Source organism: Xanthomonas sp. BRIP62411, assembly GCF_003993525.1.
Lineage (GTDB): Bacteria > Pseudomonadota > Gammaproteobacteria > Xanthomonadales > Xanthomonadaceae > Xanthomonas > Xanthomonas euroxanthea.
Map to the genome: position 1 here is coordinate 460,140 of NZ_QEZI01000011.1, position 56,794 is coordinate 516,933.

Consider the following 56,794-nt stretch of genomic DNA (forward strand, 5'->3'; position numbering starts at 1 on the left):
GATACGCTGCTGGTGGACCGGGTACAGCAAAAGCCTGCCGCTGCCCTGCCCCTGCGTGGCGACAGCATGAGCCAGGTCGAAGGCCGTTACGGTGCGCCGCAGGAAAAGCTGGAACCGCGCGGCGGCCAGAAGCGCCAGTGGCCGACGATCCACCGCTGGGTGTATCCGGCCTTCACCGTGTACTTCGAAAAGAGCCGGGTGATCGACGTGGTGGCCAATCAGGCCGATGCCAACGAGATTGGACCAAAGCCACCGATCAGGTGATCGGGTGGCGTTCGAGCGCCATCGGATGGTGGCTGCAACGCTGGTCTGATCCAATGATGGGCGGGATACGATCACTGCGCGCTTCATGCAACGGCGATGTCGTGCAGCACACCCCGGATGCAGGCAGATCGCGAGCGTCGATGCTGTGCGAGTCCCTGATGCGAGTTACTCGCACGCGCCGATTTGAGGCGAGTCCCTCGCAAGCGCCCGCACATCCCTGTGCGGGGATTTGAATTAACAGCCCGGGCTTGCCTGGGCATTGATGGGTAATTTTCAGGTATGACCGATAGCGTCCGCTTTCCCGCCGAGTGGGAACCTCAATCCGCCGTGTTGATTGCCTGGCCGCATGCGGGCACCGATTGGGCCGAGCGCCTTGCCGAGGTGGAAGAGACCTATATCGCGCTGGTCACGGCGATTTCCCGCTTCGAGCCGGTGATCGTGTGCGTGGCCGATGACGATCTGCAGATCTATGCGGAAGCGCGGCTGCGCTCGGCGCGGGTGGACATGGCGCGGCTGCGTTTCGTGATTGCGGCCTACAACGACACCTGGCTGCGCGATTCCGGCCCGATCACGCTGCGCCAGGATGGCGGCTTCCGCCTGATGGATTTCCGTTTCACCGGCTGGGGCGGCAAGTTCGAGGCCAGCCTGGACGATCAGCTGGTCACTTCGCTGGATGCGGCGCAGGTGTTCGTGCCCTCGCAGGTGCAGACGATCGACTTCGCGCTGGAAGGCGGCGCGATCGAGACCGATGGTGCCGGCACACTGCTGACCACCTGGACGTGCCTGCACGAGCGGCATCCGCAGCGCACGCGCGATTCGCTGAGTGCCGACCTTGCCGCGTGGCTGGCGCAGGACCGCGTGCTGTGGCTGGATCACGGCTACCTGGAAGGCGACGACACCGACGCGCATATCGACACGCTGGCGCGCTTTGCCGGCCCGGATGCGATCGTCTACCAGGGCTGCGATGTGCCTACCGATTCGCACTACACCGAACTGCAGGCGATGGGTGCAGAACTGGCGGCGTTGCGCACCGCCGATGGGCAGCCGTATCGCCTGTTCGTGTTGCCATGGGCCGAGCCGATCCTGGATCAGGGCCGGCGCCTGGCCGCCTCGTACGCCAATTTCCTGATCGTCAACGGGGCGGTGCTGATGCCCGCCTACGGCGACAAGGCCGATGCGAGCGCGCAGGCGGTGCTGGCCGAAGCGTTTCCGCAGCACACCATCGTGCCGGTGCCGTGCCGCCCGTTGATCTGGCAGAACGGCAGCCTGCACTGCCTGACCATGCAGCTGCCCGCCGGTTTGCTGGCGGGCTGATCCATTCCTGTTCCGGCCGGCAGGCCGGTGTTACGCCATCGCGCGCTACCTTAGTGCGCCACTTCGCTGGACCAATCGCCATGACCCGTCATCTCCTTCCCGTCGCGCTGATCCAGGAGCGCAACCACGGCGACGCCGAGGCCAATCTGGCCATCATCGAATCGCGCGTGGCCGAAGCCGCCGCGCAGGGCGCCAAGCTGGTGCTACTGCAGGAACTGCACAACGGTGCGTATTTCTGCCAGCACGAGTCGGTGGACGAATTCGACCTGGCCGAGCCGATCCCCGGCCCCAGCACCGAGCGTCTGGGCGCGCTGGCCAGGCAGCATGGCGTGGTGCTGGTGGCTTCGTTGTTCGAGCGCCGCGCGGCCGGGCTGTATCACAACACCGCGGTGGTGTTCGAAAAGGACGGCCGCCTGCTCGGCAAGTACCGCAAGATGCATATCCCGGACGATCCGGGCTTCTATGAGAAGTTCTACTTCACCCCGGGCGATCTGGGCTTTGCGCCGATCGATACCTCGGTCGGCCGGCTGGGCGTGCTGGTGTGCTGGGACCAGTGGTACCCCGAGGCCGCGCGCCTGATGGCGCTGGCCGGTGCGGAACTGCTGCTCTACCCCACCGCGATCGGCTGGGATCCGGACGACCAGCAACCCGAGCAGGAGCGCCAGCGCGATGCCTGGGTGCTCAGCCATCGCGGCCATGCGGTCGCCAACGGGGTGCCGGTGCTGTCGTGCAACCGCGTCGGCCATGAGCCCTCGCCGCTGGGCGCGTCCGGCATCCAGTTCTGGGGCAACAGCCATGTGCTGGGGCCGCAGGGCGAATTCATCGCCGAAGCCGGCCAGGACCCGACCGTGCTGGTGTGCGACGTCGATCTGCAGCGCAGCGAACACGTGCGCCGCATCTGGCCGTTCCTGCGCGATCGCCGCATCGATGCGTATGGCGATCTGCTCAAGCGCTACATCGACTGACCGCATGCCAGTCGAGTTGCGCGAGGCTGGCGCTGTCCGCGGCAAAGCCGTGCTTGGCGCGCTGATCGCACGCGGCAAACAACGCAGCGGTCGACCGATGATTGCGGTGATCGGCGATGCCGACACCCTGGCATCGCGACGGCTGCATGAACGTTTTGGTTTTCGCACGGTCGGAATGTTCACCGGTAACGGCCGCACGCATGGTCGCCGGCTGGACGGCGTGCAGTTGCAAGGCACGCCCGGCTCCGGCGACACCGCCCCTCCTTCTGATGAATGACCCCATGACTGAGCAGACCACCCACGTTCTGGACGATGCGCTGTCCGGCCAGCCGCATCGCATCGTCGAACGCGATGGCGTGCGCTATACCTTGCTCGGCACCGCGCACGTGTCACTCGCCAGCGTGGCTGCGGTGCAGCGGGCGATCGGCAGCGGCCGCTATGACGCGGTGGCAGTGGAACTGGACGCACAGCGCCTGCAGGCGCTCAGCGACCCGGATGCCCTCGCCCGGCTGGACCTGGTGCAGGTGATTCGCAAGGGCCGGGTGGCCTTGTTTGCGGCGAATCTCGCCCTGGCCGCCTACCAGCGCCGTCTGGCCAAGCAGCTCGGCATCGAGCCGGGCGCGGAGTTGAAGGAAGCGGTGAACCTGGCGCGCGCGCAAGGTCTGCCGGTGCACCTGATCGATCGCGAGGTCGGCCTGACCTTCAAGCGCGCGTCCGGGCGGCTGGGATTCTTCGGCAAGATGAAACTGGCCGGTGGCCTGCTCGGTGGGCTGTTCGCGGCCGACGAGGTGGGCGAAGAGGAAATCGAGAAGCTCAAGCAAGGCGACATGCTGGAGGCGAGCTTCGGCGATTTCGCCAGCGAAAGCCCGGAGCTGTACGAAACCGTGATTGCCGAGCGCGACCAGTACATGGCCACGCGCCTGCGCGAGGAAGCCAGGACGGACCAGCGCGAGATACTGGCGGTGGTCGGCGCAGGACACCTGGCCGGTCTTGCGCGCCACCTGGAACAGGACACCGCCGCGCCCGGCCCATTGCGCGAGTCGCTGGAGTACGTGCAGCAGCGCAAGCGCATTCCGTGGATCACGCTGGGCATTCTGGCGATCATCATCACCGGCATCGGCATCGGGTTCTGGCGCGGCGGCCTGAGCATGGGCGCGGACCTGTTGTTGCAATGGGCGATGTATACCGGCGGCCTGGCCGCGCTGGGCTGTCTGCTGGCCGGCAGCCACCCGCTGAGCATCCTTACCGCGGCGGTCGTGGCGCCGTTCAAGCCGTTCCGCCTGAGCGTGCCGACCGGCGCGTTTGCCGCGCTGGTCGAGGTGCACATGCGCAAACCGGCCTATGGCGATTTCCTGTCGCTACGCGACGATGCGCAGACCTTGCGTGGCTGGTACCGCAACCGCGTCTCGCGCGTGGTGCTGACGTTCCTGCTGACCAACGTCGGCAGCATGGCCGGCGTATGGCTGGCCGGTGTGCAGATCTTCAATCGCCTGCACGGGTGAATGTGAGGGCGCCGCAGATCCGTTGCTTCGCGTAGGAGCGCACCTGGGCGCGACGGGCGTTATCGGTAATGCCGTCGCGCCCAGGTGCGCTCCTACGTGTGGTCGAGTTACGGAGTAGCTGGCTGATCGGGCGCCAGCTGCAGGCGTACCCAGACGCCGTAGTGGTCCGAGGCCCAGCGCCCCTCGGCATACGGCGTGTCGAACAGGATGCGCGCTTCGCGGGCGAGCAGGCGCTTCTGCTGGAAGAACACGTGGTCGATACGCGCCGGCTTGTCGAAGACATGCAGGTTCAAGGTGCTCACGGTGGCGTCGCTGTTGCGATGCACGCTGCCGTAGCTGTCGCCATAACCCTTGCGTAGCGCCTCCAGATCCAGGGCATCGGCGGCGGTGTTGAAGTCGCCGGCAATCACGACCGGTGCCTGATCGCTGGTGGAGGAAATGAAATCCAGCAGGTCCGCGACCTGGCGCGTGCGCGTGGCCGTGCCGCGTGCATCGGCACGCTCGTTGAGATGGGTGACGTAGACGTTGATCGGCTGGCCGTCGATGTCGACCTGCAGATGCGCGACAACGCGGTAATCGTCCAGCGGCTGAAGCAGGCGCTGATGCCGGGCCAGCACCTTGCGCCGGCTCAGCAATGCGTTGCCGTAGCGCTTGGGCGCATCGACCGGGTCGACAGAGACAAAGCTGTAGGCGTACCCCAGCTTGCGCGCCAGCCAGGCGGCCTGGTTCTGCACGCTGCCGCGGCGTTCGATCACTTCCTGCAGCGCGATCACGTCTGGCGCCAGTTGCCTGAGTTCCTTGGCGATATGGGCACGACGCGCCGGCCAGTCTTCGCGGTCGTGATGCAGGTTGAGCGTGACCAGGGTCATCTCGCGCTGCACTGCGCTGGTCGATGGCACTGCCCGGGATGCAGGTTCTGCGCGATCAGGCCTGTCGACCTGCACAGGTTGCGCGGCCTGCACGGCCCGGGTCGCCTGCGTGGCTTGTACGGCAACAGAGCACGGCAGCAGCGCCGCCAACACGACCGGCCATCCGGCACGCCGCCGCGCCGGCGCTGCCCAGGCCGGTCGGGGTGCGTCAGTCATTGCGTGGCGCGCTCGGCCCGCCGCACCGCGCTGGGCACATCGATCTGCACGTTGGCCGGCAACTGTTGAATCCGCAATTCGCCGTTCTGCCACTCGGCCGATTCGCCATTGATGCTGGCCTTGCCCGGCGTGCCCTGGTACGGCCATGGCAACACCACCCCGCCCGGCGGCAGGATCAGCCCCGGCTGCAGTTGCAGCACCAGCTGTTTGTCGGTGCGCTGCAAGGTGTAATTGAGGCGCCCATACGGGGTGCGCAATTCGGCGATGCCGATGCCCTTGCCCTCGAACCAGCGCGTCGGCGTGCCGGCAGCGATGACCAGGCTGGCGTCGGATTCGCGCCCGTAGGCGAACATGTCCAGCACCGAGCGCACGAAATCCGAGGCGACCCAGGCATGCGGCAGGTCGCCGACGAAGAACGGCGTACGCGGCGTACGCGAGACCACCTCGGCCCACTGGTTCCATGGTTGCGGCGCGCGGTCCTTGAAGAAGAACGCGGTGGCATCCCAGGCGCGTTCGCGCCAGCCCAGGCGCACGAATGCGGCCACGTTGCGCCATTCGTAGGGTGTGTAGTCCTTCCATTCGCGCTTGCCGTCGCGGCGGTCGGAAAACTCCTTCCAGTAGCGCTCGAAGGTATTGCTCAACAGGTCCTGCGGCAGGCGTTGCTGCTCGCCCCCCGGTGCCAGTGCGATGGTGGTCGAGGTCGCATCGAAGTCGCCCAGCTCGGCCGAGCCGGGCAGGAAATCCAGGGAGTGCTGGCGCACCGTCGCACCCAGCGAGGCGATCAGGTCGCCACTGAATTCGTCGCGTGCAGTGCTGAAGCGGGCGACCTCGTCGGGCTTGTCGAGCGCGCCGGCCAGCATCACCGCATCCTTGTAGCCGCGCAGCGCCCAGAAGTTGTCCCAGTACGAATGCACCGGCTTGGCCGAATAGCCTTCGTGGCTGATCGACACCGGCATCATTCCGTAGAAGGCCGGGTTGCGCATGAAGTTGTCTTCGGTGCGCTCGCTGGCACGCAGCGTTTCCATGTAGTCGTACGCACCGGTCACGTGCGGCCACATCCTTTCCAGGAATGCCTTGTCGCCCGTGTAGCGGTAATACTCGGCGATGTTGAAGATCAGCTCGCCGTGGCTGTCGTTCTCCGGCACCGGATCGCTGCCGCGGTCGTCCACGCAGCACGGCACCATGCCGTCGGCGAACTGGTATGGCGCGAACCAGTCGACGTATTCGCGCACCACGTCCTCGCGGCCGAGTCGCAGCAGGCCTTCGGAAATCATCGCGCCGTCGCGGATCCAGCTGCGCGAGTAGGAACGCGTCCCCGGCTGCAGACGCGGGCCGATGCGCGAGATCAGCATATGCGCCAGCGCGGTGCGCAAGGTGTCGATCACCGGCTTGCCTTCGGCCGGCACGCTGATGCGCACGCGATCGAGCTTGCTGCGCCACTGCTGCGCCACCTGCTGTTGTGCCTTGTCGGCATCGAAGCCGGCCGGCAGCTGCGCGGTGCCGGTCTGCGGAATCACCAGCGCCACCTCGCGCCGTTGACCAGGCTCCAGCTTCCAGCGATACAGCAGCACGCCCGAGGCCAGGCCGGTCTCGTCCTTGACCTGGGTGATCGCCGGCGGCGTGACGGCGGTGAGATGGCTGACGTCCATGCCACTGTCGAAGGCACTGGCAAAGCCGGCATCGGGAGGTTGCGCGGCGAATACGCGCGGCTTGCCGTTGACGCTGACCTGTGCGCCCTGGACCGCCAGCTGGTCGATCCGGCTGACACCGCCCAGGGTGTTGAGGAACTGGGTCGGCGGATTGACCTGGAACGGACGCACCGCCAAGGCCAGGGTGAACTCACGCGCGTCCTTGCCGGTGTTGTGCAGCTGATAGCGCGCGACCAGTTGCGCCTGATCGGGCGTGCCCTGCACGAATGCGGTGACGCGCAGGTTCATCAGGTCGTGATGCCAGTCGACGCTGGGAATCGGCAGGTAGTCGTCCTGCAGGCTCTGCTCGCTGCTGACGTCGGACCAATGCAGCAGCTTGCCGCCGGTGACCACGAACGGCTCGATACTGAAGCCGCCCTTGCCCACTTCCACCGCGCCATCCTCGCCGATCAGGCCCTGCTCGGTACCACCATCCAGGCCCAGGACGGTCCAGTACGGCTGCTCGCCGGAGAAACCGCGTGGATAGCTGCCGCGCGGCGCCTGCGCGGCCAGCGATTTGATGAATTCGTTCGGTGTGGCGGCGAAGGCCAGCGGCTGCAGCTGGACTTCCTTGATGCCGTAGCGCCAGTTGGGGCCGTCCTTGAGATCGAAGCGCAGGTAACGTGCCTCGGTATCGGGCAAGGCCAGCCAGTCGGTGCCGCCGGCACCGGCGGTGACGGTGCGCAGATCGCGCCAGCCGCGCCCGTCGCTGGACGCGCGCACCACGTATTGCGAGGCCTGCAGGCCAGGAACCCACTGCACCACCGCGCCACCGAATTCGCGCACCTTGCCCAGATCCAGCGTGACGGTCTGCTGCTTGACCGCGCCACTGAGCCAGAAGGTCTCCGGCTTGCCGTCGGCCAGGCGTTGTTCCAGCGCGGGCGCGGTGTCGGTGATGGCCTCGGCCTTCAACGGCGAGGTGTCTTCCGGCGGCAGCGGCGTGAGCGTCAGACGGTCGAAGCACACCGTGCCCTTGCCGCCGACCTTGTTGTAGATGGTGAACTCGACATCTGCGCTGCTGCGCAGTTGCTTGTCCTGGCCCGGGCCCCAGGCCTTTTCGATGTTGCGCTTGCGATAGCCGACGGTGGTCCAGTTCTTCGGGAAGTTGAAGCCGGGCCGGTTGACCCACCACACGTTGTCGCCGCTGGCATCGATCAGCTTGACCTGCAGGTCGTTGGACGGCGAATCACCGCGCAGCGAAAAGCCGATGCGGTAATTGTCCGGATAGGTGATCGGCAGGTTGCGGCGGATGCCGACATAGCCGGACACGCCATTGAAGTTGTAGTCAAGGCACAGGGCGTGGCCGCCGGAACTGGTGGCTACCGGCCGCAGCGAACCGCTGACCTGGTTGGACACCACCAGGCGCCAGGCGCCGATGTCGTTGAAGCCGTCGAGCACGCGCTCCTGCGCCTGCGCCGTGCCCGCAAACGTCGCAACAGCGGTCATGGCAAACAGTCGCAGGAACACTGGTTTCACCCCTTCACACTCCCCAGCAGAAGACCTTGGATGTAGTAACGCTGCAGCGCCACGAACAATAGCAGCACCGGAATCACCGTCACCACCGCGCCGGCCATCATCAGCTCCACGTCCATGATGTGCTCGCGCGACAGCGCCGCCAATGCCACCGGCAAGGTGTACTGCTCCTGGTCGGTCAGCACGATCAGCGGCCACATGAAGTCGTTCCACGAGCCCATGAAGGTGAAGATGGTCAAGGTGACCAGCACCGGCTTGAGCATCGGCAGCACGATCTGGAAGAAGATCCGCATCTCGCTGGCACCGTCGATGCGGGCGGCTTCGATCAGCTCGTCGGGAATGCTGCGCGCGTACTGGCGCACCAGGAAGATGCCGAACACCGTCGCCAATGCCGGCACCACCACCCCGCCGATGGTGTTGACCAGATGCAGCTGCTTCATCAACAGGAACAGCGGCAGCATCGCCACCTGCGCAGGGATCACCAGCGCGGCCATCAGGATCTTGAAGATGCGCTCGCGGCCGACGAACTGCAGCTTGGCGAACGCATAGCCGGCCATGGTGTTGATCAGCAGCGAGCCGAGCGTGATCAGCCCGGACACCATCAGGCTGTTGGCGAAGTTGCGCGCCATGCCGGTGCGCGCGAACAGCTCGTGGTAGTTGGCGGTGGTGAACGCCGAGGGCAGCATCGGCGGCGGGAAGCGGCTGGCCTCGCCGGTGGGCATGAACGACACCGATAGCATCCACAGCAGCGGCGCCAGGCTGACCAGCGCCAGCACCAGCAGGCCACCGTTGATCAGCACGGCATTCCAGCGCGATTGGCCGACATCACGACTCATATCAAATCCCTCTTGCGGCCAAAGCGCAGCATCACGGTGGTCACCGCCAGAATGATCAGGAACAGCAGGAACGCCACCGCCGACGCGCGGCCGAGGTTCCACCACTTGAAGCCTTCCTCGAACATGAAGTACAGCACGCTCACGGTGCTCTGCAATGGGTCGCCGCGGGTCATCACATAGGGCTCGGCGAACAGCTGGAAATAGCCGGAAATGGTGATCACCCCGACCACCATCAGCACCGGGCCGAGCATCGGCAGGGTGATATGCAGGAACTGCTTCCAGCGCGAGGCGCCATCGATGCGCGCGGCCTCGTAGAGGTCCTGCGGGATCGCCTGCAGGCCGGCCAGGAAGATCACCATGTTGTAGCCGAAGTTCTTCCACACCGCGAACAGCATGATGGTCGGCATCGCCCAGCGCGGATCGCCCAGCCAGTCGATCGGGGCGATGCCCAGATGGCTCAGGCCGAAGTTCACCAGGCCGTACTTGATGTGGAACAGATAGCGCCAGATCACCGCCACCGCCACCAGCGTGGTCACCACCGGTGCGAACAATGCGGTACGGAACAGGGCCTTGAAGCGCGAGGCCTTGGCGTTGAGCAGCAACGCGGCGCCCAGCGACACGCCGATCGACATCGGCACGCCGAGCAGCACGAAGTACGTGGTGTTCCACAACGACTTCCAGAACAGCGGCGTCTGCAGCAGGTCGATGTAGTTGCCCAGGCCGACGAAGCGCAGGTGGCTGCTGTCGGCCAATGCATACAGGTCGAAGTCGGTGACGCTGAGCACCAGCGCGGCGAACACCGGCACGCCGAAGAACATGCCCAGCACCAGGATCGACGGGGCGGCGAACACCCAGCCGGCGACGGAATTACGCTTCATCATCGTGCCGCTCCCTTGCCTGCTGCCGGCGCTGGCGCTGCGGCGGGTGCCGCCGCAGGCACTGCTGATTCACCGGCCGGACCGACATGCCCGCCCTCCTGTTCGAAAATCCAGCGGCGCTTGGCCAGAATCTCGTCCACGCGTTTATCCAGCTCCTGCACGGCGGCCTCGTGTGACTGACCGCCACGCACCACGCGCTCGGTCACCAGGCGCATTTCCTGCACGATGCGCTCCCACTCCAGCACCTTGGGCGTGGCCTTGACCCGCTCCAGCTGGTCGCCGAAGGCATGCGCCAGTTCGTCGTTGGCCAGCGAGGGCAACTTCCAGGTGCTGCGACGCGGCGGCAGGTCGCCGATGATGGCGTGGAAGCGCGCCTGCACCTGCGGCTGCGACAGGTATTCGATCAGCTTCCAGCTGGCGTCCTTGTGCTGCGACGATTTGAAGATCACTAGGCTGGAACCGCCGGCGATGCCCGCGCCCAGGCCGTTGGGGCCCGGCAGCGGCGCGGTGCCCCACTTGCCTTCCATGCCCGGCGGCTGGCGCAGCTTGAACTCGCGCACGTTCCACGGGCCGGACAGGTAGAAAGCGTAATAGCCGTTGAAGAACTCGTACCAGACATTGGAGACCTGGGTCTCGGAGACCTTCGGCGCCCAGCCCTTCTGGTACATGGTGTCGTAGAAGCCCAGCGCCTTGCGGAAGCCTTCGCCGCGGAAGTTGCCGTAGTTGTCGTGGTCACGCAGCAGGCGGTCGTCCTGCTGCAGTGCGAACGACAGCTGCTGCTCGAACTCGTTGAGCGGCATCAGGATGGCGTAGCGGTCCGGGCCGACCTTGCGCTTGATCGCCGCCATCACCTGTTCCATCTCGGCCCAGGTCTTGGGCATCTGGCTGTAGCCGGCCTCGCGCAGCAGGTCCTTGCGATAGAACAGCAGCCGGGTGTCCACGTACCACGGCACGCCATACAAGGTGCCGTCGACCAGGTTGGTGTCCCACACGCCGGGGAAATAATCCTGCGGGTCGACGATCCTGGAACGCGCCACGTACGGCTGCATCGGTTCCAGCGTGTCCAGCAGGGCGAACTCCGGCAGCCAGGTGTTGCCGAGCTGGCACACGTCCGGCAAGCCGTCTGCGGCAAAGGCGGTCAGCAGCTTTTCGTGCGCCGCCGTCATCGGGATGTTCTGCACATCCACGTGGATGCCCGGGTTCTGCTTCTCGAAGTCGGTCACCAGCTCGGCGACCACTTCGGCCTCCTTGCCCATGGCCCAGAAGCGCACGGTGGTCTTGCCTGGATCGGAGCGTTCGCATCCGGCCACACCCAGACAGAGTGTGGCGGACAGTATCAACAGTTTCAAAAGGCGCACGGATTACTCGGGTTTGGGGCGTTGCGTGGAGTTTTGGCGTTGCGAGGGGTCTTGCTGGGCCTGGGCAGCGGCGGCACGCGACTCGGCCATGCCCAGCGAACGCGCGGCGGCCTTCTGCTCGTCCTTCTGCGGCGCCGGCTGCGGCTCGCCTTCGGGGGTGAGCCAGCCGCCGGTGAAGCCGGCGCGTTCCAGACCGGCCCGGATGTAGGGGTTCTTCTTCATCACGGTCCAGACGAATTCGTTCTGGTAATTGGCGATCATCGCCAGGATCGGGCCCTGGTCGATGGCGATGTAGTCGCTGGCCACCCAGCCGCGATCGGGCACCATGCGCCCGGTCTTGAGCGGGATGTCGTAGTTGAAGCTGGGATTGAACGAATCCAGAAAGCCGTAGCTCGAGTACAGGAAGTCGCCATAGCGCTTGTGCATCTCCTCGGTGGCCGGGATCACCACTTCCGGGGCGAACACGATCGAGGAAATCGCCGCCGACGGCACGATGGTGCCGTCGTCGAAGTTCTCGCGCAGGCCGGCGCCGCGCGAGGAGTAATGGCGGAACTGGCGTTGCTCGCCGCGGTATTCCTGGCTGGTGTTCTGCGGGCCGTCGCCGGCGGTCAGACCCCAGACGTTCTCGCCGTAGTCCTTCCACTTCATCGGGTTGTCGATGGCGTAGTCGCGCTGGGCCAGGGTGGCGCGGCGGCTGTTGAGGAAATAGTCGATGCCGCGTTCGCGCATGTACTGGTCCTGGATATCGCGGAAATCGATCCAGACATGGCTGTATTGGTGACCGAACAGCGGGCCGAAGGACAGGTATTCCTGGCCCTGGTAGACGCCCCAGTCGTTGTTGTAGGTGCGGGTCCAGCTGGTCCACGCATCCACATCCACGCCGTGGGTCGGCGAGCCGAGCGCGAGGATGTACAGCATCATCGCCTCGTTGTAGCCCATCCAGTCGTGGTCGATGAAGCCGCTCTCGGGGAACCAGCCCATCGAGATCAGCGGTGCGCGTTGCTGCAGCCAGCGCCAGTCCACGCGCTTGTACAGCGTATCGGCGATCTGGCGGATCTCTTTTTCGCGCGGGTCGTCGCCGTCGTAGTAGGACTGGGTGAAGAGCACGCCCATCATCAGCAGCGCGGTATCCACGCTCGACAGCTCGACCCAGCTGTCGTAGCGGTTGCCCTGCTGCATGTCCAGAAAGTGGTAGTAGAAGCCCTTGTACCCGGCCCTACCGGTCCGCTGCGGCCCCATCGGCGCATCACGGAAGAATTTCAGTGTGGTCAAGGTGCGGTCGATCGCCTGATTGCGACTGACCCAGCCATTCTCGATCCCGATCGGATACGCGGTCAGCGCGAACCCCACCGAGGCGATGCTGGCGAACGGGCGCGACGGAAACCGGTCCGGCGACAACCCATTGAGTTCGTTGGTGGTGTCCCAGAAAAACTGGAAGGTGCGACGCTCGATGTCCGAGAACAGCGGCGGAAGCGCGGGTTTGACCGGCTTGGGTGGCAGCTGTGCTTCCACCAGGATGACTTTCACCGGTGCCTTCTTTTCGGCCACCTTGGGCTCCTCTGCCTGTTTGCAGGACGCCAGCACCAGCGCGCCCAGCAATAGTGGAATCGTCAACCAATACGAAGTCCTGCCCCTGTTCATCCGCCCCCCACTCGTGTAATCGATTACATCTCGCACGCCAACCTACCCTATCCAAGCGCCGAGTTCGACCGCCCCGGCAGCTGCCGGGGCGGTCGGGTACCTCACCAGTTCAGGCCGAAGGCCAGACGGAAGGTACGCATCGGCGACGCCAGCACACCGGTCGGGGTGCCGTAAGCCGTGTTCAAGTCTCCGAGTGTCCCGGTCTCGCCGTTAAAGTTGGCGTAGTTCACCCAATTGAAGACGTTGAGGATATCCGCACGCACGTTGAATTTGACACCGCCGCCGGTATCCCATTCTTTATTGGCGGCGATGCTGAACTCCTTGTAGCCCAGCGTGCCGTCCGGCTTGAACTGGACGATGTAGCACTGGTCGTTGCCGGCCAGGCAATTCTGCCCGTAACGCGCGGTCTGGCTGGCCAGCGACAGCTTGCCGGACAGTTTGACCTCGTAGGGCAGCTCGTAGATGCCGGTGACCACCAGGCGGTTCTTCGGAATGCCGCCGGCCTCGCGCCAGCCATAGTCCTCGATGCGTTCGCGATCCAGTGCGTAGTGCTCGCCGAACTGGCGGTTCTCCTTGGCATCGGAATAGGTGTAGGCCACGGTCAGGCCCCAGCCCGATTCCTCGTCGAACGGCTTTTCGACCTGCAGGGCGAGCTGGTTGTTGCGGGTTTCCACGCCGTTGGTCCCGAGCACGATGGCGCTGTAGCCGTCCGGGCCGTCGGTCGGCGAGCCGGAGGTGGTGCCCGGCTGGAAGAAGGAACCGTCCGGCAGGCGGTTGCCGCGCACGAACGCGAAGCCGTCATGGCTTTCGATACGGCTCAGGGTCACGTCGGTGAACCAGTCCTGGCCCCACAGCGGCACCATGTTGCGCATGCCGATGCTGAACTGGTCCGAGTACGGGGTCTTGATGTTGTTGTCGATCAGGTAGACCTCGCGCCCGCCGCCGCCGGTGCTGCTGCCGGTCAGGGTGTTCAGCCCTTCCTGCGTGCCGTAGGCCGGATTCCATGCCGTGCATGGGTCGCCCAGGCAGGCCTGGTTGTTGGCGCTGGTGAAGTAGTAGCTGTAGGAATTGAACGAGTTGTTGAGCTGCTCGAGCGCCAGGTAGTCGAAGATGTTGCGGTCGTAGGCGCGGCCGGCACCGCCGTAGATCACGTGGGCCTGATCGCCGAACAGGTCATAGGAGGCACCCAGGCGCGGCTGCCAGGCATTCTTGAACGCCTTGCGGTTGTTGCCGGTGCTGATGAAGTCGTTGATGTCGTAGTTGGCGTTGCGCAGGTTGGTCCAGTTCTGCAAGGCACCGGCGACGTCGGACGGGGTGACGAAGTCCAGGAATGCCGGGGTTTCTTCGTAGTCGTAGCGCACGCCGAGATTCAGGGTCCAGTGCTCGTTGACCTCCCAGTCGTCCTGCAGATAGATGCCGTACTGCTTGTTCTCGGACACCACCGAGCCGCCACCTTCGACCAGCGGCGCACCGAAGCGCACCCGGTACGGCGTTTCCACATCGCTGAGGATGTTGTAGTAGTACTGCGGGTTGGCCGGGTTGAACTGGGTGGAGTCCAGATCGATGCTCTTGAACTTCACGCCCATCTTGACGGTATGCGCACCGTGCCATTCCAGGCTGTTCAAGGTCAGGTCGTCCTGGAAGGTCCAGCCCTTCTGCCCCTTGCGCTGGAAGCTGCTGCCGGCGCCTGCGGCAAGCACATCGGTCTCGTTGCCGCGGTTGGGCGTGTAGCTGAGGATGTAACCGTTGCCGTTGTTGATCGGCGCCTGGTTCCAGAACGCGCTCTCGTAGCTGAGGTTGGCCTCGTTGAGGAAGTTGGCGCCGCTGTACTGCCAACGCAGGTTGGCGCGCTTTTCTTCCTGGCCGTTGATGCTGCCGTGCTCAAGGGTCGAGGTGCCGCCGACGTCGTTGAGCTCGTCTTCCTTGCGGTACTTGCCGCTCAGCTCGAACAGGCTGTTGTCGCCGATGGTCCAGTCGATCTTGGCGAAGTACAGGTCTTCCTTGAACGGCGTGCTGTAGGTGGCGACCAGCGGCTGCAACTGCGCAGGCAGCTGATCGATGCGGTCCGAATAGATCGAGCCGGGGATCACCACGTTCGGGGTGGTGTATTCCTTGGCTTCATAGGCGACGAAGAAATGTGCCTTGTCCTTGAGGATCGGGCCGCTGAAGGTCGCGCCGTACTGGGTCTCCTCGAAGTCGTCACGCACGCCGGCGCGCTTTTCCAGCGGGCTCTCTTCACGCCAGCTGTCGTTGCTGGTATCCCAGAAGAAGCTGCCGTGGAAATCGTTGGTACCGGACTTGGACGAGGCCACGATGGCCGCGCCGCTGACCTGGTCGAACTCGGCCTTGTAGTTGGAGGTGATGACCTTGTATTCGCCGATCGCCGACTGCGGGAACGGATTGCCGCGGCTGGAGTCCTGGCCGCTGACGCCGCCGGTGAGCACGTAGTTCTTCTGGCTGACGCCGTCAATATAGACGTTGGTGCCTTCGGCCGAGGTGGCGCCCGAACGGACCTTGGTGGTGCCGTTGGCATCGCGGGTGAACTGCACGTTCGGCACGGTGTCGGCCAGTTCCAGGAAGTTGCGCGTGGCACGCGGCAGGTTCTGGATCTGCACGTTGGAGATGTAGGTGGCGTTCTCGGAGGTACGGGTTTCCACCAGTACCGGCGGCGCCTTGACCTGCACCGCGTCCAGCGTGGTGGCGTTACCACCTTCGGCCGTGGCCGGTTCGCCGCCGACGCCCAGGTTCAGGGTCGCGGTCTGGCCGACCTGCACGGTGACGTTCTGCGAGGTGGTCTGGCCGTTGGCGGTGACGTCCAGGCGGTATGAACCCGGCGGCAGGCCACCGAGCGAGTAGCCGCCGTTGCTGACCTGTACGGTGCGGGTCAGGCCGGTGGCGAGATTGGTCGCGGTGACCTGGGCCTGGCTGGCAGGTGCCGAGTCGACGGTGACCTGGCCGCGGATCGTCGCGGCAGCACTCTGCGCGAAGGCCGGGGCGGCGCCCAGCAGCAGGCAACTGGCCAGGGCGCAGCTGAGCAGCTTGCGCGCCGGACTGGCGGAATGGGGGTAGTGGTGGCGCATTGGTCCCTCCAGGGATCGGTACAGAATGTTGTTGTGGCGTTGCGGCTTGCAGGAACGACCGCTGCGGGGGGCAGCGGGAGCGGACAGGACGTCCGCGAAAGGGTCAGGGGCTGGAAACGTCAGAGGCCGGGCTCGCCGGCGCCGCAGGAGGCGCGGACCACCAGCTCGGGCGTGAGCAGTTGGCGGATACCGTCGTCGTGGCCGGGCTGGTCCACCAGCCGCATCAGCCGGCTCATCGCCTGTTCGCCCAGGCGCGCGATGCTGACCCGCATCGTGGTCAGCGCCGGATGGACGAAACGGGCAAGCGGAATGTCGTCGAAGCCGGCCAGTGCCACGTCGCCGGGTACCGAGACATCGGCCTGGGCAAAGGCGTACAGGCAGCCCAGCGCGGTCATGTCGTTGGCGGCGAATACCGCGTCGGGCAGCGCGCCGTCGGCCAGCATCGCCTGCCCGGCACGGTGGCCGGAGGCCTCGTCGAAGTCGCCAGGAAATTCGATGCCCTGCGCGGTGTCGCCGTGTGCGGCGATCGCATCGCGGAAGCCGCGCAGGCGTTCGCGCGCATCGAAGTTAAGCGCCGGCCCGCCGATGAAGGCGATGCGCCGATGCCCGGCCGAGAGCAGGTGTTCGGTCATCGCCATCGCGCCGGCATGGTCATCGATGCTCAGCACCGGATAGGCGTCGCCCGGAACGTGCGCGTTGATCAGCACCGTGGGCAGCGCCTGCGGCAGGTTGTCGGTGAGGAACCCGGGCTGCTCGGCATACGGCGACAGCACCAGCAGACCATCCACCCGCCCGCGCATGGACTGCAACGCCCTGCCCTGCGCTTCCGGGTCGCCGTGGTAACTAGACACCAGCAGATGCTGGCCGGCAGCACGCGCCGCGCCGTCGATCCCGCGGATCAGCTCGGAAAAGAATTCGCCGTACAGATCCGGCAGTACCACGCCCAGGGTCTGGGTGCGCCGGCTGCTCAGGCTGCGCGCCGCCGCATGCGGGCTGTAGCGCAAGCGTGCGGCCACGTCCTGCACCAGCTGGCGCACCGGCCCGGCGACGTTGTCGTGCCCATTGAGCGCACGCGACACCGTTGCAACGGAGACCTGTGCTTCCCGAGCGACATCTTTGATGGTGACCGCACCCTTGGCCATTCGTGTCGCCCTCCGCGACCGAGTCCCAAAACTGGCGCGGACTGTAAGCGTTTTCATACAAGGGCGTAAACCCCTGTCTTCACGCCCGTGAAAACGCTTACAGATCAAGCATCTGCAAGTGATGAATACGTGAAGCACTGTGTTGCGACGCAACAAATACTGCCCATATGTCCACGGATGAAGGCCGACGGCGATCACGGTTGGGGCTGTATGGTCCGCTGCGCTTGGCCCCCCGTAGGAGCGCACCCGGGCGCGATGGGCCTTGCGGGTAACCTCCGTCGCGCCCGGGTGCGCTCCTACTACGCAGTTGGCGGATTCAGTCATCGGCCTCGCCTGGCGTATCGATATTGCGAGTGCGAGCGCCAATCGGATTGCCAGTGACGCGGTTTCGCTCGGGCGCGCCCCTGCAAGAAAGCCAGCCTTCAGCCATTGCGCCCGGTTGTCGAAAGTCCACCCCGGCAATGCCTGCCCGTAGGAGCGCACCCGGGCGCGATGGGCCTTAGCGGTAACCTGCGTCGCGCCCGGGTGCGCTCCTACGGCGGCGGCTTGATCGGCCTGGTTACCTCGCCTCGCCTGGTGCGAAGGCCTCGATCGACAGCGCGTGGATATCGGTCTGCATCATCTCGCCGACCGCGGCATAGACCGCGCGGTGACGTGCCAACGGCGGCTTGCCGGCGAAGGTGGCGCTGACCACGCGCACATTGAAATGCCCCCGCCCGTCGCGCGCACCGGCATGCCCGGCATGGCGATGGCTGTCGTCCACCACCTCCAGCTCGGTCGGCGCAAGGGCCGACTGCAGCGCGGCGCGGATCCGCTCGACCCGGCTCATGGCAGCACCCGGCGGAACGGGCGGACCTCGGTGCGCACATACACGCCCGCCTCCACATACGGATCGGCATCGGCCCAGGCGCGCGCGTCGTCCAGCGCGTCGAATTCGGCGATGACCACGCTGCCGCTGAAGCCGGCCGGACCCGGATCCTCGACATCGATCGCCGGGCACGGGCCCGCCACCAGCAAGCGACCTGCCGCCGCCAGCGCCTGCAAACGGGCCAGATGCGCCGGTCGCGCCTGCTGCCGCGCCGCCAGTGCATCGTCCCGGTCATACCCTTCGATTACGTACCACATTGACCACCTCGCCAAGAACCTGAAGATCAGCCGTGGGATTCTAGCCGCCTCGGCGCTGGACACCGGCCCTGCGCACGCATTACCCTTGACACCACTGCACACGCAATCGGACGCAGCGGCCCGTCGGCCCAGGCCCCACGCCTCACTCGACGACCGATTCGCTGCCCACCGCCGACCCGCGTAGACGACCTCCTCGCTGTCCCGTCGCCGCATGCCACGCGGCGCACGTTGTATGTGGATTTGTAGGATCGTGCCGGCACGGGCACGACATTGATTGCAATAACTCAAGGCAAAGCCCTGCAGGCGCGGCCCAGACCGCGGCCGGCGACCGTAAGACCCGATGTCGACCTGATGAATTCCGAACTCGCGCACGACGCGAATCCGCCAGCCACGAGCGCGCCGCCACAGCAGCAGGAAATGCCGCTGGCGGTGGTGCATGGGCAACCGGTGCTGCAGATCCCGCAGGATCTGTATATTCCGCCGGACGCGCTGGAAGTCATCCTGGATGCCTTCGAAGGTCCGCTGGACCTGCTGCTGTATCTGATCCGCCGCCAGAACCTGGACATCCTGGATATCCCCGTCGCCGAGATCACCCGGCAGTACGTGGCCTACATCAACGTGATGCAGGAGCTGCGCTTCGAACTGGCGGCCGAATATCTGGTGATGGCCGCGATCCTGGCCGAGATCAAGTCGCGCATGCTGCTGCCCCGCCCGCCCAGCCAGGAAGGCGAGGAAAACGATCCGCGCGCCGAGCTGGTACGCCGCCTGCAGGAATACGAACGCTTCAAGCAGGCCGCCGAGGATCTGGACACCTTGCCGCGCATGGGCCGCGACAGTGCGCCGGTGCAGGCGCATCTGCCCGAGCGCGCCGCGGTCAAGCTGCCGCCGCCGGTGGAACTGAAAGAAATGCTGATGGCGCTGTACGACGTGCTCAAGCGCGCCGAACTGTTCACCGGCCATGCGATCAAGCGCGAGGCGCTGAGTGTGCGCCAGCGCATGGGCGATGTGCTGAGCCGTCTGGACGATGGCAGGTTCTATCGCTTCGAATCGCTGTTCACGGCCGAGGAAGGCAAGCTCGGCGTGCTGGTCACCTTCCTGGCGCTGCTCGAACTGGCCAAGGAGCAATTGCTGGACATCGTGCAGGAAGCGCCGCTGGCGCCGATCTACGTGAAGTCGCTGGCCTTGGGCAACACCAATGCGCCGTTGCAATTCTCCAGCGAATTCGATGACAGCGATGCCGCCAACGAACCTATCTGAAGCCGATCACCGAATGGATCAAGCGTTGATCACCCGCATTATCGAAGCCGCCCTGCTGGCGAGCAGCCAGCCGCTGACGCTGGCGCAGCTGCAGGGACTGTTTCCCGAAGAAGAGCCGGCGCCGCCCGGCAGCATCGAGCGCGCGCTGGAACTGCTGCGCGAGGGCTGCGCCGAGCGCGGCGTGGAACTGGTCGAGGTGGCCTCGGGCTTCCGCTTCCAGGTCAAGGCCGAGGTGCATGGCTGGGTTGCCCGGCTGTGGACCGAGCGCCGCACCAAGTACACCCGCGCCACGCTGGAAACCCTGGCACTGATCGCCTACCGCCAGCCGATCACCCGCGGCGAGATCGAACAGGTGCGCGGCGTGGCGGTCAGCAGCAACATCATCCAGGCGCTGGAAGAACGCGAATGGATCCGCGTGGTGGGCCACCGCGACGTGCCCGGCAAGCCGGCCCTGTTCGGCACCACCAAGGGCTTCCTGGATTACTTCGGGCTCAAGCGATTGGACGAGCTGCCGCCATTGTCTGAGTTGAAGGACATCGCCGAGCTGGAACCGCAGCTGCCGCTGGACCGCGACGGGCAACTGGATGGCGCGGTCCCGGCGTCGGCAGCGATGGATGCCGAGCTTGCCGAAGCAGGTCCGGCTGCGGACGCCGATGCGCAGATGGCAGGTGCTGACGGCGCTGGTGCGGCGACGACCGCTGCGGCTGGCGTGGAGTCGGAGGGTGGCGCTGACGCCGATGCCGGCCCGAGCGACGCTGCGCCCGAACACCGCGATGCGGACGGTCTGCCGGCAGCGGACAGCACGGTCGACGCAACCGGCGACACCGATGATGCAATGCACTTCGATAGCGATGTCGAAGGTCAGACGGCCGGCACCGCAACTGCCGTCGACGAAGAAAACGAATACCACGCCGACGCGGTCGATGACCGCGCCAGCGCCGATGAGGCGAGTGACCAGACAGCGCAACGCGCCGGGCATGCCTCGGCGCAGGACACGAACCCGTTGGACCCAGATGACGCCCGTGAGGGCGACCCCGACACCGCGCCGGGAACGCGCGCGGAAGCAGTGAACGAAGACGAAGACAACGCCGTCGCGACGACGACCGTGGCTGTTGACGAAGCCGATTCCGACCCAGAGGCCGACCCGCAACGCGTCGGCCGGAGCCAGACACATGAGTGACACCCCCCGCAAGCTGTCGTTGAACAAGCTTTCCCTCAAGCGCGACAGCGCGCCCGAAGCGCCCAAGCTGGAAGAGCGCCTGCACAAGGTGCTGGCCCAGGCCGGCCTGGGGTCGCGCCGCGCACTGGAACAGCGCATTGCCGATGGCCTGATCAAGGTCAATGGCGCCGTCGCGCAGACCGGCATGTCGGTGCGCAGCGGCGACAAGATCGAGCTCGATGGCCGCAGTTTCGTGGCCAGCGCGCTGACCGAGCCGGCCCGCGTGCTGATCTACAACAAGCCCGAAGGCGAAGTGACCACGCGCGAAGATCCCGAAGGCCGCCCGACCGTGTTCGAGTCGCTGCCGGTATTGAAGGGTTCGCGCTGGATCGCGATCGGCCGCCTGGACATCAACACCACCGGCCTGCTGCTGCTGACCACCGACGGTGAGCTGGCCAACGCGATGATGCATCCCTCCTACGAGGTCGAGCGCGAATACGTGGTGCGCGTGCGTGCGCCGGAAGGCGAGGACAAGGTCTCCGACGCGATCATCGAGCGCCTGTCGCGCGGCGTGCTGCTGGAAGACGGCGGCGCCAAGTTCGACGAGATCGAACGCATCGGCGGCACCGACTCGCACGACTGGTTCCGCGTGGTGGTCAAGGAAGGCCGCAACCGCGAAGTGCGCCGGCTGTGGGAGTCGCAGGGCTGCCAGGTCAGTCGCCTCAAGCGCAGCCGCTACGGCAAGATCTCGCTGCCGCGCGAGCTGCTGCGTGGGCAGTCGATCGAAGTGGCGCAGGACAAGGTCGATGCCCTGCGCGCCGAACTCAAGCTGGAAGAAGGCGCGCCCTCGGCATTGACGCTGCAGCCGGTGATCGGCCAGCGCCGCGCCGCCAAGTCCACCGTGCACGTCTCGCGCGATGGCCGCAGCAATGCCTATGTCAACGGCCAGACCTCCGGCGCCGACGAAGGCCGTGAGCTGCGTCGCTTCGACAATCTGCGCGAGGATCGCGGCGGCCGTGGCCGTGGCAAGCCGGGTGGTTTCCGCGGCGGCCTCACCGTCAGCGGCGAGGCGGCGGCCAAGCAGTCGCAGCAGCGCCCGTTCAAGCAGCGCGCTCCCGGCAAGGGCGACCGTGCCCTGCCGGACGGCAACCCGGCCGCGTTCCGCAGCTGGTACGTGCCCGATGGCGTCAGTACCGGCCCCAGCGGTCACCGCAATGCCGGCCCCAGTGGCCCCGGCACCGGCCAGGCGCGCCCGTATGCGAAGAAGGGTCCGGGTGGCGCGCGTCCAGGCGGCGGCCCGGGCAATGCACGTCCCGGCGCAGCTGGCCAGGGGCGTGGCGGCGCCGGTGGCGGACAGGGCCAGTCGCAGGGCCAAGGCCAGCGCAAGCATCCCTATGGTCATCCGGGCAATGCGCCGAGCTTTCCGTCCGACCACGCCAACCCGGGCTTCAGCCCGTATGGCGCGGCACGTCCGGCAGCCGGCCGCCCGAGCGGCGCACGTGCAGGCGGCCCCGGTGGCAACCGTGGTCCGGGCGGCAATCGCGGTCCCGGTGGTCCCGGCGGCGCGTCGCGTGGCCCCGGCGGCCCGGGTGGTCGTCCGCCGGGTGGCGGCAATCGTCGCCCGCCAGGCGGCGGTAATCGCGGTCGCTAAGCTGGCAAGACGCACATGAAAAACGGCCCTGCGAAGGGCCGTTTTTCGTTGCTGCTCAGGGCACGCCAGACGTCCAGGTCAAAGCGCGGATGGGTCGGTGTGATCTGCCCCGCTCGATGAAGTCACCGCGGGCCGCGCGAGCGGCGGGGCACCGCGCGCTCGACCGGCGAATTACTTGCGGCGCTCGATCACGAAGTTGCCGACATTGACACCCAGATCCACGCCCTCGCCCGTTCCGGCCAGTGCCAGCGAAATGTCGCCCTTGGTGACCACCTGTGCGGTGCTTGACTTGACGATGCCGGCATGCGCTTCGGCCGCTGCATAGGTGCCGAACAGATCATTGAGGCTGTAGGCGCCGGAGAAGCTGCCGCGGCCACCAACGATCTTGGACTTGCCGACGGTCAGGCCACCGCCCTTGCTGGAGATCTTGACCGGGATCACCGCGCCGTTGTCGCAGGTGATGGTGCCGGTGCCGCTGGCGGTCTTGTAGAACACCGACCAGCCCGACAGGTTGAACGACAGCTGGCAGTCGATGTTGCCGGCGGCCTGCGCCTGCGGTGCCAGCGTGGCGGCGCCCAGCAGCGCGAAAAGGGAAAGTGACTTGATCATGCGGGCATTCCGGTTGGTGAACGTGGCGCCGAGCCTAGCAGCGCCGATGTGGCAGCCGCGACAACATGCCGGCACCGCGCAGGCGACCGTTCAGCGAATGATTATTCGCCGCTGGCTGCCTGCGCCATGACGGTCTGCAACCGCGGCGTGGGATGATCGCCACATGCCACGAACTGCCTACAGCCTGCTCCTCGCCGCCCTGCTGCTGCCTCCGCTCGCCCATTGCAGCGACGCCGTCCCGACCCAGGGCTATACCGTCGTGCGCACTTATCCGCACGACACCGCCGCCTTTACCGAAGGCCTGTTCTATCTCGACGGGTTCCTGTACGAGAGCACCGGTGAGTTGGGCCGGTCCAGCGTGCGCAAGGTCGAGCTGGAGACCGGCCGCGTCCTGCAGCAGGTCACGACACCGTTGCCTTTTTTTGGCGAAGGCATCGTGGCCTGGCACGACCGCCTGATCCAGCTGACCTGGCGCAACCAGCGCGGGTTTGTCTACGACCTGGCCACGCTGACGCCGCGCACGCAGTTCAGCTATTCCGGCGAGGGGTGGGCGCTGACCCGCGACGCCAGCAGCCTGTACATGAGCGATGGCACTGCCCGCATTCGGCGGCTGGATCCACAGACGCTGCAGCAGGTCGGCAGCATCAAGGTCACTGCCGGCGGCAAGGCGCTGGACAATCTCAACGAGCTGGAATGGGTGAAAGGCGAGCTGTTGGCGAACGTCTGGTTGACCACCCGCATCGCGCGCATCGACCCGGCCAGCGGCAAGGTGATCGCCTGGATCGACTTGCAGGCGCTGGTACCGGACGCCGACACCCTGACCGACCCCGGCAACGATGTGCTCAACGGCATCGCCTACGACGCCGAGCACGATCGCCTGTTCGTCACCGGCAAGCGGTGGCCGAAGATCTACGAGATCAAGCTGGGTGAGTAGCCGGGATTGGGGATTGGGGATTTGGGATTTGGGATTTGGGATTCGCAACGGCAACGAGCAGACAGCCGTGGCCTGCTTGCACCAATCCCTAATCCCTAATCCCGAATCTCAAAGACATCCGCATCCAGCATCGCCGGGAAGCGTGCGCGATGTTCGGCCAGGGCGGCGGCGCTGAGGGTGGTGGTGACCACTTGCGGCTGCTCGCGGATTTCCACCTGCGGCTGGCCGAGGAAATCGATCACCGCGCTGTCGCCGGCGTAGTGCAGCTGATTGCCATCGACGCCGACGCGGTTGACCGCCGCCACGAAGCACAGGTTCTCGATCGCACGTGCGCGCAGCAGCGTCTTCCAGGCATAGGCGCGCGCGGATGGCCAGTTGGCAACGAACAGCTGCAGATCGAAATCCAGCTGGCCCGGCCGCTCGACATCGAAGCGATTGCGGCAGAACACCGGAAAGCGCAGGTCGTAGCAGACCTGCGGATTGATCCGCCAGCCCTTCCACTCCACCGTCAGGCGATCGCGCCCGGCCGCGTAGCGCAGGTGCTCGTTGCCGAAGCGGAACAGATGGCGCTTGTCGTAGGACTGCAGCGCCCCGTCGGGCGTGGCCCACAGCAGCCGGTTGAACACGCCCTGCCCGGTGCGTAGCTGCACGCTGCCGGTGACCGCCGCCCCCAGCCGCGCAGCCTGCGCACGCAGCCAGGCCACGGTCGGCCCGTCCATGTCCTCGGCCTTGTCGATGGCATCGTTGGAGAACCCGCTGGTGAAGGTCTCCGGCAGGATCACCAGATCGGTCTGCCCGGCCAAGGGCTCCAGCAAGGCACCGTAATAGTCGCGATTGCCGGCCGGGTCATGCCAGCGGGTATCGCCTTGGACAAGCGAGATGCGGAGGTCGTGCATGCTGAGGCTCGGGAATGGAGAATCGGGAATAGGGAATCGGACAGCGGTTTGGTGAGGGCGTTACGGCATCGGGCCAAGTGCAGATTCAGATCGAAAGCGACCAACCGCTCTTACGATTCCCGAATCCCGATTCCCGAATCCCAGCTCGTCAGAGCTGCTGCAATCGCGCGATCGCCGCATCCAGCGTCGCATCGTTCTTGGCAAAGCATAACCGGGCCAGCCGTTGTCCTTGCGGCGCCGTCTGGTAGAACGGCGACAGCGGAATTGCGGCCACGCCCTTCTCCACCGTCAGCCACTTCACGAACTCGGTGTCAGGCAGGTCGCTGACCGCCGAATAGTCCACCAGCTGGAAATAGCCGCCGGGCACCGGCAACGGCTGCAGGCGCGTGGTCAGCAACTGCTCGCGGAAACGATCGCGCTTGGCCTGGTAGAACGCGCCGAGTTGCTCGTCGTGTTCGGGTTCGTCGCGGATCATCGCGGCAAATGCATGCTGGGCCGGCCCGAAGCTGGTGAAGGTGTTGTATTGGTGCACCTTGCGGAACTCGGCGCTCAATGCCGGCGGCGCGATGGCGTAGCCGATCTTCCAGCCGGTGCAGTGATAGGTCTTGCCAAAGCTGGAAATCACGAACGCACGCTCGCGCAATTCCGGCCAGCGCAGCACCGATTCATGGCGGCGGCCATCGAACACGATGTGTTCGTACACCTCGTCCGAGAGCAGGAAGATGTCGCTGCCGCGCAGCAGCTCGGTCAGGGTCTGCATGTCGTCGGCAGACAGCATCGCGCCGGAGGGATTGTGCGGCGAGTTGATCATCAGCAGGCGCGTCTTCGGCGTGATCGCCGCGCGTAGCGCCGGCCAGTCGACGGCGAAGGTCTGCGGGTCCAGCGCCACGTGCACCGCGCGCGCGCCGGCCAGGTCGATCGCCGGCTCGTAGCAGTCGTAGGCCGGGTCCAGCACGATGACCTCCTCGCCGGCACGCACCACCGCGTGGATGGCGTTGAAGATCGCCTCGGTGGCACCGCTGGTGACGGTGATCTCGCTGTCGGCATCGACCTGCGCGCCGTAGCAGCGCTGCGCCTTGCCGGCAATGGCCTGGCGCAGGGCCGCCACGCCGGTCATCGGCGGGTATTGGTTGTGGCCGGCCGCCATGGCCCTGGTCAGTTCATCGACCAGCCGCGACGGCACCGCGAAATCGGGAAAACCCTGGCCCAGATTCACCGCGCCGTGTTCGGCCGCCAGCTGCGACATGACGGTGAAGATGGTGGTGCCCACCTTGGGCAGCTTGGTCGTGAGGGGCATCGGGCCTGTCCGGGCAGCAAACGGGGGGGACCGCGAGTGTACGCAAAGCCGCCAGGCGGTTGCGCCCGGGCGGTGCAAAACAGCGTTCCCGGACACAGCACGCCGCCCGATGCGCCCCGGCAGCGGGCCATCGTCGCTACAATGCGCGCCCTGCCTCACAGCGTGTCGTGCCAGCTGCTTCCCCGCGATGGCACGACACCCGCTCGCCCACCCCATGCCGTCCTGCGACGGGAGCCCGCTGCGCCGATGATCGAACCGCTGCACACTGCGCCACCGCTGCTGGCGGCGCGCGCGCTGGCTTTCAGCCGCAACGAGGAGCCGGTGTTCGGCCCGCTGGATTTCCATGTCGATGCCGGCGAGGCGCTGCTGGTGCAGGGCGACAACGGCGCCGGCAAGACCACGCTGCTGCGGGTGCTGGCCGGGCTGCTGCATGTGGAGCGGGGGCAGATCCAGATCGACGGCAAGACGGCGCGGCGCGGCGATCGCAGCCGCTTCATGGCCTATCTGGGCCATTTGCCGGGCCTGAAGGCCGATCTCAGCACGCTGGAGAACCTGCACTTCCTGTGCGGCCTGCATGGCCGACGCGCCAAGCAGATGCCTGGCAGCGCGCTGGCCATCGTCGGCCTGGCCGGCTACGAAGACGCATTGGTGCGGCAGCTGTCGGCCGGCCAGCGCAAACGCCTGGCGCTGGCGCGGCTGTGGTTGTCGCCGGCCCCGCTGTGGCTGCTGGACGAGCCCTATGCCAACCTGGACCTGGACGGCATCACCCTGGTCAACCGGATGATCTCCGCGCACCTGCGCGGTGGCGGCGCGGCGCTGGTCACCACCCACGGTGCCTACGCGGCGCCGCCGGTGCGCACGCGCATGCTCACGCTGGAGACGGCGGCATGAGCCTGCATTCGCCACAACCGTCGCTGTGGCAGGCCGCGCGTGCACTGCTCAGCCGCGACCTGCAGCTGCTGTGGCGCCGTCGCAGCGATGCCTTGCAGCCGGCGTTGTTCGCCCTGCTGATCGTGGTGTTGTTCGCGCTGGGCCTGGGCGGGCGCCCCGACCTGCTGGCGCAGGCCGCGCCGGCGGTGCTGTGGCTGTCGGTGCTGCTGGCCGGCCTGCTGTCGCTGGATGCGCTGTTCCGCAGCGACGTGGAAGACGGCTCGATGGAGCAATGGCTGCTGGCGCCGGTGCCATTGGCGTGGCTGATCGCGGTGCGCGTGCTGCTGCACTGGGCCACCAGCGCGCTGCCGTTGATCGCGGTGACCCCGCTGCTGGGCGAATTGCTGCACCTGCCACATGACCAGCTACCGGTACTGCTGGCATCGTTGGCACTGGGTACACCGCTTCTGAGTCTGCTTGGCGCCGTGGTCGCGGCACTGACGGTGACGATGAAACGCTCTGGTATTCTCGTGGCGCTGCTGGCGTTGCCGTTGTACGTACCGGTGCTGGTGTTCGGTGCCGGCAGCGTGGCGGCCAGCGGCCAGGGCCAGGATGCGGTGGGTGCGTTGTTGTTGCTGGGCGCCGGGCTGGTGATCGGCGTGGTGCTGGCACCGCTGGCTGCGGCTGCCGCGATCCGGATTTCGTTGAGTTGAGCCGTGCGGTCGATGCGCTGTCGATAAGACGCTCCACTCACTGCGTTGTTGCTGTTTCGAGAGCCAATGCCATTCCAAAGGCCGTTGCCATCGCATGAACGTCGTCGTCCGCTGGTTCCATCAACTCGCCTCGCCCCCGATCTTCGACCGTTTCACTGCGCGCTGGGCGCCGTGGTGCCACGCGCTGGCCGCGGTGTTGCTGGGCGCGGGCATCTGGCAGGCCTTGTTTGCGGTGCCGGCCGACTACCAGCAGGGCGACAGCTTTCGCATTCTGTATATCCATGTGCCGAGCGCGTGGATGAGCCTGTTCGTGTTCGGGTTGATGGCGGTATACGCGGCGATCGCGCTGATCTGGCGCATCAAGATCTGCGAGATCCTGGCGATGGCCTGCGCGCCGATCGGCGCCGCGTTCACCGTGATCACCCTGCTGACCGGCAGCATCTGGGGCAAGCCGATGTGGGGCGCCTGGTGGGACTGGGACCCGCGCCTGACCACCGAGCTGATCCTGCTGTTCCTGTATCTGGGCGTGATCGGCCTGTACCAGGCCATCGACGATCGCCGTCAGGCCGCACGCGCGGCCGCCTTGCTGGCGATCGTCGGCGTGGCGTTGCTGCCGGTGATCCGCTATTCGGTGGTGTGGTGGAACTCGCTGCATCAGGGCCAGAGCATTCGCCTGCTCGGCCCCTCGACCATCGATGCGAGCATGCTGCTACCGCTGTGGCTGATGGTGATCGGCACCAAGTTCTGGTTCGCCGGTTCGCTGCTGACGCGTGCGCGCGCCGACAACCTGCGCCGCGAAGCCGGCAAGGCCTGGATCGTGCGCGACGCGCCGGAGGGCGCGGCATGAGCTACCTGCCCTACGTCATCGCCGCCTACGCGGTGTTCGTGCTGGTGTTGCTGTGGGACTTGATCGCCGGCCGCTGGCAGGTGCGTCGCGCGTTGAAGATCGCGCAGGCGCGGCGCCTGCGCGAGCGCAAGCGCGCGGTGCCCAGCGATGCGGAGCTGATCCGGTGAACCCGCAACGGCGCCGCCGGATCTGGCTGGTGATTGCGCTGGTACTGGCCGGCGGCCTGGCGACCACGCTGGTGGCGATGGCACTGCAGCGCAACGTGGCCTATCTGTACACACCGTCGGAAGTGCTGCGCGGCGACGCCGGTGAGCACGCGCGCTTCCGGCTCGGCGGCATGGTGGAGAAAGGCTCGTTCCAGCGCGCCTCCGGTTCGTTGGAAGCGCAGTTCCGCGTCACCGATGGCGATGCGCAGTTGCCGGTCCGCTACGACCGCATCCTGCCGGACCTGTTTCGCGAGGGACAGGCGGTGGTGGCGACCGGTCGCATGCAGCACGGCGTGTTCGTGGCCGAAGAGATCCTGGCCAAGCACGACGAGACCTATATGCCGAAGGAAGTCGCCGACAAGATGGGCAGCGCGCACCGCAAGCACGATGTGCCGGCGGCCGCGGACCAGGCCGGAGCGCTGCGGTGATGTCAGGCATCACGACGTTCGTGTTGCTGCACGGTGTTGGCGTGCAAGGTGCTTGCGCGGCCGACGCCGTCGCTGCGCGCAGGCAGGCGCAGGCAGATGCTGCATGGATGCCGCCTCTGCCTTGCGCCCGTATTCGTTGCCCCACTGCATGCTCACCAATGCGCCGACCCGATGCTGCCTGAGCTCGGTACCTTCCTGCTGATTCTGGCGTTGCTGGTGGCCCTGCTGCAGGCCGCGTTGCCGCTGGCCGGTGCGCAGCGCGGACGCAGCAGCTGGATGGCCGTGGCGCGGCCAGCCGCGTTGGTGCAGCTGGGCCTGATCGCGGCGGCCTTCGCGCTGTTGACGCATGCATTCCTGGTGCAGGATTTTTCGGTGCGCTACGTCGCCGAGAATTCCAACAGCCTGCTGCCGGTGATGTATCGCTATTCGGCGGTGTGGGGCGCGCACGAAGGTTCATTGCTGCTGTGGACGCTGGTGCTGGCGCTGTGGACCGGTGCGGTGGCGTTGTGGTCGCGGCAGCTGCCCGCGCACGTCATCGCGCGCGTGCTCGGGGTGATGGCCCTGGTCAGCATCGGCTTCCTGGCCTTTTTGCTGTTCACCTCCAACCCGTTCGCGCGCTTGTTGCCGGTGCCGCTGGAAGGCGCCGACCTCAATCCGCTGTTGCAGGACCCGGGGCTGATCATCCATCCGCCGATGTTGTACTGCGGCTATGTCGGCTTTGCGGTGCCATTCGCCTTCGCCATCGCCGCGCTGCTGGAAGGCCGCATGGATGCGCGCTGGCTGCGCTGGACGCGGCCATGGACCAATGTGGCCTGGGCGATGCTCACCGTCGGCATCGCGCTCGGCAGCTGGTGGGCGTATTACGAGCTGGGCTGGGGTGGCTGGTGGTTCTGGGACCCGGTCGAGAACGCCAGTTTCATGCCGTGGCTGGTGGGCACCGCGTTGCTGCATTCGCAGGCGGTCACCGAAAAGCGCGGCAGCTTCGCCAGCTGGACCTTGCTGCTGGCGATCGCCGCGTTTTCGCTATCGCTGCTGGGCACCTTCCTGGTGCGCTCGGGCGTGCTGACCAGCGTGCATGCGTTTGCGGCCGATCCCTCGCGCGGCCTGTTCATCCTGGTGTTCCTGCTGGCGGTGGTGGGTGGCTCGCTGGTGCTGTACGCGATCCGCGCGCCCCGCCTGTCGCTGGTCGATGATCCGCGCCGCGCCTTTGCCGGCAGCTCGCGCGAAACCTTGTTGCTGTTGAACAACCTGCTGCTCACCTGCGCCTGCGCGATGGTGTTGCTGGGCACGCTGTATCCGCTGCTCGCCGACGCCTTGGGCCTGGGCAAGCTGTCGGTCGGCCCGCCCTACTTCGGCACCTTGTTCGTGGTGCTGATGGCGCCGTTGGTGGCGCTGCTGCCGTTCGGTCCGCTGACCCGCTGGCAACGCGAGCAGGCCTCGCGCCCGGTGGCGATGCTCGGGCCCTGGGCCGGACTGGCGGTTGCCGCAGGCGTGCTGGCCTGGTTCGCCGCGCCGCAGGGGCAGTGGAAGGCGGCGATCGGCGTGGCCGGCGCGGCCTGGGTGCTGTTGGGCACGCTGCGCTTTTTGTGGACACGGCGCGCCGCCAAGGGCCGTAAATTCACCGCCGAAATGCTGGGCATGGTGCTGGCCCACCTGGGCGTGGCGGTCTTCCTGGCCGGTGCGTTGCTGGTGGAATCGCTGAGCCTGCAGCGCGAGGTCGCGTTGGCGCCCGGGCAGCAGATGCAGATCGGCCGCTATGCGCTGCACTTTGATGACGTCGAAGAACTGCGCGGGCCCAATTACGTCTCCGACCGTGCCAACCTGCAGGTGTTCGAGGATGATGTGCCGGTCGGCCTGCTGCATGCGGAAAAACGCCGCTACGCCAGCGGCGGGCAGACCCTGACCGAGGCGGCGATCCGCCCCGGCCCGTTCGGCGACCTGTATGTCGCCCTTGGCGAACCGCTGGGCAATCAGGCCTGGGCGGTCCGCGTCCACCTCAAACCGTTCGTCCGCTGGATCTGGCTGGGAGCGCTGCTGATGGCGCTCGGCGGCCTGGTTACCGCGGCCGACCGGCGTTTTCGTCGTTCTCCGGAGATCCAAGATGGTTGAGTCACGTTCACTCCGCCTGCCCACTGCGGTTCTGGTGGGTGCCATCGTGCTGCTGCTCGCACTGGCAGCGCTGCTGGTCTATGCGGTGGTGCGCTCCGGTCAGGACGATCGCGATGCCCTGCCCTCTGCGCTGATCGGCAAGCCTGCGCCGGAGTTCGCGCTGCCGCTGCTGCACGACCCCAGCATCGTGGTGCACGCGCGCGAACTACGCGGCGCACCGTACATCATCAATGTGTGGGGCAGCTGGTGCCCGGCCTGCCGCGAGGAGCATCCGGTATTGAGCCGCTTTGCGCTGACCAAGCGTGTGCGCGTGATCGGCTACAACTGGAAGGACGAGCGCACCGATGCACTGCGCTGGCTCGAACAACTGGGCAACCCGTACCTGCTGGTGGTGGCCGACAAGGATGGCCGCACCGCGATCGACTTCGGCATCGCCGCGGCGCCGGAGACCTTTCTGGTCGACGGGCGCGGCGTGGTGCGCTGGAAGTACAGCGGCATGCTCACCCAGTCCGTCATCGACACGCAGCTGATTCCGGTGCTGCGCAAGATCGAGCGCTCGCCCAGTGCCGCACCGGACCTGCACGCCAAACAATGATGCGAGCCTGGCTGCTGACGCTGCTGCTGTTGCCCTGGCTGGCCCTGGCCCAGCCGGCCGGCGACCCGGCGCCGCTGCGCTATGCCTCGGCCGACGAAGAGGCGCGCTTCCATGCGTTGACCGCCGAGCTGCGCTGCGTGCAGTGCCAGAACCAGTCACTGGCCGATTCCAATGCGCAGATCGCCCAGGACCTGCGCCGCGAAGTGCTGGCGTTGATGCACGAAGGGCGCAGCGATGCGCAGATCCGCCAGTTCCTGGTGGCGCGCTATGGCGAGTTCGTGCTGTACCGCCCGCGTGTGGAATCGCGGACCTGGCTGTTGTGGTTCGGTCCGCTGCTGGTGCTGTTGATCGGCGGTGGCGCCGTCGCGTTGGTGGTGCGTCGACGCAGCGTGGCTGCGCCCGCCTTGCCCGCCGATGAGCAGGAGTGGTGATGGTCGGCTTCGTCATTGCGGCGGTGGTGCTGGCCCTGATCGTCTTCGGCGTGGCGCTGCGGCCGCTGTGGCGCGATGCGCGCGGGCTGACTGCCGGCATCGCGGTGTTGCTGCTGGCGGCGAGCGCGGCGCTGTATTGGCAGGTCGGCACGCCGGGCGCGATCCGGGCGCCCGCCGAGCGACCGGCCACGCCACGCTCGCTGGATGAAGCGATCGTGCAGCTGCGCGCGGCACTGGCGCGCAATCCCGACCAGGCCGAAGGCTGGGTATTGCTGGGGCGCTCGCTGTCCAGCCAACAGAAATTTGCCGAAGCGCGCGATGCGTTTGCACGCGCGGTCGCACTGCGTCCGGACGAGCCGGACGTACTGGTGGCTGCCGCGCAGTCGCGCATGCTCGCTGACGACAGCGGGCGCCCGGATACGCAGGCCATGCGTCTGCTGGAACACGCGCTCAGCGTGCAACCGGACCATCAACGTGCACGCTGGTTCCTGGGTGTGGTGCAACGACAGGCCGGTCAGCCGGCCAGGGCCAGCGAGACCTGGGAGCCATTGCTGCGTGTGGTCGATGCCGCGACCCGCCCCGGCCTGCTCGAACAGATCAACGCCGCGCGCCAGGAAGCCAGGCTGGCGCCGATCCAGGCGCCGGCTGCAACTGCCATCGATGCAGCCGGCGGAAAACGCATCAAGGTGCGGGTGACGCTGGATGCCGAGTTCGCCAAACGCGCCGGAATGCCCGGCGATACCAGCGTGTTCGTGATTGCGCGCGCCACCGACACGCCAATGCCGGTGGCGGTGGAAAAACACGCGCTGCGCGAGCTGCCATTGACCATCACCCTGGACGACGGCGACAGCCCGATGCCGACGCGCACGCTGTCGTCGCTGGACACCGTGCAGGTACTGGCGCGGCTGTCGCGCAGCGGCAATGCAATGCGCCAGGCCGATGATGTCGAGAGCGCGCCGGTGATGGTGGAACTGCCCGCCGCCGCGCCAGTGGAATTGGTGATCGGCCGCTGATTGCTCGCCGCATGTCGTTGCGACGCAATCAACGATGACACTGCACCGGAGTGCGTCGATTGCACCGTTGAAACCCACGCACACCGACCATCTCGACTGGTCCTTGCCCGCTCACCGTCGCGGGACCTTGAGCGGCATGGATGCCGCGCCAGAGCCTACATGGACGTACTTGCGGCGTGTCCCGCGAGGGTGGGCGGGCAAGGACCCTGCAGCAAACTGACAGCGTCGAGGGCGCGGTGCCCTCACCGCACCAGACAGTTGGTCGGCACTCATCGGAAAGCCGTCTGTCGTGCGATGTGCATCAGACGTGGAACCGCTGCTTCGTGATTCAACGAGGCGCATCCAGCACTGCTCTTCCCATGCACACCGACCGTCTCAACTGGTCCTTGCCCGCTCACCGTCGCGGGACCCTGAGCGGCATGGATGCCGCGCCGGAGCCTACATGGACGTACTTGCGGCGTGTCCTGCGATGGTGGGCGGGCAAGGGCTCTGCAGCAAACCCGCAGCGTCGAGAGCGCGGTGCCCTCACCGCTTGCGGGACACGCCGTGAACCCGTCCCTGGGGGCTCGGTGGCGGCATCCATGCCGCCACACGGCCCCGCAACCGGCAAGGACACCGCACCAGACAATTGGTCGGCGCTCATCTGAAAAGCCGTCTGTCATGCGATGTGCATCAGACCTGGAGCCGATGCTTCAATGATCGAACAAGGCACGTCCAGCACTGCTCTTCCCATGCACACCGACCGTCTCAACTGGTCCTTGCCCGCTCACCGTCGCGGGACCCTGAGCGGCATGGATGCCGCGCCGGAGCCTACATGGACGTACTTGCGGCGTGTCCCGCGATGGTGGGCGGGCAAGAGCCTTGCAGCCAGGCCGCAGGTCCGACGCTCTGCAGAGTGGCATCACCCAGCGCAAGGCCTCAAACCGATTCCCGAATCCCCATTCCCCATTCCCATCCTGCACCCCGGCGCATGCCATGGCAGATAGAATTGCCGCATGACCGAATTCATTCCCCCCGGCACGCTGTTCCACGCGCTGCCCTCGCCGTTTCCGATGAAGCGCGGCGGCGTGTTGCACCAGGCGCACGTGGCCTACGAAACCTGGGGCACGCTGGCAGCCGATCGCAGCAACGCGGTGTTGATCGTCACCGGCCTGTCGCCGAACGCCCATGCTGCGGCAAATCAGGCCAATGCCGAGCCGGGCTGGTGGGAGGCGATGCTGGGGCCAGGCAAGCCGATCGATACCGGGCGCTGGTTCGTGGTCTGCGTCAATTCCCTGGGCAGCTGCAAGGGCTCGACCGGTCCGGCATCGATCGACCCTGCCACCGGCGCGCCGTATCGCCTGAGCTTCCCGGAATTGTCGATCGAAGACGTGGCCGATGCCGCCGCCGACGTGGTGCGCGCATTGGGCATCTCACAACTCGCCTGCCTGATCGGTAATTCGATGGGCGGCATGACCGCGTTGGCGTTGCTGCTGCGGCACCCGGGTATCGCGCGCAGCCATATCAATATCTCCGGCAGTGCGCAGGCATTGCCGTTCTCGATCGCGATCCGCTCGCTGCAGCGCGAAGCCATCCGCCTGGATCCGCACTGGAACGGCGGCCATTACGACGACACCCGTTACCCGGAACCGGGCATGCGCATGGCGCGCAAGCTTGGCGTGATCACCTATCGCTCGGCGCTGGAATGGGACGGCCGTTTTGGCCGGGTGCGGCTGGATTCCGAGCAGGCTGCCGATGATCCGTTCGGGCTGGAATTCCAGGTCGAAAGTTATCTGGAAGGCCATGCGCGCCGCTTCGTGCGCTTCTTCGATCCCAACTGCTATCTGTATCTGAGCCGCTCGATGGACTGGTTCGACCTGGCCGAGTATGTCGATGACACACCGGCCATCGACACACGTTCTGATGGCACGCAAGCTGGCGGCGCTGCTGTCGCCGCCAAGCCGGACATGGGCGCCTCGACCGACGCCACGGTACTGGCCGGCCTGGCGCAGATCCGCATCGCGCGTGCGCTGGCGATCGGTGCCAATACCGACATCCTGTTCCCGGTGCAGCAACAGGAACAGATCGCCGAAGGCCTGCGTGCCGGCGGTGCCGATGCACGCTTCATCGGGCTGGATTCGCCACAAGGCCACGATGCCTTCCTGGTCGACTTCGCGCGCTTCGGCCCGGCCGTGCGCGACTTTCTGGACGCCAGCTGATTTCTCGAACCGCGCAACGGCGGCGTGGTCCGTCACGACAGCATGGCCTGCCGCGCAAGACGCTGGCCATGCTGTTTCTGGTCGGCATGGCCGCGATGGCGTTTGCAGGTCGCCTGCCAACGCTGCTGGCGCTGTGGTACGCGGCCACCAGCATCGTGGCGATGCTCGCCTACTGGCGCGACAAGCGCGCGGCCCAACGCGGCGGGCAACGCACACCGGAAGCGACCCTGCACCTCATCGCGCTGCTCGGCGGCTGGCCGGGCGCGTTGCTGGCGCAGCAACTGTTCCGGCACAAATCCAGCAAGGCGACCTTCCAGCTACGGTTCTGGATCACCGTCGTGGTGAACGTCGCTGCCTTGTGTTGGGCATGCCGGCAGCCTGCGTTGATGACTGCACTCCACGCGCTGCTGGAGTGAGCGACGGGCCCGCCGCGATTCACGCACCCAATCAATCAACGCGAGCAACAGCGGCAGGACGCCCCTAGACCAACGGCTCCAGTGCACCGGCGCGCATGCGGTAGTGCCGCTGCACCACGCCCTCGGGCACGCTGTCGTGGGTGATCATCACCAGGCTGCGTTCGCCCAGTGCCGCCGACAGATCCAGCAGCAAGGCGTGCGCGGTATCCACGTCCAGGCCGTCGGTGGGTTCGTCCAGCAACAGGATCGCTGCATCGCGCAGCAAGGCTCGCGCCAGCGCCAGCCGGCGCGCCTGGCCGGCCGAGAGCGTGGCGCCGTTTTCGCCCACCCAGGTGTCCAGGCCGTTCTGCGCAGTGGCCCACGCACGCAGACGCACCTGGTCCAGCACGCTCCACATCGCCGCATCGCTCGCGTCCGCATCGCCGATGGCCAGGTTATCGCGCACCGTGCCGGCAAACACCGGGGCATTCTGCGGCAGCCAGGCGATGCGGCGATGCCAGTGCGTCTGCGCCACGTGGCGCAGGTCGATACCCGCGTAGCGCACCTGCCCGGCCTGCGGGTCCCACAGCCGCAGCAGCACTGCGGACAAGGTGCTCTTGCCGCTGCCGCTGTCGCCGCTGATGGCGATGCGTTCGCCGGGCGCCAGCGTCAGATCGAGCGCCTGCAGCACCGGACGTGCGCTGCCCGGCCATGCAAAGCCGACCTGATCCAGCTGCAGCGTGCCGCTGCGTGGCACCTCCACCGGCTGCGGGGGATCGAGCACCGACGGCGCCTGATCGACGATGGACTGCAGGCGCCTGGCTGCAACGCGTGCGCTCTGCAGCGCCTGCAAGGCGAGCCCGGCGCCGGCCCAGACTTCCAGCAGCGCCATGGTCAGGAACACCAGCCCGGCCGCCATGCCCGCCGCAATCGATCCGCGTTCGGCCGCGCCCAGTGCCAGCCACAGCATGCCGGCCAGGCCGAGACCGCCGCAGATTGCATGCAGCAGATTGCCGCCGATCAGCCGGCGGCGCTGCAGGCGATCGCCATCGACCACTGCCGCCGCCGCCGCATCAACCTGATGCAGCCAGGCACCTTGCGCATCCACCGCGGCGAGATCGGCCGCACCTTCCAGGCCCTCGAATGCCTGCGTGCGCAATGCCGTGCGTTGCCGGGCGCGCAGCTGTTCGCGCTGCGCCCCGCCGCGCGCCACCTGCCACGGCACCACACCACCGATGACCACGCCAAGCACCACCAACAACACGCCAGCCGGCGGGTGGATCAGCGCCGCGGCAACCACACCGGCAAGCCATATGCCGAGCAATGCGCTCAACGGTGCCAGCGCGCGCACGCTCACGCCATCGACCTCGCCGATGTCGGACATCAGCCGCGCCAGCAGATCGCCGGTGCGCGTGGCCGACAGGCGGCCCGGCGCGAGCGGCAACGCGCGGCGGAAGAACCATACGCGCAGATCGCGGGCGATGCGCAGCGTGGCGTCGTGGCCGATCAATTTTTCGCCATAGCGCGAAAAGATGCGCGCGAAGGTCAGCGCACGGATGCCGGCCGAAGGCGAGAAGAAATTGAAACCGGTGCCCATGCCCGCGACACCGGCCAGGGCAGCGGCGGTCAGGAAGCTGCCGGACAGGCCGAGCAGGCCCACGCCGGCCAGCATGGTGACCAGTACCAGCAGGGCCGACAGCAGCAGGCGCCAGGCATGCCGGCGAAACACGGTGCGCAGACGATCGGGCTGTGCGGGGTTCATGGCTGCTCCGATACCACGGTGGCGCCGCGCAGGTCGATCACCGTATCGGCCCACTGCATCACCGCCGCGCTGTGCGTGGCCACCACCACCGCGCGGCCGCGTGCGAACACACCCAGCGTGCGCAGCAACTCCGCTTCGGTGTCCGGGTCGAGAAAGGCGGTGGGTTCGTCCAGCAGCAACAGGTCCGGCTCACGCAGCAACAGCCGTGCCAGGGCCACGCGCCGTGCCTCGCCGCCGGACAACCCGAAACCGCGTTCGCCGATCACCGTGTCCAGGCCCGCAGGCAACTGCGCAGCAAAGCGCAGTACCTGCGCGGCATCGGCCACCGCGTGCAGGCGCGCCGCGCCGGCCTGTGGATCGGCCAGGCGCAGGTTGTCGGCGATGCTGCCGTGAAACAGGTACGGCCGCTGCGTGGCATAGCCGATGCGGGCATCCGGCCGCAGCACCACGCTGCCTGCCTCCGGCGCAAGCCAGCCGGCCAGCCCCTCGAGCAAGGTGCTCTTGCCGCTACCGCTGGCACCGATCACCGCCACGCGCTGGCCGGGCTGCAAGGTCAGCGAAAAATGCGCGACCACCCTGTGTGGCGCGCCCGGCGGCCGCAGCGCAAGATCATGCGCCTGCAGCAATGGGGCCTGCGCCTGGGCAGGTTCCATCACGCGCAACGGAGGCACCGGCACCCGCACCGTTGCCGACGGTGGCTCGAATCCTTCCAGCAGACGCTCGGCTTCGGCCACCGCCGCCAGGGCATTGGCGCGGTCGTGGTAATGCGCGGCCAGCCGCCGCAATGGCGCAAAGAATTCCGGCGCCAGCAGCAGGCAGAACACGCCCGCGCCCAGCGTCGGCAAGCCGTGCAGATTCAACATGCCCAGATAGCTCAGGCCGAAGTACAGCGCCACGATCGCCACGCTCACCGAGGCGAAGAACTCCAGCACCGTGGACGACAGGAAGGCGATGCGCAGCACCTTGAGCGAGCGCTCGCGCACGCCTTCTGCCGCGGCGGCAATGCCGCTCAACTCGGCGTCGCCGCGGCCATACACGCGCAGCAAGCCCAAGCCTTTGAGGCGATCGGCGAAGTGCCCGCCCATGCGTGCCAGTTCGCCCAACTGCTCGCGCCCGGCGGCTTCGGCGCCCCAGCCCACCAGCATCATGAAAAACGGAATCAGCGGCGCGGTCAGCAGCAACACCAGGCCCACCACCCAATCGACCGAGAACACCGCGAGCAGGATCAGCGGCGGCACCAGCGTCATTTCGGTGCGCGCGAGCTGGTAGCCGACGAAGTAGCCCTCCAGCGCATCGGTGTGCGCCAGGCTCAGCTCGCCCAGTTCGCCGCTGCGTTGCCGGCGCAACCACACCGGCCCGTGCTGCACCAGGCGCCGCGCGATGCGGGCGCGCAGCTCGCGCTTGGCCACATCGGCCACCTCGCCGGTCAGCGATTGCGCCCAGGCATTAAGCATCGCCCGCCCCACCAGCGCACAGACCAGCCCCGCGCCCACGTCGCGCAGCTGCGTCAGCGCCAGATGCTGCACCAGCACGGCCTGCAGCAACCAGGCGATCGCCGCCGCCTGCGCCAGCAGCAGCACGCCGGACACCGCCACCGCCACGCCGGCCAGGCGCCGCGCACGCGTGGCCGGGGCTGCCAGTGCATCCAGCCACCGGCCGCGTTGGCGGCGCTGGGCTGGCGTTTCGCTGGCTCGCACGCTGGGCTGGCTCACATCGCTCTCTGGGAAGACATCGTGTTGCAGGCGATTGTAAGGCGCCACCTCCCGCTCCGGGCTGCGCATTGTGCCGCACCCGTCCGCCCCGGCATTGATCTGGATCAACGCGCATGTCGCGGCAAGCGCAGATGATCGGCTGCATTCCTTCATCGACACCCAACCAGGCCCACCCGCCATGATCGACTCGACAGTTGTTGAACTGTCGCGGCTGCAGTTCGCAGTCACCGCGATGTACCACTTCATCTTTCCGCCGCTGACCATGGGCCTGTCGTTCCTGCTCGGCATCATGGAGAGCGTCTATGTGATGACCGGCAAGGAGATCTGGCGACGCATGACCATGTTCTGGGGCGTGCTGTTCGGCATCAACTTCGCCATGGGCGTGGGCACCGGCATCGTGATGGAGTTCGAGTTCGGCATGAACTGGTCGTATTACAGCCATTACGTCGGCGACATCTTCGGCGCACCGCTGGCGATCGAGGGCCTGATGGCGTTCTTCCTGGAAGCGACCTTCCTGGGCCTGTTCTTTCTCGGCTGGAACCGGCTGAGCAAGGTGCAGCATCTGGCCACCACCTGGCTGGTGGCACTCGGCAGCAACTTCTCCGCGTTGTGGATCCTGATCGCCAACGGCTGGATGCAGAACCCGACCGGCGCGGTGTTCAACCCGGACACCATGCGCATGGAAGTGGTCGATTTCATGGCGGTGCTGTTCAACCCGGTGGCGCAGGCCAAGTTCGTGCACACCGTCAGCGCCGGCTACGTGCTCGGTGCGGTGTTCGTGATGTCCATCAGCGCGTTCTACCTGCTGCGCGGCAAGCATGTGGAGATGGCACGGCGTTCGTTCGCGGTGGCTGCCGCGTTCGGCCTGTTGTCGTCGCTGTCGGTGGTGGTGCTCGGCGATGAGAGCGGCTATGCCGCCAACGAACATCAGAAGATGAAGCTGGCCGCGATCGAGGCCATGTGGGAGACCGAAGCCGCGCCGGCCGACTTCACCGCGTTCGGCATTCCCAACCAGCAGACCCATCGCAACGACTACGCGATCAAGATTCCGTATCTGATGGGGTTGATCGCCACACGTTCGCTGGACCAGCCGATCCCCGGCATCCTGGAACTGGTCGGCCGTGCCGAACACCGTATCCGCGGCGGCCAGATCGCCTATGGCGCGCTGGAGCGCATCCGCGCCAACAAGGACGATGCCCAGGCACGCCAGGTCTTCAATGCGCATTGGCAGGATCTGGGCCACGGCCTGCTGCTCAAGCGCTATCGCGACGACATCGGCAATGCCACGCCGCAGCAGATCGCCCAGGCCGCCATGGACACGGTGCCGCGGGTACTGCCGTTGTTCTGGACCTTCCGCATCATGGCCGCCATCGGCATCTACCTGATTGCGTTCTTCGCCATTGCGTTCTGGTTCGCCTGCAAGCACAACTTCCAGGACAAACGCTGGTTCCTGACGGTGGCGCTGTGGACCTTGCCGCTGCCGTGGATCGCGATCGAGTGCGGCTGGTTCGTGGCCGAGTACGGCCGCCAGCCGTGGGCGGTGGAAGGCGTCCTGCCGACCTTCTATGCCGCCTCGGGACTGGACCTGTACGAAATCGTGTTGACCCTGGTCGGCTTCACCGCGCTGTACACCACGCTGCTGGTGATTGCGATCAAGCTGTCGCTGAAGACGATCCGCAAGGGCCCGGATGCGCTGTTTCCGCCGACGCACCGCACCCCGGCACCGCACAACGACTCGCCCCACGCGTCCTCACCCAACGCCCCACTGAGCACCGGCGCGCTGGCCGGCGGCGCACCGTAAGCCAGGAGAGACACCATGGATTTCATCTTGCTCGACTACACCACACTGCGCGTGATCTGGTGGCTGTTGCTTGGCGTATTGCTGTCCGGTTACGCGGTGATGGGCGGCTTCGACCTGGGCGTCAGCACCTTGCTGCCGCTGGTTGCCCGCAACGATGCCGAACGGCGGCTGGTGATCAACACCATCGGCCCGGTCTGGGAAGGCAACCAGGTGTGGCTGATCCTGGGCGGCGGCGCGATCTTCGCCGCATTCCCGCCGCTGTATGCGGTGAGTTTTTCCGGCTTCTACCTGGCGATGTTCCTGATCCTGTTCGCACTGATCCTGCGCCCGGTCGGCTTCAAGTTCCGCGGCAAGCTGGTCGATCAGCGCTGGCGCAATAACTGGGACTGGGCGTTGTTCGTCGGCGGCTGCATTCCGGCGCTGATCATGGGCGTGGCGGTCGGCAACGTGCTGCTCGGTGTGCCGTTCCACTTCGACGACAGCATGCGCATCTTCTACACCGGCAACCTGTTCGGACTGCTGACACCGTTCGCGCTGCTCGCCGGCCTGCTCAGCGTGGCCATGCTGATGGCGCACGGCGCAGCGATGCTGGTGCTCAAGACCGACGGACCGGTGGCCGCGCGCGCCGCGCGTTTCGGCAGCATCGCCGCGCTCGGCGCGGTGGCGTTGTTTGCCGCCGCCGGTGCGTGGGTGGCGCTGGGTCTGCCGGGGTATGCAGTGACCTCGGTGCTGGCCACCGATGCGCCGACCAATCCACTGGCCAAGACCGCCGCACTCACCGCGGCCGGCGGCTGGCTGCACAACTACAGCAGCATGCCGGCCACCTTGATCGCACCGCTGGTCGGCCTGATCGGGCTTGCGATGAATGCGCTGCTGTTGCGCGTACGTCGTGGCGGCCTGGCGTTCATCGCGTCGGGTTGCGCCATCGTCGGCATCGTCTTCACCGTCGGCTTTGCGTTGTTCCCGTTCCTGCTGCCCTCGTCCACCGCACCGAGCGCAAGCCTGACGCTGTGGGATGCCTCCAGCAGCCGCCTGACGCTGTGGATCATGCTGCTGGCGACCACGCTGTTCATGCCGATCGTGCTGGCCTATACGAGCTGGGTCTATCGCGTGCTCAAGGGCAAGGTCACCGCCGACGAACTGTCGGCCAATCCAAACGCCTACTGAGCAAGCCCCGCTGCGCTGCTGCGCGCATGGCGCCTGCAACGGGCCTTCAACGTCTCACGTATTTCAATGACTCAAGGAGAATGACAATGTGGTATTTCGCCTGGATCCTCGGCACCGGCCTGGCCGCACTGGCTGCGGTGCTCAACGGCATGTGGTTCGAAGCACGCGAGCCCGAGCGTGGCCAACCGCATCGGTAAAAAATATTTTCGATAGATGCTTGCCGATCTGGCATTCCCTATGTAACATACGCGGCTCCTTCGGGGTGTAGCTCAGTCTGGTAGAGCGCTACGTTCGGGACGTAGAGGTCGCAGGTTCGAATCCTGTCTCCCCGACCAGTTTCAAAACACAAAACCGGCCTCGTGCCGGTTTTGTGTTTTCAGGCGCTGGCGCATGCAGGTGCGCAGTGCGGATGGTCTGTCATGTCTGTTGTCATTGCCGCTGCCTCCCCGTCCGCCCGGTTGCGTGGTCGCGGCCTGGTGCTGGCTGCCATTTTGTTGTCCGCGTTCAATCTGCGGACCGCGGTGACCTCGTTGACGCCGCTGCTGGAACGCATTGCCGACGAGTACGCATTCGGCGCGCCCACCATGGGCGCGCTCGGCATGTTGCCGACCGCGGCATTCGCGCTCACCGGGGTCACCACGCCGGCGTTGCTGCGCCGCTACGGCCTGCTGCGCACGGCGCTGCTGTCGATGGCATTGGCCACCCTCGGCCTGGTGTTGCGCCCGCTGTTGCCGCAGACCACCGGACTGTTCATCGGATCGCTGGTGGCGCTGGCCGGCATGGGCATGGGCAACGTGGTGCTGCCGCCGCTGGTGAAGCGCTATTTCGGCGATCGCGTCGGCGGCGTCAGCACGCTCTACATCACCGTGCTGCAGGTCGGCACCCTGCTGCCGGCACTGCTGGCGGTACCGGTGGCCGATGCGCTGGGCTGGCGCAGCTCGATGGTGGTGTGGGTGTTGCCGGCGCTGCTGGCACTGGTGGCCTGGGCCATGGTGCACACCAACCACCGCCGTCTCCGCGCGACCGGACCGGCACCGGTCACCCCCACGCCCGAAGCCGAGGGCCGCGTGGCACGCACCGCCCTGGGCTGGAGCATGGCGGTGACCTTCGGCATGACCTCGCTGGTCACCTATTCGATGTTCACCTGGTTGCCGACCCTGCTGCGCGAAGCCGGCGCCTCGCCCGCGTTCGGCGGCACCATGGTGGCGTTGTTCGCCGCACTGGGCATGGTCGGTGCCTTGACCATGCCGGCGCTGGCAGTGCGCATGCGCAACCCCTTTCCGATCGTGCTGCTGTGCGCGGCCTGCCACCTGGTCGCGTTCGCCGGGCTGTGGTGGGCGCCATTGGCCGCGCCGATCCTGTGGGTGACCCTGCTCGGCCTGGGGCCGAGCACGTTTCCGCTGGCATTGGTGCTGGTCAACCAGCGCAGCCGCACCGCGGCCGGCTCGGCCGCCCTGTCCGGGTTTTCGCAGGGCATGGGCTATGCGATGAGTTGCCTGGGGCCGTTCCTGTTCGGCTGGCTGCACGCCCACCACGGCGGCTGGACCTCGCCATTCGTCTTCCTGGTGATCTGCATCCTGCTGCAACTGGCGGCAGCCTGGGTGGCCTGCCGCCCGCAGCTGCTGGAAGACGTCTGGGCACCGGCGCCGCGCGGCGCCGGCGTGGTCAACGTACCGGCAGACTGATGTAGCTGGGCTGCTCCGGGGTCACGTAGACGCGCTGGATGGCCTTTTGATAATCGCCGGGCCTGGCGAAGAAGATGTTGTCCACGTAGGTCTGCGGGTTGCGGTCGTACAGCGGAAACAGGCTGGACTGCACCTGCACCATCACCCGGTGGCCCGGCTGGAAGGTGTGGTTGGCAGTCGGCAGGCCAAACTGGAACGCCAGCGGCTGATTGGACGCCAGCGGCTTGGGCGTGCTGAAACTCTCGCGATAGCGGCCGCGGAAGATCGCCAGCGACACCGGCAATTCGTAACCGCCCATCTTCGGACTGGACGCCATCTCGTCCGGATAGACATCGATCAGTTTCACCACCCAGTCGCTGTCGCTGCCACTGGTGGAGGCCTGCAGATGCACTTCCGGTGCGCCGGCGATCTGCAGGGGTTCGGTCAGCGGCTCGGTGACGAAGGTCAGCACATCCGGGCGGCCGTCGACGAAGCGCTGGTCCTGCACCAGCCAGGTGGTCCACATGCTGCGATCGCCGAAGTCCACCGGGCGCGGCACGAACGGCACCGGCTTGGCCGGGTCGGCCACGTACTCCTCGAAGCCCGGCTGCCCCGCCGCCGGCCGCTGGAACGACAGCTTGCCGCCGGCCTGCAGGTACAGCGGCTTGCTGGCCGCTGCACAGCCCTTGGCGCAGCTGCGCGGCCAGGCCTGCAGACGGTCCCAGTGATTCTCTCCGGTGTTGTAGATGAACACGGGCGGCGTGTTCGCCTTGGGCGCGCCATCGACCAGGTATTGGTCGAAGAACGGGCGCAGCACATCGTGACGGAACTGGCGCGCGGTATCGCCGTCGAAATTCAATGCGCCCAGCGCGCTGCCATCGTAGTTGACCTGGCTGTGCCGCCACGGGCCCATCACCAGGTAGTTGAGCGTATTGCCCTTGTCGCGCGGCTCCATCGCCGCGTAGCTATGAATCGCGCCCCACATGTCCTCCTGGTCCCACAGCCCCTGCAGCCACATGGTCGGCACCTTGAGCGGCGTGCGCGCCATCACCTTGTCCAGCGCCTGCTCCTGCCAGAACGTGTCGTAGGCGGCGTGTTCGGTGAGCTTGTGCCACCACGGCAGCTGCTCCAGGCCGGCGGCCTTGGCGAAATCCCCCGCCGAGCCGGCACGCAGCAGGTTGCTGTAGTCGTCATGGCCCTGGCGCGCGATGCCGATGCCCTTGCCGCGCTGGGTGAGCTGGCCGGTGAAATAGTCGAAGTTGACCTGGCGGAACGCACCATAGTTGAACCAGTCGTCGCCCATCCAGCCGTCGATCATCGGGCTTTCCGGCACTGCGACCTTGAGCGCCGGATGCGGGTTGGTCAACGCCATCACCACGGTGAAACCTTCGTAGGACGAGCCGATCATGCCGACCCTGCCGTTGGACTCCTTCACGTTCTTCACCAGCCAGTCGATGGTGTCCCAGGCATCGGTGGCATGGTCCACCTCGCTGGGATTGAGCGCACCGCGCAGCGGCCGGGTCATCACGTAATCGCCTTCCGAGCCGTACTTGCCGCGCACGTCCTGGATCACGCGGATGTAGCCGCCTTCCACGAACACGTCATCGCCCTGTGCGAGCAGGTCCTTCATATGCGGCGAGGCCATGCGCTCGGCGCGCCCGCTGGCGTTGTACGGGGTGCGCGTCAGCACCATCGGTGCGTTGCGTGCGCCCTTGGGCAGCACGATCACCGTATGCAGCTTGACCCCGTCGCGCATCGGGATCATCACCTCGCGCTTGATGTAGTCGTTGGCGGCATCGCTGGCCACGAACGGCTTGCCGGTGATGTCCGGCGTCATCGGCGAGGTTTGCGCCAGCGCGCCGCCGGTGGCGGCGGCAATGGCAGTGGCGAGCAGGCAGGCGGCAAAACGGCGCATCGACGACTCCGGAACGTGCGGGGGGCAGTCCTCGACTGTAGGCAGGGCGCGGCCTGCCGGGGGAGTGTCAAAGGTCGTGGTTGGCGGGATGGGAACACGCGGGCCAACCGCAAGGCGCGGCCCCGGCATCTGAACCAACGGAGTCCATGTATCGCTCAGCTGGCAGCCGCGAAGGCCTGGCGAGAACAATGACCAGCGCATCACTGCCGCCAAGTCGCGCGCGATCAAGCCCAACGATCAGCAGCGAAATATGCCATTGCTCGCGCATCGCGTGCTGGAGGCGATGCTGATATCCACGATTCGCACGCAAGTCGATCGCTTCGCGCTTCCATTTTTCGAAAAGGATGTTCCCGCACATGATGGAGCGGCCTTTACCAATCAGGTGCTCATCCATGGGTATTTGCGGTTCCGTCGATCGTGTCCAGTCGGGAAGATTCACATATACCGAAAGTTCTCCGGCCCAGCAGCCGCCAGCGGGCAGCACTTCGCAGCGTGTCAACAGCCCCGACCACGCAGATGGCGTGCTGGCAGGACTGAGCAGCGCGAGCCATCGCAGGAGTGCGAGCAGATCGTCTTCAAGACAGCGCTCCCTCTCGCCGAGCCTTAGGGCTGTCAGCGAGGTCATGCAGTCCGTCAGGGCCGAGTACTACAAAGCGCCCCGCTTGAAGTCGAGCAACAAAAAGAGAAACGCTGGCTTTGAGGACGCCGTTCGAATCCACAATGCGACTGCAGAGATCTCCCGGATGCGACAGCAGGTGGATAACCTGGAAGAGGATGTGGTGTCGGCGGCCATGGATGGGAACGCGCACAACTGTGGTGAGCTGGCTACCCTGGCCGTCCACTATTTGCAGCAAGATCACAACCAGATCGCACGCCTTGCTTTCTTCAATGGAACAGCGCACACCGCCGCGATCGTCGGCCCAGTGCCGCGCGCAGGCACCTTGCCTTCGGACATGACAGATTGGGACGCGGACATCTATGTCTGCGACCCCTGGTGCAATATCGCCTGCAGGGCAAACGACTATCCCGCCGAATTCAAAGAAAAGATGGAAAAGTGGGACCGCGCCGGGAAACAGGTGTGGCTGTCAGGAACTGGCTTCGTTTCCCCAACAAGCGATGAATGGATGAGCACGGTGCTTGGAGGAGAAAAGCGGGCCACGTGATCGAGTCGATGTCGGCCAGTGGCGCTGCAATGCATAGCGCCACAGGGCTGAGCCGGCAACGCATGCCACTTCAATGGCGTACCTGGCCCTCGCCACGCACCACGAAGCGCTCCACGGTGAGCGCTTCCAGGCCCATCGGGCCGTAGGAGTGCAGGCGCGTGGTGGAGATGCCGATCTCCGCACCCAGGCCAAGCTCGCCGCCGTCGGAGAAGCGCGAGGACGCGTTGACCATCACCACGGCCGAGCGCAGCGACTGCACGAACTGCTCGGCATTGGCGGCGTCCCGGGTGGCGATCACCTCGGTGTGGTCCGAGCCGTACTGGCGGATATGCGCCAGCGCGGTGTCCAGATCCGGCACCACGCGAATGGCCAGGATCAGGTCGAGAAATTCGGCGGCGTAATCGTCGTCGCTGGCGGCGCCGATATCCGGCAACAGTGCGCGCGTTGCCGCATCGCCACGCAGCTCCACGTTACGGTCGCGCAGGGCCTGCGCGGCCGCCGGCAGGAAACGCGCGGCGATGTCGGCATGCACCAGCAAGGTCTCCAGCGCATTGCAGGCCGATGGCCGGCTGGCCTTGCCATCGACCAACAGACGCACGGCCAGATCCACGTCCGCCGACGCATCCACGAACAGATGGCACACGCCCTTGTAATGCTTGATCACCGGCACGCGCGCATGCTCGGCGACGAAGCGGATCAGTCCTTCGCCACCACGCGGAATCGCCAGATCGACGATATCGCTGAGTTGCAGCAGCTCCAGCATGGTCTCGCGGCGTAGATCCTCGATCAGCGTCAGCGCCGCTTCCGGCACGCCGGCCTCGCGCAAGGCGCGCTGCAGGGCGCGCGCAATCGCGGTATTGGAGTGGATCGCTTCCGAGCCGCCCCGCAGGATCACGCCGTTGCCGGCCTTGATGCACAGCGCTGCCGCATCGGCAGTCACATTCGGGCGTGCTTCGTAGATCATCGCGATCACCCCCAGCGGCACGCGCACCTTCTGCACGACGATGCCATTGGGGCGAACATCCTCGCGCGTGACCTGCCCGACCGGATCGGGCAATTGCGCAACCTCGCGCAAGGCTGCGGCGATGCCGGCCAGACGCCTGTCGTCCAGTGCCAGCCGGTCGAGCATGGCCGTGCCGGTGCCCTTGGCGCGGGCGGCTTCAAGATCGCGTGCGTTGGCGGCAAGGATCGATGCGGCATCGGCTTCCAGCGCGGCAGCCATCGCCTCCAACAAGGCCTGCTTGGCCTGCGCGGACAGTTGCGACAGCACTTGCGCCGCATCACGGCATTGCAGGGCGAGGGATTTGATGGTCATTGAGGAATCGGGAGTGGGGAATCGGGAATGGTAAAAGCACGCGCCATCACTTTACTGCGGCAGAATCGGCAGCGGGAAAGTTGGCTGGAAACGCTCTTGCGATTCCCGATTCCCGATTCTCAATTCCCCGCTACAAAAGCACCAGATCATCGCGATGCACCACGTTCTCGCCGTAGCTGTAGCCGAGCACGGGCTCGATCTCGCGCGAGTGGCGGCGGGCGATGCGGCGGATATCCACGGCCGAATACTGGCTGACGCCGCGTGCCAGGCAGCGCTCGCCGGCGTCGTCGCGCAGGCGGATCTCCACCATGTCGCCACGCCGGAAGTCGCCGTGCGCACTGGCCACCCCGCCCGGCAGCAGCGAGGCGCCCTTGTCGGTCAGCGCGGCGGCGGCACCGGCATCGATCAGGATTGCGCCCGCCTCCACCGGTGCGTGGCGCAGCCAGTACTTGCGGGCGGCAATGCGCGTACGCGCGGCATGGATCCGCGTGCCATGCAGGCGATCCTGCGCCAGGGCGCGCACCACATCGCCATTGCGGCCGTTGAACAGATAGGTTTCGATGCCGGCCGCACCGGCCTTGGCGGCGGCCTCCAGCTTGGTGCGCATGCCGCCGGTGCCCACGCTGCTGCCGCTGCCGCCGGCCATCGCCAGCACCTCGGCAGTGAGCTCGGCCACCTCGTCGAGCGGCCGCGCCAGCGGATTGCTGCGCGGGTCGGCGCTGTACAGCCCGTCGATATCGGTGGCGATGAACAAGGCATCGGCATCGACCAGGGCGGCGACGATCGCGGCCAGGTTGTCGTTGTCGCCCAGCTTGAGCTCGTCCACCGACACGGTGTCGTTTTCGTTGATCACCGGCAACGCGCCCAGCCGCAACAACTCGCCCAGGGTGGCGCGTGCATTGAGATAGCGGCGGCGGTTACGCAGGTCGTCGTGGGTGAGCAACACCTGCGCCACCGGGCGCTCGAAAAAGCGCTGCCAGAGCGCGATCAACTGTGCCTGCCCGAGCGCAGCCAGCGCCTGGCGTGCGGCGATCGGTGCGCCGGCCTCGGCCGCCCTGGGCAGGATCGCCCGGCCGGCCGCCACCGCACCCGACGACACGATCACCAGCTCGCGCCCGGCGGCCAGATTGGCCGAGACGAATTGCGCCAGGCCCAATGCGAACCGTGGCGACAAGCCACCGCCATCGGCGGCCAGCAGGCTGCTGCCGACCTTGAGCACTGCGCGTCGCCACGGCGGCAGCACCTGCTCGGTAAACGACACAGCAGTGGCGATGGGCGTGCTCATGGCGACGGTCTGCTCAGTGCGTGTTCCACTCATGGACGGTCAGTGTGGAGGCATCGCGCAGTACCAGCGGATCACGTGCCACGATCTGCTGCGCCTGCTGCAGGCTGTCCACGTTGACCAGCACGTAGGCGCCACCACTGCCATCGCTGAAGCCGCCGGTCAGCTCCAGCTGCCCGGCCGCCCGCAGCGTATCGAGAAATGCACGATGCGGCTGCACCACATCGGCCGGGAAATCCGGCTTGCGCATCGCCAATACCAGATAGCGCGTCGCCATCAGCCGGCCTCCTTGTCGGGTGTTGCTTCGCTACGGCCGAACGGCGTGGAAATCACCAGAAAGCGCGCTTCCCTCTCGGACAGGTTGTGCATCTGATGGGTGGAACCGGGCGGCACATGCAGGCCCTGCCCCGCGCGCAGCACATGCTGCTCGCCGTCCAGCTGCAGCATTACCTCGCCGGCCAGCACATAGAAGAAATGCCGTGCGCGGCTGTGCCGATGGCGCAGTTCGGCAGCGCCCGGCGGCATGCGTTCTTCCAGCACGCTCAGGTTGGGGTCGCGCAGCAGGTGCCAGCCATCGCTGGCCTCGCCCCAGGGATAATGTTCTGCGCTGTCGGTACTGATCACGGCCATCAGACCAGCGCCTCCCAGCGGGCACGCAGCACGTCCAGCTGCAGGTCCGCGGCGGCGCCTGGCGAGACGCGCGCGGCCAGGCTGCCTTCCGGCGTGCGGCCCTGCCCGGCGGTATCGGCCGATTCCGCCGCGGCCTTGTAGGCCTCGCGGAACGGCACACCGGCAACGGCCGCTTCCACCGCCACGTCGGTGGCGTACATGCCCGAATCGATCGCCGCACGCAGCTTGTCCGGGCGCCATTCCAGGTTGGCCAGCAGGGCCGGCAGCAGTTCCAGCGCCGCCATGCCGCGCCCGAAGCCGTGCACGATGGCGCCCTTGCTGCTCTGCAGGTCGCGGTGATAGCCCGACGGCAGCGACAGCAGCTGTTCGATCTCGGTGCGCGCGGCGGCCACGCTGGCGTGGGTGGCGCGCATCAGCTCGATCACGTCTGGGTTGCGCTTGTTCGGCATGATCGAGCTGCCGGTGGTGTACTGCGCCGGCAGCGCGACGAAGGCGAACTCGCCGCTGGTGAACAACGACAGGTCCCAGGCAATCCGGCGCAGGTCCAGCGTTGCGCTGCCAAGCGCCTCGAGCGCGGCCAGTTCGTACTTGCCACGCGAGAGCTGCGCATAGATCGGCGAGACCTGCAGCCGTGCAAAGCCCAGCTCGGCGGTGGTATGCGCACGGTCCAGCGGCAGGTTGACGCCGTAACCGGCCGCGGTACCGAGCGGATTGCTGTCCACCAGACGCAGGGTGTCGGTCGCACGCACCGCATTGTCGATAAAGGCCTCGGCCCAGCCCGCCCACCACATGCCGGCCGAGGACACCACCGCGCGCTGGATATGCGTATAGCCCGGCACCGGCAACGCGGCTTCTGCCTGCGCGCGATCCAGCGCCACCTTGGCGATCTCCGCGCCAAGCTCGGCCACGCGCTGCAGCTTGTCCTTCAACCACAGGCGGGTGGCGACCAGGATCTGGTCGTTACGGCTGCGCCCGGTGTGGATCTTGCGACCGGCATCGCCCAGCCGTTCGGTCAGGCGCGCTTCGATCGCCGAATGGCAGTCCTCGTAGCGCTCGTCCAGCACGAACGCACCGCTGCGGAAATCGGCAGCCAGCAGATCCAGTTGCTCGCTCAGCCCGCCCAGCTCCTGCAGCGACAGGATGCCGATGTGCTGCAGCCCCTGCGCATGCGCCTTGCTGGCGGCGATGTCGTACAGGAAGAACTCGCGGTCCAGGATGACGTCGTCGCCGGCCAGGAAACTCTGGATCTTGGCGTCCACCGCCACGCCGGGTTTTTGCCACAACAGATTGGTCATCGGAAAGCGTCTCGAGTAAGTCGTCCAGTTAAATCAACGCACATGGAGGTGCGGGCTCTTGCGAGGGACTCGCATCTTCGAATCCCCGCACATGGATGTGCGGGCTCTTGCGAGGGACTCGCATCATCAGCCAATCGCGGTCAATTCGTCCCAGCCCAACGCCAGGTTGAGATTCTGCATCGCCTGCGTCGCCGCGCCCTTGAGCAGGTTGTCCAGCGTGGCCACCACCACCACCCGCTTGTTGCCCGGCGCCAACGTCACGCCGCCGATCTGCACGCCATGCCTGCCGGCAATGCGGCTGACCCACGGCGCTTCATCGACGATCTCGATCAGCGGCTCGTCGGCGTAACGCTGCGTGTAGCGCGCCTGGATCTGCTCGCGTGTCAGCGGCTGCTGCAGCCACAGGTTGACGGTCATGGTGATGCCGCGAAAATGCGGCGCCACATGCGGCATGAACTCCACCGGCACGCCGAGCTGCGCAGAGACTTCGCGCTCGTGCATGTGGTTGGTCAGCGCATACGGCATCAGGTTATCGGCCAGCAGCTCGGGGTTGTTCTTGTCCGACGGCGTGGTGCCCGCACCGGAATAGCCAGACACGCCGAAACACTGCGGCGGGCCGGCCAGTTGGTCGAGCAAAGGGGCGATCGTCAGCTGCATCGCGGTGGCATAGCAACCCGGGTTGCTGATGCGCTTCTGCCCGGCGTAGTTGCCGCGCGTCAGCTCCGGCAACCCGTAATACCAGGCCGGATCGAAGCGGTAATCGGCCGACAGATCAATCAGCAGTGTCTGCGGCCTGGCCGCATCGATCGCCGCGACGAAGGGTTCGGCCTTGCCGTTGGGCAATGCCAGGATCACCACGTCGGCGGCCTTGGCGGCCACCGCGTCGGCATCCAGGCTCTCGTAGCGCAATTCGCCGCGATACGCAGCGTTGTGGTCGGCCACCGGCTGCCCGGCCAGTTCGCGCGAGGACACGAACAGCAGCTGCAGATGCGGGTGTGCCACCACCAGCTTGATCAATTCCGATCCGGTATGCCCGCGGGCACCGACGATGCCGATGGTCGTTGCTTGAACAGTCATGCGTTTGCTTCCAGGCGGAACTGCAGGTGGCGTTTGACCCCGGCCCATTCCGTATCGATGATGGAGAACACCACGGTATCGCGCGGTGTGCCGTCAGGGTGACGGGTGTGATTGCGCAGCACGCCGTCCTGCTTTGCACCGAGCCGCGCAATCGCCGCGCGCGAGGTGTGATTGAACCAGCTGGTCTCGAACACCACGCTCAGGCAGCCCAGCGTTTCGAAGGCGTGCTGCAGCAGCATCCGCTTGGTGTCGGTATTGACGCCGCTGCGCTGCACGCGCGGCGCGTACCAGGTGTAGCCGATCGACAGCTTGGGCACTGTCGCATCCAGCCCGTAATAGCGCGTGCAGCCGACGATCTCACCGGCCGCATCGCGTACCACGTAAGGCAGCACCCGCCCGTCGGCTTGCGCATCCAAGGCCGCGCCCACGTAGTCATCCACCTGCGCCGGTGCCGGCACGCCGGTGTACCACAGCCGCGACAAGGCCCCATCGCCCAGCGCGCCGCGCAGACCATCGGCATGCGCAGCCTGCAATGGTTCCAGTGTTGCGTGTTGCCCGCGTAGCGTGGGCAGCTCGCGCCAAAGCGATGGCAATGCGACGGGCGCCATCGTACTCAGCCCAGCAGCGTCGGCTGGCGCGTCGCACAATGCGCCACGCAATGCTGGATCTGCTCGAAGGTCTCCAGCCCGTACCAGAACACCTTCCACTTCTCCTGCTTGATGCAACCGTCGGACTCGGCGTAGTAGAAGATGTTGACCTGGTTGTTGTGCCGCGAGCGCCAGAACAGCTGCGGAGTCTCCTCGCGCATCACGTTCCATACCGCACGGCCCAGGCCTTCGCCCTGCGCATCGTCGAGCACGGCGAACTTGTCCAGGTAGATCAACGCGCTTGCACCCAGCATGCCCTCATCGGTGAGGATCACCGCCGCGCGATAGTTCTCGCTGACGTAGGCGCGCAGCAACCTGGTGCTGCTGAAGTACTCGGGCACCAGCGTGCGGCCGAAGCTGGATTCGATCAGGGTCTTGAGCCGTGGCAGGTCCAGTTCGTCCCAGGAGGTCGCGCGCAACACGCGCTCGCCGCGCCGCACCAGCGTGCCCGAGCCCTTGTGCGTGAACAGCTCCTTGGCCAGATCCGCCGGCCGGGTGATCGATACCGATGATTCCAGCGGCAGGCGATCGAGCAGGTCCTTGATCTGTTCGATCTTGACCCGCATCCCGCCATTGATCCACGGCTGCTGCATCAGGTGATCGAACTCGGTGGACAGGTTGATCGAATCGATCACCTTGCCATCGGCATCCAGCAGACCGCCGGTGCCGGTGAGGAAGATGATCTTGTATGGCTGCAGCTCCTGCACCAGTTCGTTGGCGGCAAAATCCGCGTTGATGTTGAGGATCTGCCCGCTCGGCGTCTCGCCCAGGCTGGTGATGACCGGAATCGAGCCGGCCTGCAGGCTGGCTTCGATCGGCGCCAGGTTCACCGCCTTGACCTCGCCGACCAGGCCATAGGTGTCGCGATCCAGATACTGCGCTTCGAACACGCCGCCGGTGATCGAGGTCGCACGCGCGCCATTCTGCTGCAGCGCTTCGACCAGCTTGAGGTTGGAGGCCTGGAACACCTTGCGCACGATCGCCAGCGCTTCGGGCGAAGTCACCCGCAAGCCGTTGACGGTCTGTTTTTCGATGCCCGCTGCAGACAGCTCCGCATCCAGCTGCGGGCCGGCGCCATGCAGCACGATCGGGGTCAGGCCCACTTCCTGCAGGAACGACAGCGAGGAGGTCAGCGCGTCCAGGTCGTCGCGCAGCACCGCGCCGCCCACCTTGACCACCGCAAAGCGTTTGGCATCCAGCTGCGAGAAACGCTTGAGGTACTGGCTGATTTCCTTGGCGCTGGCCATGCTCGAAAGCAGGCGCACGATGGTCTGACGGGTCTGTTTGTGGGGCTGTGCGGAGAGGGACATTGCCGTGATCGAAGAGAGGAATGGCCGCGCCAGGCGCGGAACGCGGCTTCAGTTGCAGCCGTTGATGATGCGATGGACCGACTCGGCGTAACGCTGCAACTGCGCAAGCGTCACGAATTCGTCGGCGGTGTGCGCCTGGGCGATATCGCCCGGTCCGTACACCAGTGCGGTATAGCCACCGGCCGAGAACAGCGAGGCCTCGGTCCAGAAATCCACTGCATTGCCGATCGGCAGGTCCAGCGCATCGGCGACATCGCGTGCGGCCAGGCGGCGCTCTTCTGCACGCGCGATGTCACCCGACGGCAGGCTTGGCCCGCGGAAGGTTTCTTCGAAATGCGCCGCGAGCGGATCGGCAAATCCGGCAAACGTGGCCAGCAAGCCATCCACGTCCATCGACGGCAGCGGACGAAAGCCGAAACGCAGCTCGGCCGCCGGGGCGATCATGTTGGCCTTGATGCCACCCTCGACGCGGCCGATGTTGAAACGCAGGCCGGTCAGGCCGCCGAAGCGCGCATGCGCCAGCGACTCGACATGCTCCAGTGCCCTGCCGCCCCAGCGCATCGCCTGGTGCAGCGCACTGGCGGATGGATCCTGCTTGCCCGACGCATGCCCGGCACGCCCGGCAAAGCGCATCAGCACCGAGCTGATCCCGCGATGCGCCAGCACCGCCTCGCTCATGGTCGGCTCGGCGACCAGCACCGCCTCATACGGCACGCCGCGCGCCAGGAACGCGGCGATGCAGCGCGGGTCGTTGGCTTCCTCGTCGGAGGAAAACAGGAATGCCGCATCGCCCTGCCCGGCATTGGCCGCCGCCACCAGCGCCGCTGCCGCCCCCTTGATGTCGCAGACGCCCAGACCGATCACGCGATCGTCGGTACGCCGCATCACGTGCGGATCGGCACTCCAGTGCGGCGAATCCGGCACCGTATCCAGATGCACGTTGAACAGGTACTTGGGCGCACCGCGCACCGCATACAGGCTCACCGCACCGGCACCGTGGTCGATCACCTCGACCTGGAACCCGGGCAGCTGCGCGCGCAGATAATCGAAGATGCCGCCCTCGGCAGCGATCGCCCGCGGCGGGTTGCGGGTGTCGAAGGACACCAGCTTTTCCAGATGCGTCAGTGTGTTGTCGAGCAGTGTGGTCATTGATCGCGTCTTGATTGCGTCGGCCAGAGGGTGGTCGGTCTTTCTAACGCCCCTCTGGCCCTTCCCCCGCCTGCGGGGGAAGGTGCCCGACAGGGCGGATGGGGGCATGCGGCAGGTCGCCCTCATCCGGCGCGATGCGCCAGCTTCTCCCGCACGCGGGAGAAGCAAGATGCCGGCTGCCTGCGGAGCGGTCGCCTCAGCGATTCACCTGCGCATACAGCGTCGAGCTCATCCCGAACAGCTTGATGAAGCCTTCCGCCTCTTCCACGCCCCAGTCGGCCGACTGCGCATAGGTCGCGCCCTTGGTGTTGAGCAGATGCGGCGAACGCACCGCCACCGCATCGACGCGGCCACCCCGGGTTTCCAGCGTGACCTCGCCGTTGACCTTGGACTGCGACGACTTCAGAAACGCCTCGATATCGGTCTTGAGCGGGTCGTGGTAGAAACCTTCGTACACCAGCTCCACCCACTTGCGCGCCACGTCCGGCTTGAAGCGGTTCTGCTGCTTGGTCAGCACCGCATCTTCCAGCGCGCGGTGCGCGGTCAGCAGCGAAATCAGGCCGGGCGCTTCGAACACGATGCGGCCCTTCAAACCGATCACGGTGTCGCCGGTATACACGCCGCGGCCCACGCCGTAGGGCGCGAACAGCTTGTTGAGCTGGGCCAGGATCTGCTCGCCGGGCAGCGTCTTGCCGTTGAGCGCGACCGCCTCGCCTTCGACGAACGTCAGGGTGACGGTCAGCGCTTCGGCCGGCCACTCGCTGCGCGGCGCGCACCAGCCACGCGCACCTTCGCCCGGCGCTTCCCACCGGTCGATCTCGCCGCCGGACATGGTCAGCCCAAGCAGGTTCTCGTTGATGGTGTAGGCCTGCTGCTTGGCGCGCACGCCGAAGCCGCGCTCTTCCAGATACTTCTGCTCGTAGGCGCGGGTCTGGGTGTGCTCCTT

The 56,794-nt window shown here is 66.5% G+C and carries 51 protein-coding genes, 1 tRNA gene and 1 pseudogene (2 of these 53 only partly in view); 26 read left to right on the forward strand and 27 right to left on the reverse strand.

The genetic code is table 11. The features are described from left to right. From EO139_RS10135 to EO139_RS10155, 5 genes and pseudogenes are all read left to right on the forward strand, one after another. On the forward strand, positions 1 to 264 hold the 3' portion of the coding sequence (locus tag EO139_RS10135) for a hypothetical protein (protein ID WP_104582527.1). It extends 66 nt beyond the left edge of the window; the window shows 264 of its 330 coding nt (coding positions 67-330); its start codon lies off the left edge, out of view; its stop codon occupies positions 262 to 264. Positions 265 to 543: 279 nt separating this feature from the next. After that, positions 544 to 1,578: an agmatine deiminase family protein gene (locus tag EO139_RS10140; protein ID WP_126970403.1), complete on the forward strand. Its 1,035-nt coding sequence runs from the start codon at positions 544 to 546 to the stop codon at positions 1,576 to 1,578. 80 nt (positions 1,579 to 1,658) lie between these two features. Beyond that, entirely contained in the window at positions 1,659 to 2,543 is an 885-nt protein-coding gene (locus EO139_RS10145) for a carbon-nitrogen hydrolase (RefSeq protein ID WP_104582525.1), read from the forward strand. 40 nt (positions 2,544 to 2,583) lie between these two features. Beyond that, positions 2,584 to 2,820 (forward strand): annotated as a pseudogene (locus EO139_RS10150) (phosphinothricin acetyltransferase); the annotation flags it as partial. Positions 2,821 to 2,824: 4 nt separating this feature from the next. After that, positions 2,825 to 4,045, forward strand: coding sequence for a TraB/GumN family protein (locus EO139_RS10155; protein WP_206515133.1), 1,221 nt, complete (start codon positions 2,825 to 2,827; stop codon positions 4,043 to 4,045). 107 nt (positions 4,046 to 4,152) lie between these two features. Here the strand turns inward: EO139_RS10155 and EO139_RS10160 are convergent, their stop codons facing one another. From EO139_RS10160 to EO139_RS10205, 10 genes are all read right to left on the reverse strand, one after another. Beyond that, on the reverse strand, positions 4,153 to 5,064 hold the full coding sequence (locus EO139_RS10160) for an endonuclease/exonuclease/phosphatase family protein (RefSeq protein ID WP_164739811.1): 912 nt from the start codon (positions 5,062 to 5,064) through the stop codon (positions 4,153 to 4,155). 62 nt (positions 5,065 to 5,126) lie between these two features. Further along, complete coding sequence (locus tag EO139_RS10165) at positions 5,127 to 8,264, reverse strand: discoidin domain-containing protein (RefSeq protein WP_164739803.1); 3,138 nt, start codon at positions 8,262 to 8,264, stop codon at positions 5,127 to 5,129. Between the two features lie 26 nt (positions 8,265 to 8,290). After that, entirely contained in the window at positions 8,291 to 9,127 is an 837-nt protein-coding gene (locus EO139_RS10170) for a carbohydrate ABC transporter permease (protein ID WP_126970411.1), read from the reverse strand. Then, positions 9,124 to 10,008: a sugar ABC transporter permease gene (locus EO139_RS10175; protein WP_104567381.1), complete on the reverse strand. Its 885-nt coding sequence runs from the start codon at positions 10,006 to 10,008 to the stop codon at positions 9,124 to 9,126. Before EO139_RS10175 ends, EO139_RS10170 begins: the two co-directional genes overlap by 4 nt. Next, positions 10,005 to 11,363 carry a sugar ABC transporter substrate-binding protein gene (locus tag EO139_RS10180; protein WP_126970413.1) on the reverse strand — a complete coding sequence of 453 codons (1,359 nt, stop codon included), beginning with the start codon at positions 11,361 to 11,363 and terminating at the stop codon, positions 10,005 to 10,007. The genes EO139_RS10175 and EO139_RS10180 overlap by 4 nt, the downstream gene beginning before the upstream one ends. 3 nt (positions 11,364 to 11,366) lie before the next feature. Beyond that, positions 11,367 to 13,004 (reverse strand): glucoamylase family protein, encoded by a 1,638-nt coding sequence (locus EO139_RS10185; protein ID WP_104582520.1) that lies wholly within the window; start codon positions 13,002 to 13,004, stop codon positions 11,367 to 11,369. 101 nt (positions 13,005 to 13,105) lie between these two features. Next, positions 13,106 to 16,084 (reverse strand): TonB-dependent receptor, encoded by a 2,979-nt coding sequence (locus tag EO139_RS10190; RefSeq protein WP_126970415.1) that lies wholly within the window; start codon positions 16,082 to 16,084, stop codon positions 13,106 to 13,108. A 119-nt stretch (positions 16,085 to 16,203) separates the two neighbouring features. After that, on the reverse strand, positions 16,204 to 17,226 hold the full coding sequence (locus tag EO139_RS10195; RefSeq protein ID WP_104648989.1) for a LacI family DNA-binding transcriptional regulator: 1,023 nt from the start codon (positions 17,224 to 17,226) through the stop codon (positions 16,204 to 16,206). A gap of 559 nt (positions 17,227 to 17,785) precedes the next feature. After that, entirely contained in the window at positions 17,786 to 18,055 is a 270-nt protein-coding gene (locus EO139_RS10200) for a BolA family protein (RefSeq protein ID WP_104582517.1), read from the reverse strand. After that, complete coding sequence (locus EO139_RS10205; RefSeq protein ID WP_126970417.1) at positions 18,052 to 18,351, reverse strand: YciI family protein; 300 nt, start codon at positions 18,349 to 18,351, stop codon at positions 18,052 to 18,054. Before EO139_RS10205 ends, EO139_RS10200 begins: the two co-directional genes overlap by 4 nt. 351 nt (positions 18,352 to 18,702) lie before the next feature. Between EO139_RS10205 and EO139_RS10210 the strand changes: the two genes are divergently transcribed. From EO139_RS10210 to EO139_RS10220, 3 genes are read left to right on the forward strand one after another with little or no spacing between them, the layout of a single operon-like run. After that, entirely contained in the window at positions 18,703 to 19,608 is a 906-nt protein-coding gene (locus EO139_RS10210; RefSeq protein WP_104582515.1) for a ScpA family protein, read from the forward strand. Next, on the forward strand, positions 19,586 to 20,788 hold the full coding sequence (gene scpB / locus EO139_RS10215; RefSeq protein WP_241235942.1) for an SMC-Scp complex subunit ScpB: 1,203 nt from the start codon (positions 19,586 to 19,588) through the stop codon (positions 20,786 to 20,788). Before EO139_RS10210 ends, scpB begins: the two co-directional genes overlap by 23 nt. Further along, a complete protein-coding gene (locus tag EO139_RS10220) occupies positions 20,781 to 22,418 on the forward strand; it encodes a pseudouridine synthase (RefSeq protein WP_104582513.1) in 1,638 nt (545 codons plus the stop codon). Before scpB ends, EO139_RS10220 begins: the two co-directional genes overlap by 8 nt. Positions 22,419 to 22,589: 171 nt before the next feature. Here EO139_RS10220 and EO139_RS10225 read toward each other — a convergent pair whose 3' ends face one another. Beyond that, positions 22,590 to 23,027, reverse strand: coding sequence for a hypothetical protein (locus EO139_RS10225; protein ID WP_104648994.1), 438 nt, complete (start codon positions 23,025 to 23,027; stop codon positions 22,590 to 22,592). Positions 23,028 to 23,190: 163 nt separating this feature from the next. On the opposite strand from EO139_RS10225, the gene EO139_RS10230 reads away from it, so the two are divergent. After that, positions 23,191 to 23,961, forward strand: a complete 771-nt coding sequence (locus EO139_RS10230) for a glutaminyl-peptide cyclotransferase (RefSeq protein ID WP_126970421.1) — start codon at positions 23,191 to 23,193, stop codon at positions 23,959 to 23,961. A gap of 95 nt (positions 23,962 to 24,056) precedes the next feature. Here EO139_RS10230 and EO139_RS10235 read toward each other — a convergent pair whose 3' ends face one another. Further along, positions 24,057 to 24,857: an amidohydrolase gene (locus EO139_RS10235; RefSeq protein WP_126970423.1), complete on the reverse strand. Its 801-nt coding sequence runs from the start codon at positions 24,855 to 24,857 to the stop codon at positions 24,057 to 24,059. A 148-nt stretch (positions 24,858 to 25,005) separates the two neighbouring features. Continuing rightward, positions 25,006 to 26,154 carry a pyridoxal phosphate-dependent aminotransferase gene (locus tag EO139_RS10240; protein ID WP_126970425.1) on the reverse strand — a complete coding sequence of 383 codons (1,149 nt, stop codon included), beginning with the start codon at positions 26,152 to 26,154 and terminating at the stop codon, positions 25,006 to 25,008. Between the two features lie 246 nt (positions 26,155 to 26,400). On the opposite strand from EO139_RS10240, the gene ccmA reads away from it, so the two are divergent. The 11 genes from ccmA (at position 26,401) to EO139_RS10300 (ending at position 35,980) form a co-directional block, all read left to right on the forward strand. Further along, a complete protein-coding gene (gene ccmA / locus EO139_RS10245) occupies positions 26,401 to 27,045 on the forward strand; it encodes a heme ABC exporter ATP-binding protein CcmA (RefSeq protein ID WP_104582508.1) in 645 nt (214 codons plus the stop codon). Further along, a complete protein-coding gene (gene ccmB, locus EO139_RS10250) occupies positions 27,042 to 27,737 on the forward strand; it encodes a heme exporter protein CcmB (protein ID WP_006452115.1) in 696 nt (231 codons plus the stop codon). Before ccmA ends, ccmB begins: the two co-directional genes overlap by 4 nt. A 94-nt stretch (positions 27,738 to 27,831) precedes the next feature. Further along, positions 27,832 to 28,584: a heme ABC transporter permease CcmC gene (ccmC, locus tag EO139_RS10255; RefSeq protein ID WP_104582506.1), complete on the forward strand. Its 753-nt coding sequence runs from the start codon at positions 27,832 to 27,834 to the stop codon at positions 28,582 to 28,584. Further along, the gene (locus tag EO139_RS10260) at positions 28,581 to 28,751 is read left to right on the forward strand and encodes a heme exporter protein CcmD (protein ID WP_033483498.1); all 171 of its coding nucleotides are present in this window, start codon (positions 28,581 to 28,583) and stop codon (positions 28,749 to 28,751) included. The genes ccmC and EO139_RS10260 overlap by 4 nt, the downstream gene beginning before the upstream one ends. Further along, positions 28,748 to 29,218 carry a cytochrome c maturation protein CcmE gene (ccmE, locus tag EO139_RS10265; protein WP_104582505.1) on the forward strand — a complete coding sequence of 157 codons (471 nt, stop codon included), beginning with the start codon at positions 28,748 to 28,750 and terminating at the stop codon, positions 29,216 to 29,218. Before EO139_RS10260 ends, ccmE begins: the two co-directional genes overlap by 4 nt. Positions 29,219 to 29,389: 171 nt before the next feature. Further along, positions 29,390 to 31,327 carry a heme lyase CcmF/NrfE family subunit gene (locus EO139_RS10270; protein ID WP_126970427.1) on the forward strand — a complete coding sequence of 646 codons (1,938 nt, stop codon included), beginning with the start codon at positions 29,390 to 29,392 and terminating at the stop codon, positions 31,325 to 31,327. Next, on the forward strand, positions 31,320 to 31,922 hold the full coding sequence (locus EO139_RS10275; protein WP_126970429.1) for a DsbE family thiol:disulfide interchange protein: 603 nt from the start codon (positions 31,320 to 31,322) through the stop codon (positions 31,920 to 31,922). Before EO139_RS10270 ends, EO139_RS10275 begins: the two co-directional genes overlap by 8 nt. Further along, positions 31,919 to 32,353 (forward strand): cytochrome c-type biogenesis protein, encoded by a 435-nt coding sequence (locus tag EO139_RS10280; RefSeq protein ID WP_164739804.1) that lies wholly within the window; start codon positions 31,919 to 31,921, stop codon positions 32,351 to 32,353. Before EO139_RS10275 ends, EO139_RS10280 begins: the two co-directional genes overlap by 4 nt. After that, positions 32,353 to 33,366 (forward strand): tetratricopeptide repeat protein, encoded by a 1,014-nt coding sequence (locus tag EO139_RS10285; protein ID WP_164739805.1) that lies wholly within the window; start codon positions 32,353 to 32,355, stop codon positions 33,364 to 33,366. The genes EO139_RS10280 and EO139_RS10285 overlap by 1 nt, the downstream gene beginning before the upstream one ends. A 995-nt stretch (positions 33,367 to 34,361) precedes the next feature. Beyond that, complete coding sequence (locus EO139_RS10295) at positions 34,362 to 35,564, forward strand: homoserine O-acetyltransferase (RefSeq protein WP_126970435.1); 1,203 nt, start codon at positions 34,362 to 34,364, stop codon at positions 35,562 to 35,564. Positions 35,565 to 35,632: 68 nt separating this feature from the next. Next, positions 35,633 to 35,980, forward strand: coding sequence for a DUF1294 domain-containing protein (locus EO139_RS10300; RefSeq protein ID WP_126970437.1), 348 nt, complete (start codon positions 35,633 to 35,635; stop codon positions 35,978 to 35,980). 64 nt (positions 35,981 to 36,044) lie between these two features. Here EO139_RS10300 and cydC read toward each other — a convergent pair whose 3' ends face one another. Both cydC and cydD read right to left on the reverse strand, forming a co-directional pair. Next, entirely contained in the window at positions 36,045 to 37,721 is a 1,677-nt protein-coding gene (cydC, locus tag EO139_RS10305) for a thiol reductant ABC exporter subunit CydC (protein WP_126970439.1), read from the reverse strand. Further along, positions 37,718 to 39,502: a thiol reductant ABC exporter subunit CydD gene (cydD, locus tag EO139_RS10310; protein WP_126970441.1), complete on the reverse strand. Its 1,785-nt coding sequence runs from the start codon at positions 39,500 to 39,502 to the stop codon at positions 37,718 to 37,720. Before cydD ends, cydC begins: the two co-directional genes overlap by 4 nt. A gap of 109 nt (positions 39,503 to 39,611) precedes the next feature. Between cydD and EO139_RS10315 the strand changes: the two genes are divergently transcribed. The 5 genes from EO139_RS10315 (at position 39,612) to EO139_RS10335 (ending at position 44,086) form a co-directional block, all read left to right on the forward strand. Continuing rightward, positions 39,612 to 41,234, forward strand: coding sequence for a cytochrome ubiquinol oxidase subunit I (locus EO139_RS10315; protein WP_104586081.1), 1,623 nt, complete (start codon positions 39,612 to 39,614; stop codon positions 41,232 to 41,234). Positions 41,235 to 41,249: 15 nt separating this feature from the next. Beyond that, on the forward strand, positions 41,250 to 42,401 hold the full coding sequence (gene cydB, locus EO139_RS10320; protein ID WP_104586060.1) for a cytochrome d ubiquinol oxidase subunit II: 1,152 nt from the start codon (positions 41,250 to 41,252) through the stop codon (positions 42,399 to 42,401). Between the two features lie 86 nt (positions 42,402 to 42,487). Further along, a complete protein-coding gene (cydX, locus tag EO139_RS10325) occupies positions 42,488 to 42,598 on the forward strand; it encodes a cytochrome bd-I oxidase subunit CydX (protein WP_016903201.1) in 111 nt (36 codons plus the stop codon). A gap of 61 nt (positions 42,599 to 42,659) precedes the next feature. Further along, positions 42,660 to 42,736 (forward strand) — tRNA-Pro (locus EO139_RS10330). 123 nt (positions 42,737 to 42,859) lie between these two features. Then, the gene (locus EO139_RS10335) at positions 42,860 to 44,086 is read left to right on the forward strand and encodes an MFS transporter (RefSeq protein ID WP_164739812.1); all 1,227 of its coding nucleotides are present in this window, start codon (positions 42,860 to 42,862) and stop codon (positions 44,084 to 44,086) included. On the opposite strand, the gene EO139_RS10340 is transcribed toward EO139_RS10335, so the two are convergent. Next, positions 44,067 to 45,980 carry a CocE/NonD family hydrolase gene (locus tag EO139_RS10340; RefSeq protein WP_126970445.1) on the reverse strand — a complete coding sequence of 638 codons (1,914 nt, stop codon included), beginning with the start codon at positions 45,978 to 45,980 and terminating at the stop codon, positions 44,067 to 44,069. The genes EO139_RS10335 and EO139_RS10340 overlap by 20 nt on opposite strands. Before the next feature lie 67 nt (positions 45,981 to 46,047). Next, positions 46,048 to 46,605 carry a hypothetical protein gene (locus tag EO139_RS10345; RefSeq protein ID WP_126970448.1) on the reverse strand — a complete coding sequence of 186 codons (558 nt, stop codon included), beginning with the start codon at positions 46,603 to 46,605 and terminating at the stop codon, positions 46,048 to 46,050. A gap of 37 nt (positions 46,606 to 46,642) precedes the next feature. On the opposite strand from EO139_RS10345, the gene EO139_RS10350 reads away from it, so the two are divergent. Continuing rightward, positions 46,643 to 47,143: a hypothetical protein gene (locus EO139_RS10350; RefSeq protein WP_241235943.1), complete on the forward strand. Its 501-nt coding sequence runs from the start codon at positions 46,643 to 46,645 to the stop codon at positions 47,141 to 47,143. A 70-nt stretch (positions 47,144 to 47,213) separates the two neighbouring features. On the opposite strand, the gene EO139_RS10355 is transcribed toward EO139_RS10350, so the two are convergent. From EO139_RS10355 to EO139_RS10400, 10 genes are all read right to left on the reverse strand, one after another. Next, entirely contained in the window at positions 47,214 to 48,458 is a 1,245-nt protein-coding gene (locus tag EO139_RS10355; protein WP_126970452.1) for a glutamate-5-semialdehyde dehydrogenase, read from the reverse strand. 130 nt (positions 48,459 to 48,588) lie between these two features. Then, the gene (proB, locus tag EO139_RS10360) at positions 48,589 to 49,743 is read right to left on the reverse strand and encodes a glutamate 5-kinase (RefSeq protein WP_126970454.1); all 1,155 of its coding nucleotides are present in this window, start codon (positions 49,741 to 49,743) and stop codon (positions 48,589 to 48,591) included. Positions 49,744 to 49,756: 13 nt separating this feature from the next. Beyond that, entirely contained in the window at positions 49,757 to 50,017 is a 261-nt protein-coding gene (locus EO139_RS10365) for a YciI family protein (protein WP_115676911.1), read from the reverse strand. Beyond that, the gene (locus EO139_RS10370) at positions 50,017 to 50,370 is read right to left on the reverse strand and encodes a cupin domain-containing protein (RefSeq protein ID WP_164739245.1); all 354 of its coding nucleotides are present in this window, start codon (positions 50,368 to 50,370) and stop codon (positions 50,017 to 50,019) included. Before EO139_RS10370 ends, EO139_RS10365 begins: the two co-directional genes overlap by 1 nt. Then, the gene (locus EO139_RS10375; RefSeq protein ID WP_126941820.1) at positions 50,370 to 51,665 is read right to left on the reverse strand and encodes an argininosuccinate lyase; all 1,296 of its coding nucleotides are present in this window, start codon (positions 51,663 to 51,665) and stop codon (positions 50,370 to 50,372) included. Before EO139_RS10375 ends, EO139_RS10370 begins: the two co-directional genes overlap by 1 nt. Before the next feature lie 126 nt (positions 51,666 to 51,791). Then, positions 51,792 to 52,742: an N-acetyl-gamma-glutamyl-phosphate reductase gene (gene argC, locus EO139_RS10380; RefSeq protein ID WP_126970456.1), complete on the reverse strand. Its 951-nt coding sequence runs from the start codon at positions 52,740 to 52,742 to the stop codon at positions 51,792 to 51,794. Continuing rightward, positions 52,739 to 53,350 (reverse strand): GNAT family N-acetyltransferase, encoded by a 612-nt coding sequence (locus tag EO139_RS10385; protein ID WP_126970458.1) that lies wholly within the window; start codon positions 53,348 to 53,350, stop codon positions 52,739 to 52,741. The genes argC and EO139_RS10385 overlap by 4 nt, the downstream gene beginning before the upstream one ends. A gap of 5 nt (positions 53,351 to 53,355) precedes the next feature. Then, positions 53,356 to 54,699, reverse strand: a complete 1,344-nt coding sequence (locus tag EO139_RS10390) for an acetylglutamate kinase (RefSeq protein ID WP_126970460.1) — start codon at positions 54,697 to 54,699, stop codon at positions 53,356 to 53,358. Positions 54,700 to 54,747: 48 nt separating this feature from the next. Further along, the gene (locus EO139_RS10395) at positions 54,748 to 55,848 is read right to left on the reverse strand and encodes an acetylornithine deacetylase (protein WP_126970462.1); all 1,101 of its coding nucleotides are present in this window, start codon (positions 55,846 to 55,848) and stop codon (positions 54,748 to 54,750) included. 196 nt (positions 55,849 to 56,044) lie between these two features. Continuing rightward, positions 56,045 to 56,794, reverse strand: the 3' portion of a protein-coding gene (locus EO139_RS10400) for an argininosuccinate synthase (RefSeq protein ID WP_126941812.1). It continues 495 nt past the right edge of the window; only the last 750 of its 1,245 coding nucleotides appear in the window; its start codon lies beyond the right edge, outside the window; it ends in the stop codon at positions 56,045 to 56,047.

Bases quoted from the DNA above. Each gene is read 5' to 3' on its own strand.
- EO139_RS10140 (WP_126970403.1), top strand. From the start codon at position 544: ATGACCGATAGCGTCCGCTTTCCCGCCGAGTGGGAACCTCAATCCGCC.
- EO139_RS10145 (WP_104582525.1), top strand. From the start codon at position 1,659: ATGACCCGTCATCTCCTTCCCGTCGCGCTGATCCAGGAGCGCAACCAC.
- EO139_RS10155 (WP_206515133.1), top strand. From the start codon at position 2,825: ATGACTGAGCAGACCACCCACGTTCTGGACGATGCGCTGTCCGGCCAG.
- EO139_RS10165 (WP_164739803.1), bottom strand. From the start codon at position 8,264: ATGACCGCTGTTGCGACGTTTGCGGGCACGGCGCAGGCGCAGGAGCGC.
- EO139_RS10170 (WP_126970411.1), bottom strand. From the start codon at position 9,127: ATGAGTCGTGATGTCGGCCAATCGCGCTGGAATGCCGTGCTGATCAAC.
- EO139_RS10175 (WP_104567381.1), bottom strand. From the start codon at position 10,008: ATGATGAAGCGTAATTCCGTCGCCGGCTGGGTGTTCGCCGCCCCGTCG.
- EO139_RS10185 (WP_104582520.1), bottom strand. From the start codon at position 13,004: ATGAACAGGGGCAGGACTTCGTATTGGTTGACGATTCCACTATTGCTG.
- EO139_RS10190 (WP_126970415.1), bottom strand. From the start codon at position 16,084: ATGCGCCACCACTACCCCCATTCCGCCAGTCCGGCGCGCAAGCTGCTC.
- EO139_RS10195 (WP_104648989.1), bottom strand. From the start codon at position 17,226: ATGGCCAAGGGTGCGGTCACCATCAAAGATGTCGCTCGGGAAGCACAG.
- EO139_RS10200 (WP_104582517.1), bottom strand. From the start codon at position 18,055: ATGAGCCGGGTCGAGCGGATCCGCGCCGCGCTGCAGTCGGCCCTTGCG.
- EO139_RS10205 (WP_126970417.1), bottom strand. From the start codon at position 18,351: ATGTGGTACGTAATCGAAGGGTATGACCGGGACGATGCACTGGCGGCG.
- EO139_RS10210 (WP_104582515.1), top strand. From the start codon at position 18,703: ATGAATTCCGAACTCGCGCACGACGCGAATCCGCCAGCCACGAGCGCG.
- scpB (WP_241235942.1), top strand. From the start codon at position 19,586: ATGCCGCCAACGAACCTATCTGAAGCCGATCACCGAATGGATCAAGCG.
- EO139_RS10220 (WP_104582513.1), top strand. From the start codon at position 20,781: ATGAGTGACACCCCCCGCAAGCTGTCGTTGAACAAGCTTTCCCTCAAG.
- EO139_RS10225 (WP_104648994.1), bottom strand. From the start codon at position 23,027: ATGATCAAGTCACTTTCCCTTTTCGCGCTGCTGGGCGCCGCCACGCTG.
- EO139_RS10230 (WP_126970421.1), top strand. From the start codon at position 23,191: ATGCCACGAACTGCCTACAGCCTGCTCCTCGCCGCCCTGCTGCTGCCT.
- EO139_RS10235 (WP_126970423.1), bottom strand. From the start codon at position 24,857: ATGCACGACCTCCGCATCTCGCTTGTCCAAGGCGATACCCGCTGGCAT.
- EO139_RS10240 (WP_126970425.1), bottom strand. From the start codon at position 26,154: ATGCCCCTCACGACCAAGCTGCCCAAGGTGGGCACCACCATCTTCACC.
- ccmA (WP_104582508.1), top strand. From the start codon at position 26,401: ATGATCGAACCGCTGCACACTGCGCCACCGCTGCTGGCGGCGCGCGCG.
- ccmB (WP_006452115.1), top strand. From the start codon at position 27,042: ATGAGCCTGCATTCGCCACAACCGTCGCTGTGGCAGGCCGCGCGTGCA.
- ccmC (WP_104582506.1), top strand. From the start codon at position 27,832: ATGAACGTCGTCGTCCGCTGGTTCCATCAACTCGCCTCGCCCCCGATC.
- EO139_RS10260 (WP_033483498.1), top strand. From the start codon at position 28,581: ATGAGCTACCTGCCCTACGTCATCGCCGCCTACGCGGTGTTCGTGCTG.
- EO139_RS10270 (WP_126970427.1), top strand. From the start codon at position 29,390: ATGCTGCCTGAGCTCGGTACCTTCCTGCTGATTCTGGCGTTGCTGGTG.
- EO139_RS10275 (WP_126970429.1), top strand. From the start codon at position 31,320: ATGGTTGAGTCACGTTCACTCCGCCTGCCCACTGCGGTTCTGGTGGGT.
- EO139_RS10280 (WP_164739804.1), top strand. From the start codon at position 31,919: ATGATGCGAGCCTGGCTGCTGACGCTGCTGCTGTTGCCCTGGCTGGCC.
- EO139_RS10285 (WP_164739805.1), top strand. From the start codon at position 32,353: ATGGTCGGCTTCGTCATTGCGGCGGTGGTGCTGGCCCTGATCGTCTTC.
- EO139_RS10295 (WP_126970435.1), top strand. From the start codon at position 34,362: ATGACCGAATTCATTCCCCCCGGCACGCTGTTCCACGCGCTGCCCTCG.
- EO139_RS10300 (WP_126970437.1), top strand. From the start codon at position 35,633: ATGCTGTTTCTGGTCGGCATGGCCGCGATGGCGTTTGCAGGTCGCCTG.
- cydC (WP_126970439.1), bottom strand. From the start codon at position 37,721: ATGAACCCCGCACAGCCCGATCGTCTGCGCACCGTGTTTCGCCGGCAT.
- cydD (WP_126970441.1), bottom strand. From the start codon at position 39,502: ATGCGCAGCCCGGAGCGGGAGGTGGCGCCTTACAATCGCCTGCAACAC.
- EO139_RS10315 (WP_104586081.1), top strand. From the start codon at position 39,612: ATGATCGACTCGACAGTTGTTGAACTGTCGCGGCTGCAGTTCGCAGTC.
- cydB (WP_104586060.1), top strand. From the start codon at position 41,250: ATGGATTTCATCTTGCTCGACTACACCACACTGCGCGTGATCTGGTGG.
- cydX (WP_016903201.1), top strand. From the start codon at position 42,488: ATGTGGTATTTCGCCTGGATCCTCGGCACCGGCCTGGCCGCACTGGCT.
- EO139_RS10340 (WP_126970445.1), bottom strand. From the start codon at position 45,980: ATGCGCCGTTTTGCCGCCTGCCTGCTCGCCACTGCCATTGCCGCCGCC.
- EO139_RS10345 (WP_126970448.1), bottom strand. From the start codon at position 46,605: ATGACCTCGCTGACAGCCCTAAGGCTCGGCGAGAGGGAGCGCTGTCTT.
- EO139_RS10355 (WP_126970452.1), bottom strand. From the start codon at position 48,458: ATGACCATCAAATCCCTCGCCCTGCAATGCCGTGATGCGGCGCAAGTG.
- proB (WP_126970454.1), bottom strand. From the start codon at position 49,743: ATGAGCACGCCCATCGCCACTGCTGTGTCGTTTACCGAGCAGGTGCTG.
- EO139_RS10365 (WP_115676911.1), bottom strand. From the start codon at position 50,017: ATGGCGACGCGCTATCTGGTATTGGCGATGCGCAAGCCGGATTTCCCG.
- EO139_RS10370 (WP_164739245.1), bottom strand. From the start codon at position 50,370: ATGGCCGTGATCAGTACCGACAGCGCAGAACATTATCCCTGGGGCGAG.
- EO139_RS10375 (WP_126941820.1), bottom strand. From the start codon at position 51,665: ATGACCAATCTGTTGTGGCAAAAACCCGGCGTGGCGGTGGACGCCAAG.
- argC (WP_126970456.1), bottom strand. From the start codon at position 52,742: ATGACTGTTCAAGCAACGACCATCGGCATCGTCGGTGCCCGCGGGCAT.
- EO139_RS10385 (WP_126970458.1), bottom strand. From the start codon at position 53,350: ATGGCGCCCGTCGCATTGCCATCGCTTTGGCGCGAGCTGCCCACGCTA.
- EO139_RS10390 (WP_126970460.1), bottom strand. From the start codon at position 54,699: ATGTCCCTCTCCGCACAGCCCCACAAACAGACCCGTCAGACCATCGTG.
- EO139_RS10395 (WP_126970462.1), bottom strand. From the start codon at position 55,848: ATGACCACACTGCTCGACAACACACTGACGCATCTGGAAAAGCTGGTG.